This window comes from Margalitia sp. FSL K6-0131 (assembly GCF_038008735.1).
In the GTDB taxonomy this organism is placed as follows: Bacteria; Bacillota; Bacilli; order Bacillales; family Bacillaceae_C; genus Margalitia; species Margalitia shackletonii.
The window spans coordinates 3,286,345-3,344,015 of record NZ_JBBOZS010000001.1 but is presented as its reverse complement, the minus strand read 5'-3'; the positions used below and the strand labels follow the sequence as shown (position 1 = coordinate 3,344,015).

Annotated in this window: 51 protein-coding genes (1 of these 51 running past the window's edge); 45 read left to right on the top strand and 6 right to left on the bottom strand. The window is 36.6% G+C overall.

Going from position 1 to position 57,671, the window contains the following annotated elements:
• Positions 1-10 precede the first annotated feature (10 nt).
• From asd to NSQ59_RS16235, 30 genes are all read left to right on the top strand, one after another.
• Positions 11-1,057 carry an aspartate-semialdehyde dehydrogenase gene (asd, locus tag NSQ59_RS16380; RefSeq protein WP_055740361.1) on the top strand — a complete coding sequence of 349 codons (1,047 nt, stop codon included), beginning with the start codon at positions 11-13 and terminating at the stop codon, positions 1,055-1,057.
• Positions 1,058-1,141: 84 nt separating this feature from the next.
• Entirely contained in the window at positions 1,142-2,377 is a 1,236-nt protein-coding gene (dapG, locus tag NSQ59_RS16375) for an aspartate kinase (RefSeq protein ID WP_055740360.1), read from the top strand.
• A 65-nt stretch (positions 2,378-2,442) separates the two neighbouring features.
• On the top strand, positions 2,443-3,321 hold the full coding sequence (dapA, locus tag NSQ59_RS16370; protein ID WP_055740359.1) for a 4-hydroxy-tetrahydrodipicolinate synthase: 879 nt from the start codon (positions 2,443-2,445) through the stop codon (positions 3,319-3,321).
• Positions 3,322-3,478: 157 nt separating this feature from the next.
• Positions 3,479-4,015 carry a glycerol-3-phosphate acyltransferase gene (locus tag NSQ59_RS16365; RefSeq protein WP_055740358.1) on the top strand — a complete coding sequence of 179 codons (537 nt, stop codon included), beginning with the start codon at positions 3,479-3,481 and terminating at the stop codon, positions 4,013-4,015.
• A 24-nt stretch (positions 4,016-4,039) separates the two neighbouring features.
• Positions 4,040-5,641, top strand: coding sequence for an aminotransferase class V-fold PLP-dependent enzyme (locus tag NSQ59_RS16360; protein WP_055740357.1), 1,602 nt, complete (start codon positions 4,040-4,042; stop codon positions 5,639-5,641).
• Between the two features lie 93 nt (positions 5,642-5,734).
• Positions 5,735-7,402: a ribonuclease J gene (locus NSQ59_RS16355; protein WP_055740356.1), complete on the top strand. Its 1,668-nt coding sequence runs from the start codon at positions 5,735-5,737 to the stop codon at positions 7,400-7,402.
• A gap of 356 nt (positions 7,403-7,758) precedes the next feature.
• The gene (locus NSQ59_RS16350) at positions 7,759-8,493 is read left to right on the top strand and encodes a ClpP family protease (protein WP_055741251.1); all 735 of its coding nucleotides are present in this window, start codon (positions 7,759-7,761) and stop codon (positions 8,491-8,493) included.
• A complete protein-coding gene (locus tag NSQ59_RS16345) occupies positions 8,490-8,690 on the top strand; it encodes a YlzJ-like family protein (RefSeq protein WP_055740355.1) in 201 nt (66 codons plus the stop codon). Before NSQ59_RS16350 ends, NSQ59_RS16345 begins: the two co-directional genes overlap by 4 nt.
• 110 nt (positions 8,691-8,800) lie before the next feature.
• Positions 8,801-11,104 (top strand): FtsK/SpoIIIE family DNA translocase, encoded by a 2,304-nt coding sequence (locus NSQ59_RS16340; protein ID WP_055740354.1) that lies wholly within the window; start codon positions 8,801-8,803, stop codon positions 11,102-11,104.
• 269 nt (positions 11,105-11,373) lie between these two features.
• Positions 11,374-12,099: a GntR family transcriptional regulator gene (locus NSQ59_RS16335; protein WP_055740353.1), complete on the top strand. Its 726-nt coding sequence runs from the start codon at positions 11,374-11,376 to the stop codon at positions 12,097-12,099.
• A gap of 50 nt (positions 12,100-12,149) precedes the next feature.
• Complete coding sequence (locus NSQ59_RS16330) at positions 12,150-13,220, top strand: BMP family lipoprotein (protein ID WP_055740352.1); 1,071 nt, start codon at positions 12,150-12,152, stop codon at positions 13,218-13,220.
• A gap of 162 nt (positions 13,221-13,382) precedes the next feature.
• Positions 13,383-14,918: an ABC transporter ATP-binding protein gene (locus tag NSQ59_RS16325; protein ID WP_055740351.1), complete on the top strand. Its 1,536-nt coding sequence runs from the start codon at positions 13,383-13,385 to the stop codon at positions 14,916-14,918.
• Positions 14,911-15,954 (top strand): ABC transporter permease, encoded by a 1,044-nt coding sequence (locus NSQ59_RS16320; protein ID WP_055740350.1) that lies wholly within the window; start codon positions 14,911-14,913, stop codon positions 15,952-15,954. The genes NSQ59_RS16325 and NSQ59_RS16320 overlap by 8 nt, the downstream gene beginning before the upstream one ends.
• Positions 15,955-16,917 carry an ABC transporter permease gene (locus NSQ59_RS16315; protein WP_055740349.1) on the top strand — a complete coding sequence of 321 codons (963 nt, stop codon included), beginning with the start codon at positions 15,955-15,957 and terminating at the stop codon, positions 16,915-16,917.
• A 264-nt stretch (positions 16,918-17,181) separates the two neighbouring features.
• Positions 17,182-18,477, top strand: a complete 1,296-nt coding sequence (yfmF, locus tag NSQ59_RS16310; protein ID WP_055740348.1) for an EF-P 5-aminopentanol modification-associated protein YfmF — start codon at positions 17,182-17,184, stop codon at positions 18,475-18,477.
• Positions 18,458-19,747, top strand: a complete 1,290-nt coding sequence (gene yfmH, locus NSQ59_RS16305; RefSeq protein WP_055741250.1) for an EF-P 5-aminopentanol modification-associated protein YfmH — start codon at positions 18,458-18,460, stop codon at positions 19,745-19,747. Before yfmF ends, yfmH begins: the two co-directional genes overlap by 20 nt.
• A gap of 57 nt (positions 19,748-19,804) precedes the next feature.
• Positions 19,805-20,527, top strand: coding sequence for an elongation factor P 5-aminopentanone reductase (gene ymfI, locus NSQ59_RS16300; RefSeq protein ID WP_055740347.1), 723 nt, complete (start codon positions 19,805-19,807; stop codon positions 20,525-20,527).
• 89 nt (positions 20,528-20,616) lie between these two features.
• Positions 20,617-20,877, top strand: coding sequence for a DUF3243 domain-containing protein (locus NSQ59_RS16295; RefSeq protein ID WP_055740346.1), 261 nt, complete (start codon positions 20,617-20,619; stop codon positions 20,875-20,877).
• Between the two features lie 151 nt (positions 20,878-21,028).
• Complete coding sequence (locus tag NSQ59_RS16290) at positions 21,029-21,820, top strand: DUF3388 domain-containing protein (RefSeq protein WP_055740345.1); 792 nt, start codon at positions 21,029-21,031, stop codon at positions 21,818-21,820.
• A 58-nt stretch (positions 21,821-21,878) separates the two neighbouring features.
• Positions 21,879-22,787: a helix-turn-helix domain-containing protein gene (locus NSQ59_RS16285; protein ID WP_055740344.1), complete on the top strand. Its 909-nt coding sequence runs from the start codon at positions 21,879-21,881 to the stop codon at positions 22,785-22,787.
• 103 nt (positions 22,788-22,890) lie between these two features.
• The gene (gene pgsA, locus NSQ59_RS16280) at positions 22,891-23,469 is read left to right on the top strand and encodes a CDP-diacylglycerol--glycerol-3-phosphate 3-phosphatidyltransferase (RefSeq protein WP_055740343.1); all 579 of its coding nucleotides are present in this window, start codon (positions 22,891-22,893) and stop codon (positions 23,467-23,469) included.
• Between the two features lie 16 nt (positions 23,470-23,485).
• The gene (locus tag NSQ59_RS16275) at positions 23,486-24,736 is read left to right on the top strand and encodes a competence/damage-inducible protein A (RefSeq protein ID WP_055740342.1); all 1,251 of its coding nucleotides are present in this window, start codon (positions 23,486-23,488) and stop codon (positions 24,734-24,736) included.
• A gap of 222 nt (positions 24,737-24,958) precedes the next feature.
• On the top strand, positions 24,959-25,996 hold the full coding sequence (gene recA, locus NSQ59_RS16270; protein ID WP_055740341.1) for a recombinase RecA: 1,038 nt from the start codon (positions 24,959-24,961) through the stop codon (positions 25,994-25,996).
• A 590-nt stretch (positions 25,997-26,586) separates the two neighbouring features.
• Positions 26,587-27,843 carry a group II intron reverse transcriptase/maturase gene (gene ltrA, locus NSQ59_RS16265; RefSeq protein ID WP_340828527.1) on the top strand — a complete coding sequence of 419 codons (1,257 nt, stop codon included), beginning with the start codon at positions 26,587-26,589 and terminating at the stop codon, positions 27,841-27,843.
• Between the two features lie 435 nt (positions 27,844-28,278).
• On the top strand, positions 28,279-29,838 hold the full coding sequence (gene rny, locus NSQ59_RS16260; RefSeq protein ID WP_055740340.1) for a ribonuclease Y: 1,560 nt from the start codon (positions 28,279-28,281) through the stop codon (positions 29,836-29,838).
• Positions 29,839-29,982: 144 nt separating this feature from the next.
• A complete protein-coding gene (locus NSQ59_RS16255) occupies positions 29,983-30,783 on the top strand; it encodes a TIGR00282 family metallophosphoesterase (RefSeq protein WP_055740339.1) in 801 nt (266 codons plus the stop codon).
• Positions 30,784-31,138: 355 nt separating this feature from the next.
• Positions 31,139-31,399 carry a stage V sporulation protein SpoVS gene (spoVS, locus tag NSQ59_RS16250; protein ID WP_055740338.1) on the top strand — a complete coding sequence of 87 codons (261 nt, stop codon included), beginning with the start codon at positions 31,139-31,141 and terminating at the stop codon, positions 31,397-31,399.
• A gap of 275 nt (positions 31,400-31,674) precedes the next feature.
• On the top strand, positions 31,675-33,219 hold the full coding sequence (gene miaB / locus NSQ59_RS16245) for a tRNA (N6-isopentenyl adenosine(37)-C2)-methylthiotransferase MiaB (protein WP_055740337.1): 1,545 nt from the start codon (positions 31,675-31,677) through the stop codon (positions 33,217-33,219).
• A gap of 2 nt (positions 33,220-33,221) precedes the next feature.
• Positions 33,222-33,653, top strand: coding sequence for a RicAFT regulatory complex protein RicA family protein (locus NSQ59_RS16240; protein ID WP_055740336.1), 432 nt, complete (start codon positions 33,222-33,224; stop codon positions 33,651-33,653).
• A gap of 357 nt (positions 33,654-34,010) precedes the next feature.
• A complete protein-coding gene (locus NSQ59_RS16235) occupies positions 34,011-34,550 on the top strand; it encodes an outer spore coat protein CotE (RefSeq protein ID WP_055740335.1) in 540 nt (179 codons plus the stop codon).
• A 99-nt stretch (positions 34,551-34,649) separates the two neighbouring features.
• On the opposite strand, the gene NSQ59_RS16230 is transcribed toward NSQ59_RS16235, so the two are convergent.
• Positions 34,650-36,218, bottom strand: coding sequence for an IS1182 family transposase (locus tag NSQ59_RS16230; RefSeq protein ID WP_126650088.1), 1,569 nt, complete (start codon positions 36,216-36,218; stop codon positions 34,650-34,652).
• A gap of 414 nt (positions 36,219-36,632) precedes the next feature.
• On the opposite strand from NSQ59_RS16230, the gene NSQ59_RS16225 reads away from it, so the two are divergent.
• The 4 genes from NSQ59_RS16225 to NSQ59_RS16210 all read left to right on the top strand — a co-directional run bounded on the left by NSQ59_RS16225 (position 36,633) and on the right by NSQ59_RS16210 (position 42,034).
• Positions 36,633-37,007, top strand: coding sequence for a glyoxalase (locus NSQ59_RS16225; RefSeq protein WP_055740334.1), 375 nt, complete (start codon positions 36,633-36,635; stop codon positions 37,005-37,007).
• A 127-nt stretch (positions 37,008-37,134) separates the two neighbouring features.
• A complete protein-coding gene (mutS, locus tag NSQ59_RS16220; RefSeq protein WP_055740333.1) occupies positions 37,135-39,723 on the top strand; it encodes a DNA mismatch repair protein MutS in 2,589 nt (862 codons plus the stop codon).
• Positions 39,724-39,735: 12 nt separating this feature from the next.
• Positions 39,736-41,646, top strand: coding sequence for a DNA mismatch repair endonuclease MutL (gene mutL / locus NSQ59_RS16215; RefSeq protein ID WP_055740332.1), 1,911 nt, complete (start codon positions 39,736-39,738; stop codon positions 41,644-41,646).
• 163 nt (positions 41,647-41,809) lie between these two features.
• Entirely contained in the window at positions 41,810-42,034 is a 225-nt protein-coding gene (locus NSQ59_RS16210; RefSeq protein ID WP_055740331.1) for a hypothetical protein, read from the top strand.
• 46 nt (positions 42,035-42,080) lie between these two features.
• On the opposite strand, the gene NSQ59_RS16205 is transcribed toward NSQ59_RS16210, so the two are convergent.
• The 3 genes from NSQ59_RS16205 to sda all read right to left on the bottom strand — a co-directional run bounded on the left by NSQ59_RS16205 (position 42,081) and on the right by sda (position 43,524).
• Positions 42,081-42,698 (bottom strand): hypothetical protein, encoded by a 618-nt coding sequence (locus tag NSQ59_RS16205; protein ID WP_055740330.1) that lies wholly within the window; start codon positions 42,696-42,698, stop codon positions 42,081-42,083.
• 150 nt (positions 42,699-42,848) lie between these two features.
• Positions 42,849-43,172, bottom strand: a complete 324-nt coding sequence (locus NSQ59_RS16200; protein ID WP_055740329.1) for an SPW repeat protein — start codon at positions 43,170-43,172, stop codon at positions 42,849-42,851.
• Positions 43,173-43,374: 202 nt separating this feature from the next.
• Entirely contained in the window at positions 43,375-43,524 is a 150-nt protein-coding gene (gene sda, locus NSQ59_RS16195; RefSeq protein ID WP_083489362.1) for a sporulation histidine kinase inhibitor Sda, read from the bottom strand.
• A 287-nt stretch (positions 43,525-43,811) separates the two neighbouring features.
• Between sda and NSQ59_RS16190 the strand changes: the two genes are divergently transcribed.
• From NSQ59_RS16190 to glnA, 9 genes are all read left to right on the top strand, one after another.
• Complete coding sequence (locus tag NSQ59_RS16190) at positions 43,812-46,202, top strand: penicillin acylase family protein (RefSeq protein ID WP_340832316.1); 2,391 nt, start codon at positions 43,812-43,814, stop codon at positions 46,200-46,202.
• Between the two features lie 225 nt (positions 46,203-46,427).
• Entirely contained in the window at positions 46,428-47,378 is a 951-nt protein-coding gene (gene miaA, locus NSQ59_RS16185) for a tRNA (adenosine(37)-N6)-dimethylallyltransferase MiaA (RefSeq protein ID WP_055740327.1), read from the top strand.
• Between the two features lie 32 nt (positions 47,379-47,410).
• Entirely contained in the window at positions 47,411-47,641 is a 231-nt protein-coding gene (gene hfq / locus NSQ59_RS16180) for an RNA chaperone Hfq (protein WP_055740326.1), read from the top strand.
• A gap of 670 nt (positions 47,642-48,311) precedes the next feature.
• Entirely contained in the window at positions 48,312-49,571 is a 1,260-nt protein-coding gene (ltrA, locus tag NSQ59_RS16175) for a group II intron reverse transcriptase/maturase (RefSeq protein ID WP_055737770.1), read from the top strand.
• Between the two features lie 348 nt (positions 49,572-49,919).
• Positions 49,920-50,861: a stage V sporulation protein K gene (gene spoVK, locus NSQ59_RS16170; protein WP_126649892.1), complete on the top strand. Its 942-nt coding sequence runs from the start codon at positions 49,920-49,922 to the stop codon at positions 50,859-50,861.
• Between the two features lie 329 nt (positions 50,862-51,190).
• Positions 51,191-52,441 (top strand): GTPase HflX, encoded by a 1,251-nt coding sequence (gene hflX / locus NSQ59_RS16165; RefSeq protein WP_055740324.1) that lies wholly within the window; start codon positions 51,191-51,193, stop codon positions 52,439-52,441.
• A 16-nt stretch (positions 52,442-52,457) separates the two neighbouring features.
• Positions 52,458-53,720 (top strand): methionine gamma-lyase family protein, encoded by a 1,263-nt coding sequence (locus NSQ59_RS16160; RefSeq protein ID WP_340832315.1) that lies wholly within the window; start codon positions 52,458-52,460, stop codon positions 53,718-53,720.
• A 143-nt stretch (positions 53,721-53,863) separates the two neighbouring features.
• The gene (locus tag NSQ59_RS16155) at positions 53,864-54,268 is read left to right on the top strand and encodes a MerR family transcriptional regulator (RefSeq protein ID WP_340832314.1); all 405 of its coding nucleotides are present in this window, start codon (positions 53,864-53,866) and stop codon (positions 54,266-54,268) included.
• Between the two features lie 48 nt (positions 54,269-54,316).
• Entirely contained in the window at positions 54,317-55,651 is a 1,335-nt protein-coding gene (gene glnA / locus NSQ59_RS16150; RefSeq protein ID WP_126649888.1) for a type I glutamate--ammonia ligase, read from the top strand.
• Positions 55,652-56,006: 355 nt separating this feature from the next.
• On the opposite strand, the gene NSQ59_RS16145 is transcribed toward glnA, so the two are convergent.
• Together NSQ59_RS16145 and NSQ59_RS16140 are read right to left on the bottom strand one after the other, a co-directional pair.
• Entirely contained in the window at positions 56,007-56,120 is a 114-nt protein-coding gene (locus tag NSQ59_RS16145; protein WP_083489361.1) for a YjcZ family sporulation protein, read from the bottom strand.
• A gap of 47 nt (positions 56,121-56,167) precedes the next feature.
• Positions 56,168-56,245 (bottom strand): YjcZ family sporulation protein, encoded by a 78-nt coding sequence (locus tag NSQ59_RS16140; RefSeq protein WP_161809284.1) that lies wholly within the window; start codon positions 56,243-56,245, stop codon positions 56,168-56,170.
• 1,006 nt (positions 56,246-57,251) lie between these two features.
• On the opposite strand from NSQ59_RS16140, the gene NSQ59_RS16135 reads away from it, so the two are divergent.
• A complete protein-coding gene (locus tag NSQ59_RS16135; protein ID WP_083489359.1) occupies positions 57,252-57,335 on the top strand; it encodes a YjcZ family sporulation protein in 84 nt (27 codons plus the stop codon).
• Positions 57,336-57,562: 227 nt separating this feature from the next.
• Positions 57,563-57,671: the 5' portion of a GNAT family N-acetyltransferase gene (locus NSQ59_RS16130; RefSeq protein ID WP_055740319.1), read on the top strand. 443 nt of this gene lie beyond the right edge of the window; only the first 109 of its 552 coding nucleotides appear in the window; it begins with the start codon at positions 57,563-57,565; its stop codon lies beyond the right edge, outside the window.

The window sequence follows — 57,671 nt, the reverse complement described above, 5'->3', positions numbered from 1 at the left end:
AATGCTTAAAATGTCAATATCCAAAGGATATCATGTGGCAGTTCTCGGTGCCACAGGTGCGGTTGGACAACAAATGATCAAAACACTGGAAAAAAGAGAGTTTCCTATTAAAAAAATATCTTTTTTATCTTCTGCACGTTCAGCCGGAACCGTATTAAAATTTCGGGGAGAAGATGTTGTAGTAGAAGAAGCAACACCTGATAGCTTTAATGGAGTTGACATTGCATTATTTAGTGCAGGTGGAAGTATTTCGAAAATTTTTGCTCCAGAGGCAGTGAAGCGTGGGGCAATTGTAATTGATAATACCAGTGCGTACCGAATGGATGAAGATGTCCCTCTAGTCGTACCAGAAGTGAATGAACAAGATCTTAAACTTCATAAAGGGATTATTGCAAATCCAAACTGTTCAACGATTCAAATGGTGGTTGCATTGGAACCAATCCGTAAAGCATTTGGATTAAGTAAAGTAATTGTTTCTACCTATCAGGCTGTTTCTGGTTCTGGTACTGCGGCAATTCAAGAATTACATGAACAAACGAAGGCTATCATACATGGTGAGCCATTTGAACCGCAAGTTTTGCCAGTTAAAGGCGATAAAAAACATTATCAAATTGCGTTTAATGCTGTTCCTCAAATTGATAAATTCATGGACAATGGTTTCACTTTTGAGGAAGTAAAAATGATAAATGAAACGAAAAAAATCATGCATATGCCAGAGTTGAAGGTTGCTGCTACTTGTGTTCGCCTTCCGATTGAAACAGGTCACTCTGAGTCAGTTTATTTCGAGGTCGAAAGGGAAGGACTAACTGCGACTGGCATTCAAGAGGTACTTTCTTCTGCAGCCGGAATTGTTTTAGAAGATAATCCTAGTGAGCAAATATATCCTATGCCTGCAAATGCCGTTGGAAAAAATGATGTCTTTGTTGGCCGAATCAGAAAAGATTTAGATGAAGACAAAGGGTTTCATATGTGGGTTGTTTCGGATAATCTTTTAAAAGGTGCAGCATGGAATTCCGTACAAATTGCTGAAAGTCTAATTAATCTAGGTCTAGTATAAATTTGAACGGATTACTTCATAAAAAAATGTTATATTAGCCTCATCATAAAAAACGAAATTTATTTAACATACAGAGGTGTTAAAATGAAGTTAATTGTACAGAAATTTGGGGGTACATCTGTCCGCGATGAGCAAGGTCGAAAACAAGCGTTAAAACACATTAAAAATGCATTGCAGGATGGTTATAAGGTAGTAATAGTTGTTTCTGCAATGGGAAGAAATGGTGACCCGTATGCGACAGATACACTTCTCTCCCTTGTACAGAAACCAAAAATATTAATAAATAAAAGAGAACAGGATTTACTGCTATCATGCGGAGAAGTCATTTCCAGCTTGGTATTTACGAATATGCTCCTTGGAGAAGATATCAAAGCTACTGCGCTAACTGGCTCTCAAGCTGGATTTAGGACAAATGCGGAGCATACAAATGCAAAAATTATCGACATGAAATGTGAAAGATTGTTAAAAGAATTAGATACACATGATGTTGTAGTGGTGGCAGGGTTCCAGGGGTCTGCAAAAAACGGCGATGTAACAACAATTGGACGAGGTGGAAGTGATACATCTGCAGCTGCATTGGGAGTAGCCTTAAAAGCAGAGTGGATTGATATTTTCACAGATGTAGAGGGAATTATGACTGCTGATCCTAGAATTGCTGATAATGCAAGAAAATTACCTGTTGTAACGTATACAGAGGTTTGTAACATGGCCTACCAAGGGGCAAAAGTAATTCATCCTCGTGCAGTAGAAATAGCGATGCAGGCGAAAGTACCGATTCGAATTCGCTCCACTTATTCAGACAATCTCGGAACATTGGTTACTTCTTTAAATAAGCAGTCCAAAGGAACGGATATTCGTGAACGCCCAGTAACTGGTATTGCTTATGTTGCAAATGTTGCTCAGATTAAGGTTTACGCAAAAGATGGGCAATATGACCTTCAATCTGAGGTATTTAAAGCAATGGCAAATGAAAATATTAGTGTTGATTTCATTAATATCTCTCCAACTGGAGTTGTATATACCGTAGCAGAGGACGCTATAGAGAAAGCTGCATCTGTATTACAGAAAATGGGCCATCGACCTGAAATTGAGAGAGGTTGTGCTAAGGTATCCGTTGTTGGAGCGGGCATGAATGGGGTACCTGGTGTTACCTTTAAAATCGTTTCAGCATTGTCCGAAAAGGGCATTAGAATTTTACAATCTGCTGACAGTCATACAACCATTTGGGTATTAGTAAAAGAAGAAGATTTAGTGGTCGCTGTTAATGCTTTACACGATGCATTTAATCTGCAAGAGGAAACATACGAAATTACAATATAACTGCAAAATGTAGAGTGAATAATTTACCGTTCGGAACTTCGGTAAATAATGAAGGAGTGTTAAATATGAGTCGTTTCGGTCGAATTTCTACTGCTATGGTTACTCCATTCGATTCAAAAGGGAATATTGATTTTCAAAAAACAACACAGCTTGTCGAGTATTTAATTGAAAATGGTACAGAATCTTTAGTAGTTGCGGGGACTACTGGTGAATCCCCTACATTATCTACAGAAGAGAAGCTAGCTTTATTCAGTCATGTTGTGAAAACCACAAATGGCAGGGTGCCCGTTATTGCGGGTACTGGCAGCAATAACACATATGCATCGGTGGAATTAACGAAAAAAGCAGAGGAGCTAGGTGTCGATGCTGTTTTAATCGTTACTCCTTATTATAATAAGCCTAATCAAACAGGGCTTTTTCAGCATTTTAAAACGATTGCAGAGGCAACCAGTTTACCTGTAATGCTTTACAATGTTCCAGGGCGTACAGTGGCGAATCTTGAGCCGAATACAGTTATCAAGCTTTCCGAAATTAAAAATATTGTAGCGATTAAGGAAGCTAGCGGAAACTTGGACGCTATGGCTGAAATTATTGCAAATACAAGCGAGGAATTTGAATTATATAGTGGGGATGATGGGCTGACTATTCCTGTTTTATCTATTGGCGGAAAAGGGGTTGTTTCCGTGGCATCCCATATTATCGGTTCGGAGATGCAAGAGATGATAGGATCCTTCTTAAATGGTTCTTACGAAGCTGCGGCGAAACAACATCAAAAACTTCTGCCTTTAATGAGAGGATTATTTGCTGCACCAAGCCCAGTACCTGTGAAAACAGCGTTACAGTTAAAAGGATTTAATGTAGGATCAGTGAGACTGCCCCTTGTACCGTTAACAGAACAAGAGAGATCAAACATCATTACATTATTAAATACTTTGGAAAAATAAAAAGGATGGGATGCCCTTCCTTTTTTTATTTCTAAAATGAATCATTGAAAAATAGAATCTCTTAAGAAAGTTTTCTTTTTTTATATATTTACCTCAAATTCTGAAAAAAATGGTAATATAATAAACATAAATACCTCACTTAGGGAATGGCGAATCTATGGCGATTTATACCTATTTACTTGCATACATATTTGGACATATTTTAACTGCACATATTGTTGGCCGTGTTTTTTTCAGGAAGAATATTTTTGCTGAAGGAAGCGGGAATCCAGGTGCAAGAAATGCCGGCAGATCTTTTGGCAAAAAGGGATTTCTGTTTGTATTGATTGGAGATATGTTGAAGGCAATCCTCATATGCTGGCTCGCGGACAGTTTAAAAATGAATTTTTTTCAGCAAACAATTGTCTTATTATTCGTTATTTTGGGTCATATGTACCCCATACTATATAGGTTTAAGGGCGGTAAAGGAGTAGCTTCGTTTCTGGGAGGTATTCTTTACATTTCACCGCTGACAGCATTAGGGATGGTTATAACCTTCCTTATTAGCTACCCTTTTACTAAGTCATTTACAAAAGCCGGGCTTTTCGCAATTGGGTTAACACCTATTTTCACTTTTTTTATATATCATAATCTTTATGCCAGTATCATCATCTTCTTTATTATTATTTTAATAATTTTGAAACATAAAGAATAAAGAGTAATAATGGGGGACGTAGACATGAACTACACAATTAAAATTGCAAGGGATACAGAGGAATTTGAGGGGATTTTTCGACTAAATTACGATACTTTTGTAGAGGAAATACCGCAGCATAGTGTAAATAAGGCAAGAAAATTAATAGACCAGTTTCACGATGAAAATGAATATGTCATTTGTAAAGCGGATAATGAAATTGTCGGGATGATGGCCCTTAGAGATGTTCGTCCATTTTCACTGGATAAAAAACTTGGAAAAATTGAAGAACATTTGGAAGTTGCCTTTTCAAGACCGTGTGAAATACGGTTATTGTCTGTAAAGCCAAATTTCCGAAATGGCCGAGTATTTGCCAGTATGACAGGAGCTTTAATTCGCTATTGTTTATATAAAGGTTATGACATTGCTTTTATTTCCGGGACTACAAGACAATCCAAGTTGTACAAACATTTAGGATTTGAACCTTTTGCACATCTGGTTGGTAAAGATGATGTATTATTTCAGCCAATGTATTTGACAAAGGAGATGTTTTACCAAAAAGAACATTTAAAAAATCTTTCGATGGTAAATTCCTTCCTTCCAGGTCCTGTTAAGGTGGATGACAAAATTCAATCCATTTTTTTATCACAGCCTGATTGGCATAGATCACAAGAACATAAACAGATTGCCGAAAGTGTATTTTTTAAATTAAAAAAGCTAACGAATGCTAAGCATGCTTCGGTATTTACAGGTACTGGCACGGTTGCAAATGATGCTATTGCTGCACATCTTGCGTCTTTAGGAACAAAGGGGTTAATTTTGTCAAATGGAGAATTTGGAGAGCGGTTAGCGGATCATGCCACTCGCTTCGGACTTTCTTTTGATAAGCTTGCCAAACCATGGGGTACACCCTATAACATGGATGAAATAAGGGATTTGTGCCAACGTAATTCTTATGATTGGATATGGTTTGTCCATTGTGAAACCTCCACCGGTATGTTGAATGATTTTAAAGCGATTCAATCCATATGTGAGGAATTTTCCGTAAAAATATGTATTGATGCTATTAGTTCAATAGGTGCGGTTCCATTAAATTTTGAAAAGATATACATGGCTTCTGGTGTTTCGGGGAAAGCTATCGGCTCTATAACAGGTCTCTCCTTTGTTCTATATAATGAGTTGGAAACGGGATTGAATAAGGTGCCGCGTTATCTTGATGTGAAGTATTACCAAGAATGTGAAGGCATCCCATTTACACAAAATTCCTATTTATTCAAAGCGCTCGATTTAGCGTTGGATACCTTATTTGAAGCTGATTATTTTGCTAGGAATGTTTCAAGATTTTCGTATGTTTTTGATACTTTATTGGCAAAAGGTTTTTCCTTTGTTGTTGATAAAGATCTAACATCACCTTGTGTTATGACAATAGTTTTTCCTTGTGAAATAAATGCTATGGATATAGGACTTGACCTTTATTTAAATGGTTATCAAGTCCATTTCCGAAATCGTTATTTAATAAAAAATAATTGGATTCAAATCGCCTTAATGAATGCTAATGAAAATATCGCTATTATCGATGGGCTTTTACATACATTGCAAAATTTATATAAGGAAAAAGTAGCAATGCTTACATTAAATAATGCTTGATTTTCTAAAATCTTATTGAACAGTATTTTCTTCTTCAAGTATAATGGGTTTAACTGATTTAGGTCGGAAAAACAGCATTGGAGGAACAAGAATTTGAAAAAGAAAAATGAATCTATTAAAATTATTCCCCTGGGGGGAGTTGGGGAAATTGGAAAAAACATGTATGTTTTCGAGGTGGATGAAGACATATTTGTAATTGATGCTGGACTCATGTATCCAGAGGATGAAATGCTCGGAATCGATATTGTTATTCCTGATACAACTTATTTAGAGGATAATAAAGAGCGAATAAAAGGGATATTTTTAACACATGGACATGAAGATGCTATTGGTGCATTGCCTTATCTGTTAATGAAATTGAATGTTCCCGTTTATGGAACTAAATTAACAATCGCTTTTGCAAAGGAAAAACTTAAAGATGTTAATGTAAAATCAGAAGTTGTGTTCCATGTTATTAAAGCGGATACAGTATTGCATTTTGATACAGTTGACATCAGCTTTTTTAAAACAACCCACAGCATTCCTGATTCGATCGGTATATGTATTCATACTTCAGAGGGAAATATTGTTCATACCGGAGATTTTAAATTTGACCAAAGCGTATCCGATTTTTATCAATCGGATATTGCCGAAATGGCCAAGGTCGGAAGAGAGGGTGTACTATGCCTTCTGTCCGACAGTATTGAAGCGGAGCATCCGGGTTTAACCACTTCTGAAAGAGTCATTGCTGGGGAAATGTCAAACGCCTTTTATTCTGCAAGAGGGCGAATTATTGTTGCATGCTTTGCATCTAATTTAATTCGAATCCAACAAGTATTTGATGCAGCTTTTGAGACGGGAAGAAAAATAGCAGTAGTAGGTAAAAGTTTGGAAAGAGTTTATGAAATTGCTTTGTCTTTAGGCTATTTGGATATCAAATCTGAGGATATAGTAATCCCAGTCCATGAATTAGATAAATATCCAGATGAAGAGCTAGTAATTCTGACAACTGGAAATCAAGGGGAGCCGTTTTTAGTATTGCAAAAAATGGCAAAGCGCACCCATAAATATATTAATATTCAAAAAGGAGATACTGTTTTCATTACGGCATCGCCGTCCCCTGGCATGGAGCTAATAATGTCTAAAACGGTGGACATGCTATACCGTTCTGGGGCTTCCGTTCTGTCAGAACGCAGAAAGGTTCATGTGACAGGTCATGGTTGTCAGGAAGATTTGAAATTAATGCTTAATCTAATGAAGCCAAAGTACTTTATTCCAGTACAAGGAGAATATAGGATGCTGGTCGCTCATTCACGACTTGCTGAGCAAGTAGGTTTAAAGAAGGAGCAAGTATTTATTCCTGATAAGGGAGAGGTTCTTGAATATAAAAATGAAAAAATGGCTTTCAGCGGGAAAGTCGCATCTGGGAATGTATTGATTGATGGTATTGGTGTCGGCGATGTTGGAAATATTGTTCTGCGCGACCGTAGACTATTATCTCAAGATGGTATATTAATTGTCGTTGTAACATTAAGCAAGTACAAAAAAAGTATTGCAGCTGGTCCGGAAATTATTTCACGAGGCTTTGTGTATGTCAGGGAGTCTGAACAGCTAATGAATGATTCTACCTCATTAGTCCGAGAAATTGTGGAAAATAATATGGAAAAAGATGCATTTGATTGGTCAAGCATCAAACAAGATATTCGCGATCAATTAAATTATTTCCTATTTGAAAAAACGAAAAGAAGACCAATGATTCTTCCAATTATAATGGAAATTTAAATATATTAAGACAAACACCGACTTAGCAAAGGTCGGTGTTTTTTGAATGAAATTCATGATCTAAGTAGATACTAATATTATTATGTTTAGGTTTTCTAGTCCCTTAGGAAATATTAAAATTTTTCACTGTGGGTAACCTTTTATATAAAAGTTATCTACATCCAGCTCCACCGCCTATCGGCTAGCGGATTTCCTCATCTTCTCCCTACGATAAGTTAACATCGGCTCCTTTTCTCGCCGTGTTTTCCTTATCTCAGTCGAAGACGAGGTATTCTGTACGCTAAATCTGCGGCGCTTGCGCATTTGTTCAATGAAAACAATGATAAAGGAGTATTCAGATGACTAAAGATTTTCGCATGGAGCAGCCAGAACCAGAAAAGGAACAAGAGGATAAGGATGTTAAAGCAGGAATTGTCGATAAAATACAACAGCTTGGACAAACCAATGTCCCGCAGCTGCCACAGGACAGTAATATCCATTGTTTAACAATAGTTGGTCAAATAGAGGGTCATATGCAGCTTCCTCCCCAAAACAAGACTACAAAGTATGAACATATTATTCCCCAGCTGGTTGCAATAGAGCAGAATACCAAAATAGAAGGGTTAGTCATTATATTAAATACAGTCGGCGGGGATGTTGAGGCAGGACTCGCAATCTCGGAAATGATATCATCCCTGTCGAAACCAACTGTTTCTATCGTTTTAGGCGGAGGACATTCTATCGGTGTGCCAATTGCTGTTTCAACTGATTATTCATTTATCGCAGAAACTGCCACAATGACGATTCATCCAGTCAGATTAACTGGCCTTGTCATTGGTGTACCTCAAACATTTGAATATCTTGATAAAATGCAAGAACGTGTAATAAAGTTTGTTACGAGCCATTCTAATGTGCAGGAAGAAGTATTTAAGGAACTAATGTTTGCGAAAGGAAATCTAACTAGAGATATCGGTACAAATGTGGTGGGGTCCGAAGCAGTAAAATACGGTTTAATTAACGAAGTTGGCGGAATTGGCCATGCATTAAAAAAATTAAATGAATTAATTGAAAGCCGAAAAACAAATCAACAGCATGAGGGGCTCATACAATGATACTTTATACTACCGTACCACAGGAGTTAATTTTTCCAACGGACACATCTGCTTATAGTAGACAGGAATTCATTACGTATAATGGCATCCCTATGATAGTTGAAAAAGTAGAGGATGGCAAACGTGTTATTCGAATATTAAGCACAGACCCAGCAGATTATTTGGAAAACAGTATAATGCCGGGGCAAATCATTTAGGTATAATATGAAAGGTAAATACCTTAATAATAAAGGTTATGATATAATGAAAAAAAAGGAGAAGCAGCCCATATTTGGCTGCTTTCTTATATATTAAGTAGGGTGATGTAATGGCTAAAGCAAAAAGAAGAACGAGAAAGGAAAAACAAATCAAATCGAATATACGTTTTGAACTAACTGGAATGATTTTAATTGCCTTAAGCATCATTTCGATTATTAAATTAGGTGCGGTTGGGAAAGCACTTGTTTTTTTCTTTCGTTTTTTTCTTGGTGAGTGGTACATATTTGCACTAATTGGGATGATTTGGCTTGCGGGATATTTAATCATAAAAAGAAATTTACCTCTTTTTTTTACTAGACGGCTAAATGGTATTTATTTAATAGTTATGAGTCTATTATTGCTTAGCCATGTAAAGCTTTTTGAGCTTAAAGCACAAGTTGGTCAACTTGCAAGTGCAAGTGTTGTTACGAATACATGGGAAATATTTTGGCAGGAAGTAAAGGGAGAATCATCCACTCCTGATTTAGGCGGCGGAATGATTGGTGCGGTTCTATTTGCGGTTTCCCACTTTTTATTTGATTCACTCGGTACAAAAATTCTTTCGATTGTTCTTATATTAATTGGATTTGTATTAGTGACCGGTAAATCGTTAGGACCATTTTTTGAAAAGGTTGGCGTTAAATTAGGTGAATTTATAAAGGGACAATGGAAGGCCTCAAAAGAGGATCTGGAATCTTGGAAAAATAATCGTAAAGAAAAGAAAGTGCGAAAACAAACAACAGAGAGTTTGCAGCCAGCTGAGGTACCGATCAAAGATTCAAGAGCAGAAAATAAGAAAGAGGCACCTCCTATCATTTCAAGTTTTACAGAAAGGGCTTATAATCCAGAAGAGATGGAGAATGGGAAGATAGAAACTCATGAAGCAATAGAAGAAGATCAAGAGGATGATCTCGCTCCAAATATTAGCTTTTCAGAAGTAGAAAATGAGGATTATCAGCTGCCTCCTATTACATTGCTAAAAAGACCTAAGGCAACTGACCAAAGCAGTGAATATGAACTAATACATGCCAATGCTGCAAAATTGGAAAGAACATTTAATAGTTTTGGTGTAAAAGCACATGTAACCCAAGTTCATTTAGGACCTGCAGTAACAAAGTATGAAATTCATCCGGATATCGGAGTGAAGGTGAGTAAAATCGTTAGTCTTAGTGACGATCTCGCATTAGCACTTGCAGCTAAAGATATTCGAATGGAAGCGCCAATCCCAGGAAAATCTGCCATTGGAATTGAAGTACCTAATTCAGAAGTTGCTATGGTTTCGTTACGGGAAGTGCTGGAAGCGAAAGCAAATGATCACTCGGAAGCAAAATTACAAATTGCTTTAGGAAGGGATATTACCGGTGAAGCAGTGTTGGCAGAATTAAATAAAATGCCGCATTTACTTGTAGCTGGTGCAACCGGAAGCGGAAAAAGTGTATGTATTAACGGTATCATTACAAGTATTCTAATGCGGGCAAAGCCACATGAGGTAAAACTCATGATGATCGATCCGAAAATGGTAGAGCTTAATGTATATAATGGTGTTCCGCATCTGCTTGCTCCAGTTGTGACAAATGCCAAAAAAGCGTCTCAAGCGTTGAAAAAGGTAGTAAGCGAAATGGAAAGAAGATATGAGCTATTCTCCCATAGTGGAACCCGAAATATTGAAGGGTATAATGATCATGTTAAACGTGATAATCTTGAAACTGGTGCAAAACAGCCGTTATTGCCATATATCGTTGTCATAGTGGACGAGTTGGCAGACTTGATGATGGTGGCCTCAAGTGATGTAGAGGATTCCATTACTAGGTTAGCACAAATGGCACGTGCGGCAGGTATCCATCTAATTATCGCTACTCAACGTCCATCCGTTGATGTTATTACCGGAGTAATCAAAGCAAATATACCATCCCGAATTGCTTTTGCAGTATCTTCTGCAACTGATTCTAGAACTATTTTAGATATGGGTGGAGCGGAAAAGCTTTTAGGTCGCGGTGATATGCTTTTCCTTCCAGTCGGTGCATCTAAGCCGGTTCGAGTACAAGGTGCATTTCTCTCGGATGAGGAAGTAGAGGATATAGTCGATTTTGTCATTTCACAGCAAAAAGCCCAATATCAAGAGGAAATGATTCCAGATGAACTTCCTGAAATTTCCGAGGAAGTTGAAGATGAATTATATGATGATGCTGTCCAGTTAATCGCCGAAATGCAGACTGCATCTGTTTCGATGCTCCAGCGTCGTTTTCGAATCGGCTATACTCGGGCAGCAAGATTAATAGATGAAATGGAGAACAGAGGCGTAGTAGGACCATATGAGGGAAGTAAGCCTAGAGCGGTTTTAATTCCGAAACCTACTGAAGAGCAAACTTCATAAAAAAAAACAATGTCGTTCATACAAAATACCTTTGAATAATATCGGTATAAGTATGAGCGGCATTTTTTATTATCATACCTCGATAACATATAAAATCCATCCGTATTTTTAATAGTGGAAATATTAAGTTACGAACTTCGATATTTTTCGACAAACTCTAAAATTTTTATTTATTATCGTTATAAAAAATGATATAGTAATTTCGATTAGTAGAAATAATACATCAGAGGTCTGATGTCTTAAGAATGTATGGTGGTGGTTTCTTCAAAATGTCAGTCAAAGCAGATAGTCGTCATTTATATCTTCAGGTCATTGACCATTTGAAAAATGATATAGAAAATGGTGTATACAAGGAAAGAGAAAAGCTCCCTTCAGAATTCGATTTAGCTAAAGAACTTGGGGTCAGTAGGGCAACCTTAAGAGAAGCTCTTCGTATTCTGGAAGAAGAAAACGTTATCACAAGAAGACATGGTGTTGGAACTTTTGTGAATGCAAGACCTTTGTTTTCTTCCGGAATCGAACAGCTTAATAGTGTTACCAATATGATCCGCCAAGCTGGAATGGAACCTGGGACAATTTTCTTAAGTACTACAACACAAGGACCAACAGAGGAAGATATCCGACGTCTTTCGTGTCAAAAAGAAAATGAAATTGCAGTTATTGAACGAGTTCGTACAGCAAATGGGGAACCCGTTGTTTATTGTATTGACAAAATTCCGGCCGAACTATTCCCGTGGAATTTTTCGAATAGTGATGGATCGATATTTGATACTTTAGAAACATATAGTAAGAAAAGAATTTCTTATGCTATAACTAGTATCGAGCCTATCGGTTATCATGATAAAATTTCACCTATTTTGGATTGTGATCCGGAAACTGCACTCTTAGTTTTAAAACAGCTTCATTATGATGAAGAAGACCAACCGATACTTTACTCTGTTAATTATTTTAAAGCAGACAAATTTAGTTTTCATGTTTTAAGAAAGAGAATCTAAATTTGGTATGTTTTGATTTCTACTAAATTATGAATATAGGGGGAACAAAAGTGAAAAAGCGTAAAATTGGGATAGCTCTATCAATAGTATTAGCTGCTGGAACTCTTTTAGGTGCTTGTGGTACAAGTACGAAAGATGGAGGAAAATCCGGTGATGACAAAAAATTTACCGTAGCGATGGTTACGGATACTGGTGGGGTGGATGATAGATCATTCAACCAATCAGCATGGGAAGGTCTACAAAAGTTTGGTAGTGATAATAACCTGACTAAAGGAACAAACGGTTACAACTATATTCAATCAACAAGTGATGCAGACTATGTAACAAACTTAAATACAGCTGTTCGCAATCATTTTAATCTAGTTTATGGCATCGGATATAAAATGCAGGATGCTGTAACAAAGGTGGCAAAACAACGTCCGAATACAGAATTTGCTATTGTAGACAGTGTTATTACTGGTCAAAAGAATGTGGCGTCTATTACGTTTAAAGAAAATGAAGGTTCCTTCCTTGTTGGTGTTGTTGCAGCAATGACAACTAAAACTAATAAAATTGGATTTATTGGCGGGATTGAAAGTGATTTGATAAATAAATTTGCAGCAGGTTTCCAAGCTGGTGTAAAAGCTGTAAATCCTAATGCAAAAGTGGATATTCAATGGGCGGGTTCTTTTGACGACGCAAGTAAAGGTCAATCTATTGCATCTGCTATGTATAAATCAGGTGCAGACGTAATTTATCATGCTGCTGGAAATGTTGGTAAAGGTGTATTTGCGGAAGCAAAAAACATTAAAAAACAAGATCCTAATAAAAACGTTTGGGTTATTGGTGTAGACCGTGACCAAAATGATGAGGGTAAAGTTACGGTTAATGGTAAGGAGTATAATGTAACTTTAACATCCATGGTTAAACGTGTAGACTTAGCGGTAGAAGATTTATCTAAAAAATCAATGAACGGTAACTTCCCTGGCGGAAAACAAATTGAATATGGTTTGAAAGATAACGCAGTTGGAATTGCACCATCTCAAGAAAACCTTTCTCAAGATGTTTTAAAAGCTGTTGATGATTGGAAACAAAAAATCATTAATGGAGAGGTTCAAGTTCCTTTAAAACCAACTAAATAAGTCAGTAAAGGGATTGGCACCTGCCAATCCCGATAAAAATATTAACGGAAAAGCAGAAGATAATTTTACTTTTCCGTTAGGATTTTTTTACCTTCCTAAAGTCAGACCTCTTACCATTAAATACTAAAAAAAGATATGATTTTTAACAAGGAGTGGATGCGGGTGGATTATGTAATTGAAATGCTCAACATTCGAAAAGAATTTCCAGGCATCATAGCAAACGATAATATAACGTTACAGCTTAAAAAGGGAGAAATTCATGCACTGCTTGGTGAGAATGGGGCGGGTAAATCTACGTTAATGAATGTATTGTTTGGTTTATACCAACCCGAAAAAGGAGAGATTCGTGTTAAAGGGAAACCAGTTAAAATAACGAATCCAAATATTGCAAATGATTTAGGGATTGGGATGGTTCACCAGCATTTTATGTTAGTAGAGAAATTCACAGTTACAGAGAATATTATTCTTGGAAAAGAACCTAAATCAAGCGGGTCAATTGACATTAAAAAGGCAGAAAAGCAAGTTAGAGAAATTTCAGAAAGGTACAATTTATCTGTGGATCCTCGTGCGAAAATTTCTGATATTTCTGTAGGAATGCAGCAAAGAGTAGAAATATTAAAAACATTATATCGTGGTGCAGATATTATTATTTTTGATGAACCTACTGCTGTTTTAACCCCTCAAGAAATTACAGAACTAATCCAGATAATGAAAGCGCTAATTAAGGAAGGAAAATCCATTATCTTAATTACCCACAAATTAAAAGAAATTATGGAGGTTTGTGATCGAGTAACAGTTATTCGAAAAGGTAAAGGAATAGACACATTAAATGTTAAAGATACAAATCCTACTGAATTAGCTAATTTAATGGTAGGACGTGAAGTTGTCTTTAAAACAGAAAAAAGAGATGCAACTCCAAAAGAAAATGTTTTGGAAATTAATAATTTAGTAGTAAAAGATTCTCGTGGGGTTCAAGCGGTAAAAGGGCTTGACCTTCAGGTACGGGGCGGGGAAATTGTCGGAATTGCCGGAGTTGATGGGAATGGACAAACTGAATTAATTGAAGCCATCACAGGATTAAGAAAATCAGAAAGCGGATCTATTAAATTGAACGACAAGGAAATACGTACATTCAAACCTAGAAAAATCACGGAAAGCGGTCTTGGACATATTCCTGAGGACCGCCATAAGCACGGTCTTGTCTTAGATTTTCCTATAGGTGAAAATATGGCGCTACAAACTTATTATCAGAAGCCTTTTTCTAAAAAAGGAGTTCTGAGCTTTAAGGAAATATATAAAAAAGCAAAACAATTAATTACGGAATTTGATGTTCGAACACCTAGCGAATATACTCTTGCCCGCTCTCTGTCAGGTGGTAATCAGCAAAAAGCTATTATTGGTCGGGAAGTAGATCGGGATCCGGATTTATTAATCGCAGCTCAGCCGACACGTGGCTTAGATGTAGGAGCAATTGAATTTATTCACAAACGATTAATTGAGCAAAGAGATAAGGGAAAAGCAGTATTGTTAATTTCTTTTGAGCTAGATGAAATATTAAATGTCAGCGACCGGATTGCCGTTATTTATGAAGGAAAGATTGTGGATATTGTAGATCCTAAGAAAACCTCTGAGCAGGAATTAGGATTATTAATGGCTGGCTCGAAACGTACGGGAGAAGGTGAAACATCAAATGTCTAATCGTTATATGAATTTATTAATACCAGTTATCGCAGTTCTACTAGGTTTAATTGCCGGTGCGATCATTATGCTAATTACCGGATATAATCCTATTAGTGGATATGCTGCCCTTTGGAACGGAGCTTTTGGACAGCCGTTTTATATTGGCGAAACTTTAAGACAGGCAACACCATATATATTTGCCGGACTTGCTGTTGCATTTGCTTTTCGCACCGGGTTATTCAATATCGGAGTGGAGGGACAATTATTAGTTGGTTGGGTTGCTGCTGTGTGGATTGGACTTTCTTTTGATCTTCCTAAAATAATTCACTTACCACTAGCTATTATTGCTGCAGGAGTGGCCGGAGCTATTTGGGGATTTATTCCTGGATTTTTAAAAGCACGTTTACGAGTACATGAAGTTATTGTCACGATCATGATGAACTATATCGCGTTACATGTAAGCAATTATATCATTCGTAATGTTCTTTCCAAACAAGGGGATAAAACAGCTCAAATTCACGATTCAGCATCTTTGCAATCTAATTTTCTGCAAAGTATTACTGATTTTTCAACCCTTCATAATGGTATATACCTTTCAATTGTTGCAGCAATTGTTATGTGGTTTATATTAGAAAAAACAACAAAAGGCTTTGAATTAAGATCTGTAGGTTTCAATCAGCATGCTGCCCAATATGCTGGTATGAATGTGAATCGCAACATCATACATTCTATGGTTATTTCAGGTGTTTTCGCAGGTATCGGCGGAGCTATGGAAGGACTTGGAACTTTTGGATTCGCCTTTTTGCATACCGGATTCTCAGGAGTTGGATTTGACGGAATTGCGGTAGCACTTTTAGGTGGAAATACTGCATTAGGTGTCGTGATTTCTGCTGTACTATTCGGAGCACTTCGCGTTGGTTCTTTAAATATGCCACAAGAAGCAGGTGTACCAAACGAGCTTGTGGAAATTGTCATCGCGTTAATCATTTTCTTCGTTGCTTCAAGTTATATTATAAAATGGGCGCTTGCTCGCTTTAAAAGGGAGGCAAAATAAATGAGTATCATGACTGCTTTAGAAATTATTATTACTTCATCCCTTTTGATGGCTGCCCCTCTTATCTTTACTTCATTGGGTGGGGTATTTTCTGAAAGATCAGGTGTAATCAATATCGGTTTAGAAGGCTTAATGATTATGGGGGCATTTAGTTCCATCATTTTTAACCTTTCATTTGCCCATACATTTGGTGCTGCCACACCGTGGCTAGGTCTCCTTGTCGCGATGATCGTAGGTGGAATCTTTGCACTAATACATGGTATTGCAGCTATTAGTTTCAGGGCTGATCAGACTGTCAGCGGTGTTGCAATAAACTTTTTAGCATTAGGTTTATCTGTATTCTTGGTGAAAATGCTTTATCAGGGAAAAGGACAAACAGATACTATTACTCAAAACTTCAATAAAATTGATATACCGGTTTTAAATCACATCCCTGTTATTGGAAAATTATTTTTTAGAGATGTAACTTATCCTTCTTATCTTGCTATCATTATAGCTATTATTGCATGGTATGTTATTTACAAAACTCCTTTCGGATTAAGACTTCGTTCGGTTGGGGAACATCCAATGGCAGCTGATACAATGGGAATTAACGTAATAAAAATGCGCTATATAGCTGTGTTTTTATCCGGAGTATTTGGTGGTCTCGGCGGAGCAGTTTATTCCCAAACCATCACATTGGATTTTAGTGCTACAACGATTGCCGGTCAAGGTTTCATGGCACTTGCCGCGATGATTTTCGGTAAATGGCATCCGCTTGGTGCTATGGGAGCAGCATTATTCTTTGGTTTTGCCCAGTCTTTAAGTATTGTTGGGGATCAAATACCATTCTTAAAAGATATACCAAGTGTGTACTTATTAATTGCGCCTTACGTACTAACTATTCTAGCTTTAGCAGGCTTTGTTGGAAGAGCGGAAGCACCAAAGGCAGATGGAATTCCGTATATCAAAGGTCAACGTTAAATTGTATATGAAAAGAAAAGTTCCGTTTGCACGGGACTTTTTTTTATACTAAATGTTGTTTTCACAAAACTTTTTGCTTTCCGTAGATGTTTGTTGCATTCTTTGTCCGAAAAGAAGTTTAGAAGCTTATCCTCTACAAAAGCAACATTGTTTAAGAAAAGGTCCATTAAAAAAGGTAAATACTTGTAGGACAACATGATAAAAATGTATAGTTAGTATAACTTCATTACAAAATAGTAAAAGAAACCAGAAGGAGGTTTGTACATGACGGTTGCAAACGAAACAATTATCCCTAAAAATGGATATAATCTACATATTGTGAAAACAAAAAAATATAAAACAAATACTTTAGTTTGGAAAATGAAGGCGCCTTTGAATGAAGAAACTGTGACTTTACGGGCACTGCTCCCCAATGTTTTACAAAGCAGCACAAAACAATATCCAACCACTACAGCCTTGCGTTCATATTTAGATGATCTTTACGGTGCGGGATTTTATGTGGATTTAGCTAAAAAAGGTGAATACCATGTAATGTCTTTTACCGTGGATATAGCAAATGAGAAATTTCTGAAGGATTCAACTCCACTTCTACAAAAGGGAATTGATTTCCTATCACAGGTTTTGTTGCATCCAAATGCTGAAAATGGTTCTTTTCATGAAGAAACAGTGGAAAAAGAAAAAAGAACATTAAAACAACGAATTCAATCTATTTATGATGATAAAATGAGATACTCAAGCGTCAGGCTTGTAGAAGAAATGTGCAAGGGAGAGCCATATGCACTTGATGCAAACGGTATAAAAGATCAGGTTGATCAAATTACGGCAACATCCCTTTATGAATATTATCAAAAAGCGATTAAGGAAGATGAATTAGATTTATATATTATTGGTGATATAGAGGAGAATCAAGTGGAAACATTTTGTAAGGAGCTTGATTTTTCAAGCCGTACTCCTCAAAAAATAGAAAACAGAAATGGCAGACAAATTTCTGAACCAAAAGAAATTAAAGAAAAGCAAGATGTAAAACAAGGTAAATTAAATATCGGATATCGTACTCATGTACGATTCGGTGATGATGATTATTTTGCTTTACAATTGTTTAACGGTATTTTTGGTGGCTTTTCCCACTCCAAACTATTTATCAATGTCCGTGAAAAGGCAAGTCTTGCATATTACGCTGCAAGCAGATTGGAAAGCCATAAAGGACTATTGATGGTAATGAGTGGAATTGAAACGAAAAACTATGATCAAGCAACTACTATTATACGTGAACAATTAGATGCGATGAAAAATGGAGATTTTTCTGATCAGGAAATAGAACAAACAAAAGCGGTAACAAATAATCAATTACTGGAAACTACTGATACTTCCCGTGGATTAGTCGAAATTTTATATCATAACGTAATTGGAAACCAAACATATTCGGTAAATGATTGGTTAGAAAACATCAATAAGGTAACGAGAGAGGAAATTGTAGACGTTGCTTCAAAAATTGAATTAGATACGATTTATTTTTTGACAGGATTGGAGGGAACAGATGATGAAAAACCAGGTATTTGAACAATTGAAGGAAACCTTATATTTTGAAAAAATGGATAATGGCTTGGAAGTATATATCCTGCCAAAAGAAGGATTTAATAAGACCTTTGCAACGTTTACAACAAAATACGGTTCAGTAGATAATGACTTTATCCCGCTTGATAAAAATGAATATCATCATGTTCCCGATGGAATTGCCCACTTTTTAGAGCATAAGTTATTTGAAAAAGAGGATGGAGATGTCTTTCAACAATTTAGTAAGCAAGGAGCATCTGCCAATGCATTTACCACCTTTAATCGTACAGCATATTTGTTCTCCAGTACCTCTAATGTGGAAAAAAATCTTGAAACGTTAATTGATATGGTACAGAGTCCTTATTTTACGGAAAAAACTGTGGAAAAAGAAAAGGGAATCATTGGCCAGGAAATTACTATGTATGATGATAACCCGGACTGGCGTCTTTATTTCGGTGTAATTGAAAATATGTATAAGCACCATCCCGTGAAAATAGATATTGCAGGAACGATAGAATCCATTTCCCATATCACGGACCAGCTACTTTACGAATGCTATAATACCTTCTATCATCCGAGTAATATGCTGCTTTTTATTGTGGGACCTGTTGAAGTGGAAAACATCATGAAACTGGTGCGTGATAATCAAAATAAAAAGGATTATAAAGAGCAGTCAGAAATTAAGAGACGTTTTGAACAAGAGCCGGTAGAAGTGGCAGAAACGAAAAAGATATTACATATGAATGTCCAAACTCCTAAATGTTTGCTAGGCGTGAAGGCAAAGGATGTAAATCTTTCCGGGGCTGAAATGTTAAAACAAGAGCTTACCATAAATGTATTATTGGATATGCTATTTGGAAAAAGCTCCGATAATTATTATAACTTGTATAATGAGGGATTAATTGACGAGACGTTTTCGTATGATTTTACTTTAGAATCGGGTTTTGGCTTTGCTATGGCAGGCGGAGATACAGATAGGCCTGATGAGCTTGCAGAGCGCTTGAAAAAGGTAATGATGGAAGCAAAAAATGGAGAGCATTTAACAGAGGATGCGCTTGATCGAACAAAGAAAAAGAAAATTGGTGGATTTTTAAGACAGCTCAATTCACCCGAGTTTATTGCGAATCAATTTACCAGATATTTCTTTAATGGCATGAATTTATTTGACGTAGTGCCTGTACTTGAAGATATCTCATTCGAGGATTTAAAAAAGGCAGCGAATGAATTTATAGAGGAAGACAGATTCACTGTTTGCCAAGTTGTTCCAAAAAAATGAAAGTAGAAAAACTCGGGACTTCCTGAGTTTTTTTGTTGGGAAAGGGAGAGTATAAGAATGAAAAAATATGTTCTCATAACAGGCGCAAGCGGGGGAATTGGAAAACAGACAGCAATACTTTTGGCTAAAAAGGGATGGAACTTATATCTCCATTACCATCAAAATAAAAAGGGGATTGAAGAAATTATTGCAGCGGTTGAATCATATCAAGTAGAAATAATCCCTATACAAGCAGACCTCTCTTCTCCACAAGGAGTGGAAAAAGTATTAAATAATATTTTTCACATTGATGCTATTTGCTTTATTAGCGGAATAGCACATTATGGACTATTTATGGATACTTCTGAAACAATTATGAGAGACATGTGGAACATCCATGTACATGCTCCAATGCTTTTAACTAATAGGCTTTTGCCTAAGCTAATGAGAAATACTGCTTCACAAATCATTTTCGTAAGTTCCATTTGGGGACAGACCGGAGCATCTTGTGAAGTAATATACTCTACTGTTAAAGGTGCACAAATTTCCTTTGTGAAGGCATTAAGTAAAGAAGTAGCAAGAAGTGGTATAAGAGTAAATGCAGTGGCACCAGGGGCAGTACATACAAATATGCTTGCGAATTTTTCAGATTATGAATTGCGAGAGTTAGAATCCGAAATTCCATTAGGAAGATTGGCTGAACCTAAAGAAATTGCAGGGGCAATTGCATTTTTATTATCAGAAGAAGCAAGTTATGTAACAGGACATGTTCTTGCAGTTAACGGTGGATGGTATACATAAAGGTAACCATAAAATTCCTTCATTTTGAGGTATAAGAATTTTTCTCTGTAGCAAAATAACAACGAACAAATTTGAAGGAGGTTCATAATATGTCTGTTTTAGATAATTGGGATCAATGGAAAAACTTCTTAGGTGACCGCCTAAATCAAGCAAAAACACAAGGGATGAATCAAGAAACAATAAATCAGCTAGCAGGACAAGTTGGTGATTACTTAGCCGGCCAGGTAGACCCAAAGAATGAGCAACAGAGGGTATTAGCAGATCTTTGGTCTGTTGCTGATGAAAAAGAACAACAAGCCATTGCAAACGTAATGGTAAAATTAGTACAAAATAACGGTACACAACAATAGCGAAAAATGCAAGAGAGGGGACATTTGACCCCTCTTTTATTGTTTATTAATGAATTCGCAAAAAAGGGGAGTTTTCCCTTTCATCTTCATCCAAAATCATTTATTATATAAGCTAGAGTCATTATAGTGTTTCTATTATTAGGAGGTTTATATGGATCGCAAAGAATGGTATTTAGAATATGAAATTCAAATAAACCGACCAGGACTTTTAGGTGATATATCTTCTTTACTAGGAATGTTATCCATAAATATTATTAGTATAAATGGTGTTGATGAAGGGAAGCGCGGTCTTCTGTTATTGGTGAAAAATGAAGAACAAATCGTGAGACTTGAATCTATACTACAAACTATGGAAACAATAAAAATAACAAAAATTCGTGAACCAAAATTACGAGATAAATTAGCAGTAAGACATGGCCGATATATTCAAAGAGATGCGGACGACAAAAAAACATTTCGTTTTATTCGCGATGAGCTTGGCATACTTGTTGATTTTATGGCAGAATTATTTAAGCAGGAAGGTCACAAGCTTATAGGCATACGAGGAATGCCCCGGGTTGGAAAAACGGAATCTGTCGTTGCCGCAAGTGTTTGTGCGAGTAAAAAGTGGCTTTTCGTTTCTTCCACTTTATTAAAACAAACCATACGTAATCAGCTTATTAATGATGAATATAACGCGAACAATATTTTTATTTTAGATGGAATTGTATCAACTCAGCGTGCTAATGAAAAACATTGGCAGCTTGTAAGAGAAATCATGAGAATCCCTGCCGTGAAGGTCATTGAACACCCGGATATTTTTGTGCAAAATTCCGAGTACTCCTTGGAGGATTTTGACTATATTATTGAACTTCGAGATAATCCTGAACAGGAAATTACATATGAAGTAATCCAAAGGAATAATTTTTTGAATGATGAAGGATTCGGCGGTTTTGATTATTAAATTAAATGGATAAAGTACATAATTACGAAAAGATTTATGAGATTGGCAGGTGTTATTTTTGACAGAGCTAGGAAGTCGGTTAAAAGAAGCTAGGAAAGCTAAGGGATTAAGCTTAGACGACTTGCAGGAAATGACGAAAATTCAAAAGAGATATTTAAGAGGAATAGAAGAAGGGAACTATGATACCATTCCCGGAAAGTTTTATGTCCGGGCTTTTATAAAACAATATGCGGAAGCTGTTGGACTAGAATCAGAACAGGTTTTTGAAGAATTTAAAAACGAGGTTCCGGTAACACATAACGATGAAATTAATGAGCAAATTTCTAGGGTTCAGACGAGACGGACTGTTTCAGCCGGAACATCGAAAGTATTTAATATACTTCCAACGATTTTGGTAGTGGTTTTTATTGTAGCCGCAGTATTTTTAATTTGGATTCTGGTTCAGAAGTTTTCCGGATCTGGTCAAGCTGAAAATCATAACGCTACCAACAGCGCGCAAGTAAAAGTGAAAGAATCAGGAAAGTCGAATCAAGCTAAAACGAAGGATAATACGGTTGATAACAAACAATCAAACAATACGAATGCAGATTCTAAAACGAATAATAATGAATCTACTAATTCACAAAATGAGCAAAAGCCTGTACAAGAGTTAAAAGTTGAAAGTACTAGTGGCAATAATTCAACTTACAAATTATCCAATACGGATAAATTCAAATTAACTGTTTCATCAACTGATAGAGCATGGATTCTTGTGAAAAATGGAATAAATGGTAAAACCATTTTTACTGGTACACTTAATAAAGGTGAAAAACAAACGTTTGATTTAACAAATGAAAATCAAGCATATATCAGTATTGGGAATGTACCTGCCACTGAAATAAAAGTAAACGATGAAAATTTGGAATATGCAGTGAAAAGTAATACTCAAAAAATTACAATTCAATTTGAACCTTTAAAAACTAAATAGTCATCTGCTGATGACTATTTTTAGCTTATCCAAGCGTAACCAATCCGGCATTTTTAACCTTCAGCTTGAATACTAGACAGAAAAATATAATGGAGGAAGTACCTTGAATTTACCTAATAAAATTACTGTATCACGTATTTGCTTAATTCCTATCTTTATTATTATTATGGTTGTTCCATTCCCATGGGGCAATGTAGAGCTATTAAATATTAGTATGCCTACTGCCCATTTAGTAGGAGCAATTATTTTCATTATTGCTTCGATAACCGATTGGTTTGATGGACATCTGGCCAGAAAATATAATCTTGTAACGAATCTTGGAAAGTTCCTAGACCCATTAGCGGATAAATTACTTGTATCTTCTGCACTAATTATTTTAACGGAGCTCGGTTTGGTTCCTTCATGGATTGTAATCGTCATTATAAGCAGAGAATTTGCCATTACAGGACTTAGGGCAATATTAGCGGGAGAAGGCGAAATTGTTGCTGCTGCTATGCCGGGGAAAATCAAAATGTGGGCACAAACAATTGCAATTGCACTATTATTGCTTCATAACTTTCCGTTCGAACCGATTCATTTCCCTTTTGCTACCATTGCCTTGTGGGTTGCAATGATCTTTACTGTTTATTCCGGTTGGGATTATATATATAAAAATCGCTCTATTTTTTCTAATTCCAAGTAAAGGGAGAGTGTAGATTATGAATGCCGAAATTATCGCTGTGGGGTCCGAGCTTTTACTTGGACAAATTGTAAATACCAATGCCAAATTTCTTTCTACCTCTTTAGCGGAAATGGGTGTGAATGTTTTCCATCATACGGTAGTCGGTGATAATCCCCAAAGATTAAAGAAAACCATCGAAATCGCTGAAAAGCGTGCAGATTTAATTATCTTTACAGGTGGTCTGGGTCCAACGAAGGATGATCTAACGAAGGAAACGATTGCGAACCATTTAGGAAAGAAACTTGTAACGGATCAAGATGCTTTAACTTCCATTGAAGCATATTTTCACAAAGTGAACAGGCAAATGACGGAAAATAATAAAAAACAAGCACTCGTACTTGAGGGTGCAACGGTTCTGCCAAATGAATTTGGAATGGCACCGGGAATGTTTATTCAAAATCAAAATCATTTCTATATGCTCTTACCTGGCCCTCCATTTGAAATGGAACCTATGTTTAGTAAATATGGGCGCCGAGCTATCCTTAAAAAAATGGATAAACGGGAGCATATTGAATCAAGAGTAATGCGTTTCTTTGGAATTGGTGAAGCACAGTTAGAAACAGAAATCGAAAGTATAATAGTAGGTCAATCTAATCCTACTGTGGCACCATATGCATCTGACGGAGAGTGTACGCTTAGGATTACTGCAAAGCACGAATCAAGTGCAGAAGCATTAAAAATGATTGAAGAGATGGAAAAATCCATCAAAGAACGTGTTGGAGAATTTTGCTATGGATATGACGAAACCACACTGATGGCTGAAACGGTAAAAACATTAAAAAACGCCGGATTAACAATTGCCACTGCCGAAAGCTTAACGGCCGGAATGTTTGCAGCAGAAATGGCATCTATTTCTGGTGTCAGCGCAATTTTAAAAGGCGGTGTAGTATGTTATTCAAATGAGGCAAAGGAAAAGTTAGTTAAAGTAAAAAAGGAAACTTTAGATAAATACGGTGCTGTCAGTAAAGAATGTGCAGCAGAATTGGCTGAAAATATTCGTGTGATACTAGATTCAGATATTGGCATTAGTTTTACCGGTGTTGCTGGTCCTGATTCCTTAGAAGGCAAGGAAGCGGGGACAATCTGGATAGGAATATCCGTTAAACACCATCCTGTTAAAACATTTTTACTATCACTGGCAAGCAATAGAAACAGCAATCGTCTTCGCACTGTTAAGTACGGATGTCACTATTTAATGCGTGAAATAGGGCTAAATAGTGGTAATTAAAATGTAAATTTATTTAAGAAAAAATTAATTTTTAAAGTTTTTGTCTTTAAAATAAGCATTTTCGCTAAAGCAAATGCTTATTTTTATGCCTATATGATGACATAAAATAATCGAATAAACGTTCGATTTTTTGCTTGGCAAACCGCTCAAAAACAGTTATAGTAAGGATAAGGCAATTTTATAAAATTAATAGAATAAGTGGAGAATGAGGAGGAAATTTTAGTGAACGATCGTCAAGCAGCCTTAGACATGGCTCTTAAGCAAATAGAGAAACAGTTTGGTAAAGGGTCTATTATGAAACTTGGTGAACAAACGGATAGAAAAATTTCCACCGTTCCAAGCGGATCGCTTGCGCTCGATGTAGCGTTAGGTGTAGGCGGTTATCCAAGAGGACGTGTTATTGAAATTTATGGTCCGGAAAGTTCCGGTAAGACAACTGTTGCCCTTCATGCCATTGCAGAGGTTCAGGCAGGTGGCGGACAAGCAGCTTTTATCGATGCTGAACACGCGTTAGATCCGGTTTACGCACAAAAATTAGGTGTTAATATTGATGAATTACTTTTATCCCAGCCAGATACTGGTGAGCAAGCACTTGAAATTGCAGAGGCACTTGTTCGAAGCGGAGCAATTGATATTATTGTTATCGACTCAGTTGCAGCCTTGGTTCCAAAAGCGGAAATTGAAGGAGAGATGGGCGATTCTCACGTCGGCTTACAGGCTCGCTTAATGTCCCAAGCTCTTCGTAAGCTCTCTGGTGCAATTAATAAATCTAAAACAATCGCAATCTTTATTAACCAAATCAGGGAAAAAGTAGGAGTAATGTTTGGAAATCCGGAAACAACTCCTGGCGGACGTGCCCTTAAGTTTTATTCTTCCGTTCGTTTAGAAGTGCGCCGCGCTGAACAACTCAAACAAGGAAATGACATTGTCGGAAATAAAACCAAAATCAAAGTTGTGAAAAATAAAGTAGCACCACCGTTCCGCACTGCAGAAGTAGATATTATGTATGGAGAGGGAATCTCAAAAGAAGGCGAAATTATTGATATGGGTTCCGAACTTGATATCGTACAAAAAAGTGGTGCATGGTATTCATATAATGATGAACGCCTTGGGCAAGGAAGGGAAAATGCGAAATTATTCATGAAGGAAAATCCTGAGGTGCGAAACGAAATTATGCAGAAGATTCGGGATCATTTTGGTTTAGATGAAGTGAAGGAAGCACCTATCGATGAATCTCAAGAGGAATTTGAATTAGAATAAGCTGGAAAAGCAAAGCTAAATAGCTTTGCTTTTTTTTTGGTGCGCCCAGCATGGGTGCAGTCTATAGGGTGAAAGTCCCGAACTGTGAAGGCAGAAGTAGCAGTAGCTAAACGCAAGGGTGTCTGTGGTGACGCAGAATCTGAAGGAAGCGGGCGGCAAATCTCCGGTCTGAGGGACACGAACTTCATATAAGGCTAGGTATCATTGGATGAGTTTGCCAAACAAAACGAAGTCCTTTCTGCCAAAGATGATACAGAGTAAATGAAGCAGATAGATGGGGAGAAAGACTGTACTCTTACCTGGGGAGGTCTGGCTGAAATGCCGAGCACACTCGGTAACTTACTTTGTGAAGGGTAATTGAACAGCCAGAAGTCAGCAGAGGTCATAGTACCTGACTAGCTTAAGATGGTTAGGGAAGGACTGAACATTTAAGGAGAATATACACTAGGCGTTCATTGTTTATGATGATACAGACAATCCAATTGGACTTACTTAAAGGAGGAAGTGGTGAATTCCACAGGGGACTTTAAGAGGGTGGAATAAACAATGGCACAAATAGCACGTATATTCACGTGAAAGGATGTATCGAAATGATGGAACGAATACTGTCACGGGACAATCTACTTTCGGCATTGAAACGTGTCGAAAAGAATAAGGGTAGCCATGGAGTAGATGAAATGCCTGTAAAATCCCTACGAGCGCATATTCTACAAAATTGGCAAGAAATCCGAAATTCAATAAAGGACGGAACCTATGAGCCTATGCCAGTCAGACGAGTCGAAATCCCGAAACCAAATGGCGGCGTTCGTTTATTAGGTATTCCTACCGTGACAGACCGTTTTGTCCAACAAGCGATTGCCCAAATATTAACCCCAATCTATGACCCAACCTTTTCCGAACATAGCTATGGGTTTAGACCCAGAAGAAGGGCACATGATGCCGTTAGGGAAGCAAGGCAATATATAGAAGAGGGCTACAGATGGGTAATAGATATGGACTTAGAAAAGTTCTTCGACAAGGTAAATCACGATATGCTTATGGGACTCCTAGCAAAAAGAGTCAAGGATAAGACGATTCTAAAGTTAATTAGAAAATACTTAGAGTCGGGGATTATGATAAACGGTGTGGAAACTATCAGCGAAGAAGGTGTTCCTCAGGGTGGACCATTAAGTCCACTACTTTCCAATATCATGTTAGATGAATTAGATAAGGAACTAGAGGAAAGAGGACACAAATTTGTCCGCTACGCAGATGATTGTAATATTTACGTAAAAACCAAGAAGGCAGGTTTACGTGTCAAGAGTTCTATCACTACTTTCATTGAAAAGAAGCTTAAACTAAAAGTAAATGAAGAGAAAAGTGCGGTGGACAGACCGTGGAAACGAAAGTTTCTTGGATTCAGCTTCACATCAAACCGTAATCCAAAAATCCGTATCGCAAAAGAAAGTATAAAGAGAGCTAAAAGTAGAATAAAAGAACTAACATCAAGGTCAAAACCCATTCCATTGGAATTGCGTATTGAGAAACTAAATGAATACCTTGTTGGTTGGTGCGGATATTTTGCGCTGGCAGACACGCCAACTCCCTTTAAACAACTGGATGAACATATTCGAAGAAGACTCCGAATGTGCCTTTGGAAACAATGGAAACTACCCAAAACAAAAATTAAAAGGCTCATATCCCTTGGCGTTCCAAGAGAGAAGGCCCATGAATGGGGAAATTCTCGTAAGAAATATTGGCGCATTTCGAATAGTCCTATCTTACACACAACACTAAATCTAAAGTTTTGGAGAAATCAAAAGCTTAAAAGTCTGTTAGATAGATACAACCATTTGCGTCATACTTAAGTGAACCGCCGTATACCGAACGGTACGTACGGTGGTGTGAGAGGTCGGGGGTTAGTCACCCCCTCCTACTCGATTAAAGTCTATAACCGTTCTTATCGAAATTGCGGACTTCCGGTTTCTTGTACCTGAGAAAAGTTAACATGAACTCTTGTACTTCTCGTTTTGTTTCCTCTATCTCAATTGAAAACTACGAAGGTAAAATTGCTACTTCAAATTTCACAGTAACCATACGCAGACTGAGCAATGTACTTTCGCATTTCTAATTTCCATTACCCTTGACAATAAATATTCACAACTATAAAATTAATATGTATAATTTTTTTAAAAAATGATATTTTTTGAAGCCTAAGTGCTGTTTATTGAAACCTTTGTAGCAATGTAGCAGCCGACATGTTTGAGACATGATAAAAGTTCATAGCAAGGGGAGGTGAAAAAATGTCACCAATTGCAATCATCTCCACTTTGCTTGGCCTAATCGTTGGTGTAGTTGTTGGCTATTTTGTTCGAAAATCTTTTGCAGAAGCGAGAATAGCAGGAGCTAAAAATGCTGCGGAGCAGATTTTAGAAGATGCAAAGCGTGAAGCGGAGTCTTTGAAAAAAGAGGCCCTGTTGGAAGCAAAGGATGAAAATCATAAACTTCGTACTGATATGGAACGAGAACTTCGTGAACGAAGAAATGAATTGCAAAAACAAGAAAATCGATTATTGCAAAAGGAGGAGAACCTCGATCGAAAAGATGAATCACTAGACAAGCGTGAAGCAACTCTCGAAAAGAAAGAGGATTCTCTGAATCAAAGACAACAACATATTGAAGAGATGGAAAGCAAAGTGGATGAGATGGTACGAATTCAAAAAACAGAACTAGAACGTATCTCTGGTCTAACCCGTGAAGAAGCCAAAGCGATTATCATAAAGAGAGTGGAAGATGAACTCTCTCATGAAGTAGCCATCATGGTGAAAGAAAGTGAAAATCGTGCTAAAGAAGAGGCGGACAAAAAGGCAAAGAGCATTCTTTCTCTTGCAATTCAGAGGTGTGCTGCTGAACATGTTGCGGAGACAACAGTATCGGTAGTCAATCTTCCAAATGATGAAATGAAAGGTAGAATTATCGGCCGAGAAGGACGTAATATTCGTACTTTAGAGACATTGACTGGAATTGATCTAATTATAGATGATACTCCTGAAGCTGTTATTCTTTCAGGATTTGATCCAATTCGAAGAGAAACTGCAAGAATTGCACTTGAGAAACTAGTTCAGGACGGAAGAATTCATCCAGCGCGTATTGAAGAAATGGTTGACAAAGCAAGGCGTGAAGTGGATGAACATATCCGCGAAATTGGTGAACAAACAACTTTTGAGGTTGATGTTCACGGACTCCATCCGGATTTAATTAAAATCTTAGGACGTATGAAGTTCCGTACAAGTTACGGACAAAACGTGCTAAAACATTCGATGGAGGTTGCTCATCTAGCAGGAATGCTTGCCGCAGAGCTTGGTGAGGATGAAAGACTTGCTCGTCGCGCTGGTTTATTACATGATATTGGAAAAGCTGTCGATCATGAGGTGGAAGGCAGCCATGTAGAAATTGGTGTTGAATTAGCTACAAAGTATAAGGAACACCCAGTAGTTATTAACAGTATTGCCTCTCATCATGGAGATACGGAACCAACATCCATTATTTCTGTCTTGGTTGCAGCAGCTGATGCACTATCAGCAGCAAGACCTGGAGCTCGAAGTGAAACACTTGAGAACTATATTCGACGACTTGAAAAGCTGGAAGAAATCTCCGAATCATATGAAGGAGTTGAAAAATCTTTTGCTATTCAGGCCGGAAGAGAAGTTCGTATTATCGTAAAACCGGAGCAAATTAATGATTTGGAAGCTCATCGTTTAGCACGGGATATTAGAAAGCGAATTGAAGGGGAGCTTGATTACCCAGGTCATATTAAAGTAACGGTTATTCGTGAAACTAGAGCAGTTGAGTATGCAAAATAATAATCACTTTCTTGAAAAGCGGTGTAAATACACCGCTTTTCATCTTTAATAAAATACATATATTTATAATTGTTTAAGTTATTATTTATATGAAATCCTAAATATAAGGTTATAAACACTAATAGTTAATAGAAAGGGAATCTAATGAAAATATTATTTGTTGGGGACGTTGTTGGTTCACCTGGAAGAGATATGGTATCAGAGTATTTACCAAAATTAAAAGCGAAATATCGCCCGCAATTTACCATTATTAATGGGGAAAATGCTGCAGGCGGGAAAGGTATCACCGAAAAAATTTACCGAGGTTTTTTAGAGAAGGGTGCAAATGTAATTACTTTAGGTAATCATACTTGGGATAATAGAGAGATATTTGAATTCATTGATGAGGCAAAATATATGATTAGACCTGCAAACTTTCCTGACGGTACACCGGGGAAAGGTCTAATATTTATCAATATTAATGGAGTAGAAATCGCTGTTATCAATTTGCAGGGAAGAACGTTTCTGCCTCCTTTAGATGATCCATTCAGAAAAGCGGATGAGCTTATTAATACTGCGAAAGCAAAAACAAATATTATTTTTGTTGATTTTCATGCAGAAGCCACCAGTGAAAAGCAAGCGATGGGATGGTATTTGGATGGAAGAGTTTCAGCGGTCGTTGGAACACATACACATGTTCAAACAGCTGATAATCGAATTTTACCTAAGGGCACTGCGTATATTACCGATGTTGGCATGACAGGTCCATATGACGGCATTTTAGGAATGGACAGGGAAGTTGTATTGAAAAGATTTCTTTCTAGCTTACCGGTTCGCTTCGAAGTGCCTAAAACTGGCAGAAATCAATTAAGTGCATGTCTAATCGATATTGATCAGAAAACTGGAATTTCCAAAAGAATAGATACAATTTTAATAAATGAAGATCATCCATTTATGATGGATTAATCAGATGTCTAAGACTTTGAAAAATTAACTCTGTAGATAACTTTTTGAAAAATAATCTACGTCTAGCTCCTGCGCCTATCTATCGGCTAGCGGATTTCTCCGTCTTCTCCCAATAATTAATGGTCATCAGCTCGAATAACTACCGAGCACAGTTTCCGTTGGTCTTGTTGAAGTAAGAAATCCGTACACCGATGAGCAAAGCGCCCCGCGTATTTGTTCATTCTTCTCCTCTTTTTTAGGGCAAGCCGGAATACAATCGCCTTCTGATGAATATAGTAGCAATGGAATGATTATACCAGGATGGTTCACTCTGAATGGGCATTCGGTATTTGGGAAATAACAAGGAGGAGAAGAAATGGAGATATTAAAAGTTTCAGCAAAATCCAATCCTAATTCTGTAGCTGGTGCACTTGCCGGTGTTCTTCGTGAGAGAGGTGGCGCAGAAATTCAGGCTATCGGAGCAGGAGCATTAAACCAAGCAGTAAAGGCTGTTGCCATTGCAAGGGGCTTTGTTGCACCTAGCGGGGTTGATTTAATTTGTATACCGGCATTTACCGATATTCAAATTGAAGGTGAAGAAAGGACAGCAATAAAATTAATTGTAGAGCCAAGATAGCAGCAAATATAAAGATTAATAAAGTTGAAATAAAATCCTGACCTGTGCTAGCGGTCAGGTTTATTTTTTGAAATGATCTCTTTTTATCTAAAAAGCTATCCCACTACTTATAAGTGATGAATTTTCAACAAAAGCCTTCAGCTATTGTATTCATATGAAAAAGGCTTTATACTAAAATAATGTGTATATTAGTATTTATTATTGGTAAGTTCGTGAATTTTTAGTATAAAATAGGTTGAATCTAAGTAGTTCTTAGTTGGAGAAAGGAGATTAATATGAACGAGAAACAACGTTTGGAAGGTCAACAAGTTAGTACAGCTAATCCAGCGGACAAAAAATCCGAAAAGGATTACAGCAAATACTTTCAATCTGTATATATCCCTCCAAATTTGAAAGATGCAAGAAAACGTGGGCGAGAAGAAGTAAAATATCATAAAGATTTTCAAATTGATGAAGAATTCCAAGGGATGGGAAATGGACGGAAATTCTATATTCGCACATACGGCTGCCAAATGAATGAACATGATACTGAAGTTATGGCAGGTATCTTTATGCAGCTTGGATATGAGCCTACGGATACGGTAGAAGATGCTAATGTTATTTTATTAAATACTTGTGCAATAAGGGAAAATGCAGAGAATAAAGTATTTGGAGAAATCGGTCATTTAAAACCGCTTAAACTCGAAAAGCCCGATTTATTAATTGGTGTATGTGGATGTATGTCCCAAGAAGAATCTGTTGTAAACAAAATTTTAGAAAAACATCATCATGTAGACATGATATTTGGGACACATAATATCCATCGTTTACCACATATTTTAAAAGAAGCTTATATGTCCAAAGCAATGGTGGTGGAAGTATGGTCTAAGGAAGGGGATGTCATTGAGAACCTTCCTAAGGTACGAAAAGGAAGCATTAAAGCTTGGGTAAATATTATGTATGGATGTGACAAGTTCTGTACGTATTGTATCGTGCCATACACTCGCGGAAAAGAAAGAAGCCGGAGACCAGAAGATATTATTCAAGAGGTTCGTCATCTTGCATCCCTTGGCTATAAAGAAATTACTCTTCTTGGTCAAAATGTTAATGCTTACGGTAAAGATTTCGAAGACATTGAATATGGTCTAGGTGACTTAATGGATGATATTCGTAAAATAGATATCCCGCGGATTCGTTTTACGACAAGTCATCCTCGTGATTTCGATGATCGTTTGATTGAGGTTTTAGCTAAAAAAGGTAACTTGGTGGAACATATTCATCTTCCTGTTCAATCAGGTTCTAGTGATATTTTGAAAATAATGGGCCGTAAATATACAAGAGAGCGCTATCTTGAATTAGTAGGAAAAATTAAAAATGCGATTCCAGATGTAGCGCTATCGACTGATATCATCGTTGGTTTCCCGAATGAAACGGAAGAACAATTTGAGGAAACATTATCTTTATATCGCGAAGTAGGGTTTGAAATGGCCTATACATTCATTTATTCCCCACGTGAAGGAACACCAGCTGCAAAAATGCAAGACAATATACCTATGGAAGTGAAAAAACAACGTCTGCAACGCTTAAATGATGTTGTGAATGAGCTTTCTCGTGAAGCGCTATTAAAATATGAAGGTCAAACAGTAGAAGTACTTGTAGAAGGGGAAAGCAAAAATAATCCAGATGTACTAGCCGGATACACAAGAAAAAATAAACTTGTAAACTTTAAAGGTCCTAAATCAGCGATTGGTAAGCTTGTAAAGGTGAAAATTACCGAAGCTAAAACATGGTCCTTAAATGGAGAAATGGTGGAAGAACTAGAAGTTGCTGAGGTGAAGTAAAGATGAAAAAATATACAAAAGATGATATTGTAGCGCGTGCTACAGAACTTGCGAAAATGATTTCCGAAACCGAGGAAGTAGATTTTTTCAAGCGTGCAGAAGCGCAAATTAATGAAAATCAAAAAGTTCGTGAAATGATTGCAAGTATTAAAAGCTTACAAAAACAAGCGGTTAATTTTCAACATTACGGAAAAACCGAGGCACTTAAAATGGTAGAAGCAAAAATTGAAAAAATCGAAGAAGAATTGGATGAAATCCCGATTGTTCAAGAATTTAAGCAATCTCAAACAGATGTTAACGATTTGCTGCAAATTGTTGCTTCTACTATTTCCAACACTGTTACAGACGAAATTATCTTGTCAACCGGCGGGGATCTTCTTCGCGGAGAGACAGGTTCAAAAGTTAAAAATAGCATACCAGGCAATTGCAACTAATCGTATATAAACCATTATCTTTTAAAAGATAATGGTTTTTTTAAGGAAAGTATAAAATTTTCCAGCATCTAAATAATTTAAGAAGCTTAATCTTGTCTAGCTCCAGCGCCTATCGGTTAGCGGATGAGCAAGGCGCTTTCGCTTTTCTGTTAGCCCAGAACACAGGTAACACCCTCCACATATAATGAATTAACCCATATAGAGTTAGTGGTTTCTATCATGAACATAGTGCTGTAATATTTTCAGGATATGAAAATCGCAGTATTGTATTTCCTGTAGCACACATAAAAATATTGGCACACTAGTCTATAGGCATGCATAGGATGAATTGAAAATAAATGAGGAGGGTTCGCTCGAATGGCAGAATATAGAGAAATAATAACGAAAGCGGTCGTAGCGAAAGGACGCAAATTTACTCAGTCCAATCATACGATCACACCGCCGCATCATCCATCGAGCATATTAGGTTGCTGGATCATTAACCACAGATATGAAGCGAAAAAGGTCGACAAAAAAGTCGAAATTGTCGGTTCATACGAAATAAACGTCTGGTATTCTCATGGTAACAATACGAAAACATCGGTTGTTACAGAAAAAGTGGATTACGTTGATGTGGTAAAACTAAGTTATCGTGATCCAGATTGTTTAGACGATAAAGAAGTTATTGCACGTGTCCTTCAGCAACCTAATTGTGTCGAAGCAGTTATATCACCAAATGGGAATAAAATAATCGTAAATGTAGAAAGAGAGTTCCTTGTTGAAGTCATTGGAGAAACAAAAATATGTGTTGCCATTCATCCAGATGGCTGTGATTCTGATGACGAGTGGGAAGAAGAATTAGATGAAGAATTTGAAGAACTAGATCCAGACTTTTTAGTAGGGTCAGAGGAAGAATAAAGAGGCTGGGACATAACTAGCTTCAAATAGTGAGAAAGGTGAATTTGAGGGAACTCAAATTCACCTTTCTCTATTTTTGCGTTTAAATTTTCTATTACCTTAGTTGTTGGTAGTGAATTTTCTTAAATTCACTGCCATTAACGCGAGGCCCATTTCGTTTTCTACCTTCGATTTTCCTCGTACAGAAAATCGAGTGAAACGCAAATTAGCCTTCAAGAATCCAAAAACTGGTTCCACATCGATTTTGCGTTTTCGATAGATGGCACTCGTTTTCTCTTCTGAAAGCTTCGCTCTTACATATTCTTTTTGCTGTTCCCATTTTTCATTCACCATTAGTTTTCGATTGTTGCCTTCTTTTGCTTTGGTACAGGATGAACGGAATGGGCATCCCGAACAGTCTTCGCACTCGTAGATTTTGAACTTCCGTTGGAAACCTGTACGGTCATTACGGACTGAATAATATTGATATTCAAGACGTTTCTGATTAGGGCATGTATAGGTATCTGTTTCTTGATCATACTTCCAGTTGTCGGGATTAAAAGTGTTTTGTTTGTACTTTTTCTTTTGTTCCTTCAAATACATATTATACGTAATAAGTGCTTCTCGTTTTCTGTTTAAAAGGATATCATTAAAGTTTTGTTCACTACCGTAACCTGCATCTGCGACAATGTGCTTCGGTAACTCGAAATAATGCTGCTCGATCTCATCTAAAAATGGAATTAACGTACGCGTATCTGTTGGGTTTGAAAATAAACTATAGGCAAGCGCGTATTGGCCCTCCGTTGCGATTTGTACATTGTAACCAGCTTTCAATTGGCCGTTTTGCATATAATCATCTTTCATTCGCATAAATGTCGCATCTGGATCTGTTTTAGAATAGCTATTACGCGTGCCAAAGATTTCAAAGTCTTGTTGGTATTTCTGTTTTCGCAGGACAAAATCAATCAACTGTTTTCGCACTTGTTTTGGGTATTTGCGTTCATTTCTTAAAGCTTTTCGTTCTGGAACGTCTGATGATGCTTCTATTTGTTTATCATACTCAGTTACCACATCGTCCACTTTTTGAACCAATTGAGAGAGTTCTTCCAATGACAACTGTTCATCGCTTTCACGTTCTATTTCAGGTATAATTTCGTTTTCAAGTAGTTCATTGTATAGCTGGTTTGACTTTTCAATTAAACTTTGATGATATTTCTCCATCGATTTCTTCCAGACAAACGTAAATTTATTCGCATTCGCTTCAATCTTTGTACCATCGATAAAAACCGCTTCTTGATCGATAAGTTTTTCTTCGATCAATTGGCAACGAAATTGGACGAAACATTGGCGAATTAAATCTTTCACTTCCGATTGAACACGGAATCGGTTGATGGTGCGGTAGCTTGGTTCATATCCTTGAGCTAACCACATCATACGGATACTATCTTTTAATAGGGCTTCTATTTTGCGTCCTGAAAAGATAGATTGCGTATAGGCACATAAGATAATTTTAAGCATCATGCGTGGATGGTAGGCAGGGCAACCATTATTTCGCAGAAATGGTTCGAACGCTTCAAGAGGGATACTTTCAACTAAATGATGGATATGGAAGGCAATATCATTTTTTTGTAATTTTACTTCTAAATCTAAAGGCAAAACTAATTGATTCATGGTATAATTTTTAAACATAAGGATCCTTCTTTCTGTATAATTTTGTTGTGGTGACTTAATTTTATCAGAAGTGGTCCTTATTTTTATTCAAAAAATAATCAAAGCCGGTGAAATTTTACTTATCGTGAAATTTCACCGGCTTTTTCATCTCAGAGGCGGGTTTTGTCCCAGCCTCTCTTTTTTTAAGAGATTAGAAAATATAAGTTTTGGATGACAAAAGTATTGAACAAGTATAGACTTTGCCTACCCAAAGACATCGTCTAGCGTATTTCTCCGTCTTCTTACTGCGAAATCCTAACACCGATGAACAAAGCGCACCACACTTTTCTTATTCACTTTTCTTATAGGTATCCATAATAAATTTATATAAGGAATTTTTCTAATAAATCTGTACAATGGAGATGAAAATAATCATATAAGGGGATGTTTCCTGTGTCTTTTCGTTTTCAGGGTATTGTCCATATACAATTAGCTGCACCGAAAGGTTGTGAGGATCAAGCTAGACATTTTTTTGCGAATATACTAGGTTTAACAGAAATTCCTAAGCCTGAAAATTTAAGAGCAAGAGGTGGCTGCTGGTTCCAATGTGGAAACCAGGAAATTCACATCGGGGTCGAGGAAGATTTTAAACCAGCGAAAAAAGCCCATCCAGGATTAGTTGTCACTAATATCATGGATTTGAAAAATACATTGAAACTGCATCAAATTGAGTGGAAAGAGGAACCTCCAATTGAAGGAAGAGAACGGATACATGTCACAGATCCATTTGGTAATAGAATGGAATTTCTTGAATTCATAAATGGGTAATAGTACGAAATCGGTTGGGAGAACCAACCGATTTTTTCATAATTGTTAGATTACATGAAGATTGATTTCCGTTTATGTTATAATAATTTTTAGCTAAATATGTTGAACGGAAAGGAATTTGGTAGAAATGAGTCAATACACCCCAATGATTCTACAATATTTGCAGGTGAAGGCAGATTATCAAGATGCCTTTTTATTTTTTCGCTTAGGTGATTTTTATGAAATGTTTTTCGAGGATGCTATAAAGGCATCACAGGAATTAGAAATTACACTAACCAGTCGTGACGGCGGCAGTACGGAGAGAATTCCAATGTGTGGTGTCCCGTACCATTCTGCCGCTAATTATATTGAACAGCTTGTGGAGAAAGGTTACAAAGTAGCTATATGTGAACAAGTGGAAGATCCAAAAACAGCAAAAGGAGTGGTGAAAAGGGAAGTTGTTCAGCTAATCACACCCGGTACCATGATGGAGGGGAAAGGAATTGCTGAAAAAGAAAATAATTTTATTGCTTCTATTACTTCTTTTGATGATCGTTCCTTTGGTTTAGCTTATACTGATTTATCTACGGGTGAAGGCCATGTAACATTTATTGATAGCGATTTTGAACAAGTAGTGAATGAATTATCTATTTTAGGCGTAAAAGAAGTGGTAGTTTCGGAAATCTTTGATGATTTATTTATTAAACAATTAAAGGAACGAAACCATATAACCATATCTTTTGAAAATGATACGGAAATAAAAACGGAGTTTGCGAGAATAATAGCCGATATTGAATCGGGAGAATTGAAACAAACGGTTATACGCCTTTTAAATTATTTACACAGGACACAAAAGCGAAGCTTAGATCATTTACAGCCTATTACGACAGTTGATCTTCATCAATTTATGAAAATTGATTACTATTCCAAACGAAATCTAGAGTTGACAGAGACCATTCGTTCAAAAGGGAAAAAAGGATCATTATTGTGGCTCCTTGATGAAACAATGACTTCTATGGGTGGAAGACGTTTGAAAAATTGGATTGACAGACCGCTTATTGACAGCCGTGCAATCGAAAAAAGACATTTATTAGTAGAAATATTTATGGAACATTTTTTTGAACGTCAAGAATTAAGAGAACGTTTGAAGGAAGTATATGATTTAGAAAGGCTTGCGGGAAGAGTGGCATTTGGAAACGTGAATGCACGGGATTTAATTCAATTAAAACATTCCTTACAGCAAGTTCCTGCTATACATGCTATTATGGAACAATTTCATCATGAAGAAGCATTGAAACTATCAAATAGTTTGGATCCTTGTGAAGAACTAACAGACCTTCTGGAAAGAAGTATTCTTGAAAATCCTCCAATCTCTGTAAAAGAAGGCGGAATTATTCAAAATGGATTTAATGCTGAATTAGATCAATACCGTGATGCAAGCCGCAATGGGAAAACATGGCTTGCTCGTCTAGAGCAGGAAGAGCGAAATCGCACGGGAATTAAATCGTTAAAAATCGGCTACAACCGGGTATTTGGTTATTATATTGAAGTAACGAAATCTAATTTGCATTTATTAGAAGAAGGGCGTTATGAAAGAAAACAAACCTTAACAAACGCAGAGAGATTTATAACACCGGAACTTAAAGAAAAGGAAGCACTAATTTTACAAGCGGAAGAAAAAAGTACAGAATTGGAGTATGAATTATTTCTACAAATTCGCGAGTCGGTAAAAGAATTTATTCCGCGTTTACAGAGACTAGCTCAAATCATTAGTGAAATAGATGTTCTTCAATGCTTTGCAAGCGTCAGTGAAAAAAGACATTATGTAAAGCCAATTTTTAATAAAGAACGGAAAATAGTAATTAAAGATGGGCGTCATCCGGTTGTGGAAAAAGTTATGGATGCACAGGAATATGTTCCTAATGACTGTTATATGGATAAGGAACGTGAAATGCTCTTAATTACAGGGCCCAATATGTCCGGTAAAAGTACTTTTATGAGACAGATTGCATTAACCTCCATACTTGCGCAAATTGGTTGCTTTGTTCCTGCAAGTCAAGCAATTTTGCCAGTTTTTGATCAAGTATTTACGAGAATTGGTGCTGCAGATGATTTAATTTCAGGTCAAAGTACGTTTATGGTGGAAATGCTGGAAGCAAGAAATGCAATTATGAATGCAACTCAAAATAGTCTTATATTATTTGATGAAATTGGCCGAGGTACTTCCACATATGATGGGATGGCACTTGCCCAAGCCATTATAGAATATATACATGATCGTATCGGGGCAAAAACATTATTCTCCACTCATTACCACGAATTAACGGTATTAGAAGAAAATCTGGAACAATTAAAAAACATTCACGTAAGTGCGATGGAGCAGAATGGGAAAGTGGTCTTTTTACACAAGATTAAAGAAGGCCCAGCAGATAAAAGCTATGGAATTCATGTTGCTGAACTTGCAGAGCTCCCACATGAATTAATTGTTCGAGCAAATGAAATTCTTGCTGAACTGGAAGAGAATTCTGATCAGGTTAAAGAAACTCCAAAGATGAAGGAGGAAACGGTTCAGGCACAGCTTTCCTTCTTCGAAGAGCCGAATACGAAGGTAAAACAAGAAACATCTTCAAAAGACAAGAAAATTTTAGAAGAACTAAAGAGTATCAATTTATTAGAAATGAATCCATTGCAAGCAATGAATGTGCTCTATGAATTACAGAAAAAAATAAAAAGTTAGGTGGTGTGCTCCTTGGGGAAAATTATTCAACTGGACGATATCCTATCGAATAAAATTGCAGCAGGTGAGGTAGTGGAACGACCTGCCTCCGTTGTAAAGGAGCTTGTCGAAAATGCCATTGACGCAGATAGCAGCATCGTGGAGATTGAGATTGAGGAAGCAGGACTTGGAAAAATCAGAATTATTGATAACGGGTCCGGTATGGAGGAGGATGATGTCCTCCTTGCTTTCCATCGCCATGCAACGAGTAAAATAAAAGATGAGAATGATTTATTTCGAATCCGGACACTAGGGTTTAGGGGAGAAGCCCTGCCAAGTATTGCTTCGGTATCTCACCTTGAAATGTCATCTTCAACAGGCATTGAGTCAGGAACTAAAGTTGTCGTCGAAGGTGGTAAGCTGCTGAGCAAAGAGAAAAGCCCGGGGAGAAAAGGGACAGATATAGTCGTTACTGACCTATTTTTTAATACTCCTGCTCGTTTTAAATATTTAAAAACCATTCATACCGAGCTCGGAAATATAACGGACGTCGTCAATCGTCTCGCTCTTGCGCACCCGGAAGTTTCCATTCGATTAAGACATAATGAACGATTACTTTTGCAAACAAACGGAAATGGTGATGTTCGCCAAGTACTGGCGGCGATTTATGGGATGAATATCGCAAAACAAATGATTCCCATTTCAACTAGCTCCCTCGATTTCAAAATCAGCGGTTACATTTCTTTACCGGAGATAACGAGAGCATCACGTAACTATATTTCTACTATGATAAATGGTCGTTTTATTAAAAATTATTCATTGGTTAAAGCCATTCAAGAAGGTTATCATACCTTATTGCCAATTGGTCGTTTTCCAATCATCTTATTAAACATTGAAATGGACCCGATTTTAGTTGATGTTAATGTCCATCCGTCCAAACTGGAAGTAAGACTTAGTAAAGAACAGGAGCTAAATGACCTTGTATCGAGCACTATAAAAGCGTCATTTAAAGATAAAGTACTTATTCCATCAGGCAATATTCAGCAAATGGAAAAAGAAGCTCCACCCATTCAAACATCTTTACAACTTGATCATTTACCTTTACCGGAAATGGATCATTCTGTTCAAAAAAAGGAAAATCAATTTGATTTTCGAAAGTCAGGATATTCTAAAGAAGAAACATCTCTTCCTTTTGAAGATGTGAAAAGAGTATTTCATTTAGACGAAAATAAACCAGTATCTGTTCCATATGATGAGGACGAGGATCTTGTTTTTCCGGAAGTGGTGCAGGAGCCAGCATACGAGATGGAATCGAATGATACCGCTCTAATAGCAGAGAATAAGGAGGCACAAACTACTAGCCGAATTCCGCCTCTTTATCCAATAGGACAAATGCATGGAACCTATATTTTTGCACAAAATGATCAAGGACTGTATATTATTGATCAACATGCTGCTCAGGAAAGGATAAAATACGAATATTTTCGGGAAAAAGTTGGGAGAGTGGAAAAACAGCTGCAAGACCTCCTTGTTCCTTTAACATTTGAATATTCAACGGACGAATATATTAAAATTCAAGAAAATCTTGAAGAATTAGCCTATGTAGGTGTCTTTATGGAACCTTTTGGTCATAATAGCTTTATTGTTCGTTCCCACCCTGTTTGGTTTCCAAAAGGGGAAGAAAAGGAAACCATTGAGGAGATGGTGGAACAATTATTATCGATGAAAAAGGTGGATGTGAAAAAACTACGCGAGGAAGCAGCAATAATGATGAGCTGTAAGGATTCCATTAAAGCGAATCGTCATTTGCGAAATGATGAAATACAAGCATTGCTAGATTCCTTGCGTACCGCATCTGATCCATTTACGTGTCCACATGGTCGTCCAATTATTATTCATTATTCCGTTTATGAAATGGAAAAGATGTTTAAGAGGGTAATGTAGCCTTCTAAATAGTTAAAATCGGTTAAGTATCTCCGGTTTTAACTATTTTTTTATACATGAAAATATTTACTCCTCATACATAAAAAAGTCATATGATATGAGTATTAAAAGAACATATGTTTGTATATAATAAGAATATACATTATGTTGTGGAGTGATAGAAATGAAAGGCATTCTTTTAAGGGCACTTGATTCAGGAATGAAGCTTGAAATGATCTATATATCTAATAACAATGAAATAACATACCGAACCATTAAGGTATTATCTGTCGAGATTGATTCTTTTAAGGCATATTGCTATTTAAGGAAAAAACAAAGAACATTCGTGATTAAAAATATCCTCTCCATTGGTCCGGAACGTTTAAAATATAATAAAGACATTTCGTAATAAAAATGAATGGTACCAAAGCTCAAATTCCATTCAAATCTTTGCTCTACTTAAGATGTTTAATTTTTTCATGAAGTAATTTTACCTCTTTAAATACCATTTTTCGATTTGCGTGCACCGTATTCATAATCTCATCCAAACTTTTTTCCTCTTTTTTTAATTGAATGATCCTTGATAAATCTGTTTCAGTTGTCTTTGAAATAGCCGCCGCAACAATCAAAAAATGCAGATCTGCATCTTGCTTTAAATAACGACTTATCTCCTCCGGTTTCCGATTGGTATAGTTCGCTAAAATATAAATAATTTTTTCTTTATTTTCCTTATAAAGTAGTTGTTTTGTTCTCCTCATTTGATCTGTTTTTAATTTTTCCAAGTCAACACCAAAATGCTTTGCAGTTTCATGCCAAGATTGATGTTTTTTGTAATATCGTAATATACTTTCGATACTTTTATTTGCATACATCGAAATATGAGCAGCTTTGATAATTTCATGAACCGTATATCCTTGTTTTTCAAGTCTTTGAAAATCCTCATGATTTAATTGTAAGTGTTCCTCTTCCGAGTTAACCGGACTTTCATAGATACTGGCTTTTACCAACGGTAAAGTCAAGAAAGATAATAATGTGATGGTTGCGCATGCGATATATAAAAAATACTTTTTCAACTAGTCAATCACTCCTGTATTTAAGTTCAAAATAGGATTTCCTATTTTAACAAAAGTATGTATACAAAGGGAAATGGCGTAAAAAACAAATCCCCCTAAAGAATCGTTGTCTTTAGGGGGATATATGTGCAAAAGCATATAGACATATTACTAATTGCTCTGTTTTGAACCCACGTTCCACAAGCTAAAAAGAATAGTGACTAGGCCGAGAATAACACTGGTCCAAGTTTCTCCACTGGAAAGGGAATAAACAAAAGGTAAAATAACAAACCATGCCCCGGTTAATACGGTGATCCAGTTTTTCCAAGAATTCCACCCTGTTTCACTCGATGCCCAGAAGGACAATATTAGTTGGATGAGACCAATCACAACACTGGACCAAAGTGCACCAGATTGATCTGAAAATCCTAGAACCCAAGGCGCAATAATAAACCAAACACCAATCAAAGCATTTAATGTACTTCTTGTTTTCATGTTTGCACCTCCTTGATGGTTTACGAAATAATGAATATTTCGTTACTAAATTGTATGAAAAATTATGATAATGTTTCATACAATCTTTATTTTAGACACCTAAAAATATTTAATATTTTTAAATAGGTATGGATTAATGGACTAATTACTTATTGCAAAAAAGAAAAAACAAAAGCAAATAATGCTTTTGTTTCATGACGAGTTACTTATTGTTGGGTTTTATACTTATTAATTGACGCTTTTCAACTTCTGCTTTCAGAATCATGATAAATTCATTCGGCAGATTTAACTGAATAGCTTTTTCGTATGCGCTGATCAGCCGAGCATCCGAAAGAGGAATACAATGTTCCATGATGAAACTTACACTCCTTTCTGATTTTTGCTTCCATAAAGATAGGCATATGAAAAAAATACACTCCAAGAAAAGCGTGAAGGAGTGTACTTTGTCGTTCAGTCAATTAGATGTAACCTGCACAGCAAGTAAAATTATAGTAAATTATTTATGAAATTTCAATAGATTTTGATAATAACAGAACCTTTTGCTCCATATTTTTATAAAATACACAATAATTTTTTATCCCACTATAAAGGACTTTTTTCCTGAATAGCAAATATTCTTAAATACAAGGGGGGAGAAATATGGAGGTTGTGGTAGAGAGAAAACCTATAAAAAAATGGAAAAAGCCTTTATTATGGACAATCATCATTTTAGTGATTTTAGTTTTATTAATAACTGTCTTTTTGAATTTTTACACTTTACGATCACTGCCAAAAACGACGGGAGATGTTTATTTAAAAGAATTAAAAAATCCGGTTAGTGTTATTCGGGATGAAAAGGGTGTACCGCATATTAAGGCTGAAAATTTACATGACTTGTATTACGCTCAGGGGTACGTGGAGGCTCAAGACAGACTTTTTCAAATGGACTTGAGCAGGAGGCAAGCATCAGGCAGATTAAGTGAAGTAGTTGGAAAGGCTACGATAGATCGAGATAAATTTTTCAGAACAATTGGATTAAGAAGGGCGGCAGAGGAATCTTATCAGCAATACTCCAGTGAAGGGAAGAATGTTTTAAAATGGTTTGCAGATGGTGTTAATGCCTATATCAAGGAGGCAATTTCTTCTAAGCGCTTACCAATTGAATTCACCTTATTAAACTATCAGCCTGAAAAATGGACTCCAATTGATTCCTTAACCATTGGAAAATATATGGCTTTTGATTTAGGAGGTCATTGGAATGAACAGGCTTTTAATTATTGGGCACTGAAAAATTTATCAGAGGAAAAAGCGAAAGAATTGCTGCCGAGTTATCCAACAGATGCACCGCTGATCATTTCTCAATTAAAAGATAGTCAAATAAATATTGGAAAGAGCTTTGCGAGTGCAATAAAACCACCAGTATTCAATGGAAGCAATGACTGGGTTGTAAGCGGCGATAAGAGTGTTTCAGGAAAACCATTACTTGCAGATGATCCTCATTTATCTTTGGCGACACCATCCATATGGTATCAAATGCATTTGCAGGCAGAGGATATGAATGTAAGCGGTGTTATATTTGCAGGTATTCCTGGAATCATTCTTGGCTCTAATGAACATATTGCGTGGGGGGTAACTAACACAGGGCCGGATGTTCAAGATTTATATATAGAAAAAAGAAATCCAATAAATGCTAAGCAGTTCCTATACAATGATCAGTGGTATGACGCAACTGTCATTAATGAGCCTATAAAGGTAAAAGGAGAAAAAACGATTCCCTATAAAGTAACAATTACAAAACACGGGCCGGTTATTTCGGAGTTTGCTTACCACAATAAGGATAACGCCGTTTTTTCTTTGCAGTGGACAGCTTTGGAACCATCGAAGGAGCTGGAAGCAGTTTTAAATATGAATAGAGCAAAAAATTGGAATGAATTTGAAAGGGCACTCTTAGACTTTCACACACCTACTCAAAATTTTGTCTTTGCATCAGATGACGGAACTATTGCATATAAAGCAAATGGGAAAATTCCAATTAGGAAAAAAGGTGATGGCCTTTATCCTGTACCTGGTTGGTCCGATGAATATGGATGGAAAGGATACATTCCATTTGACCAGCTGCCAAAAGTCGTAAATCCTATACAAGGGTTTATTTCCAGTGCCAATAACAAAGTAATTGATGAGCAGTATCCCTACCATATTAGTAATGTTTGGGCACAACCGTACCGACAAACAAGAATTCAAGAAGTGCTTAATTCAAAGCAAAAGCTCTCTATTAGAGATATGGAATCATTGCAAATGGATCAAATAAATGTATCGGCAACAGAATTTGTTCCACAATTTCTAGAAGTATTAAATAAAGCACCTTTAACAGATATTGAGCGAAAAGCAATGAATGAGTTGAAAAAATGGAACTATAAAGATGACAAAGAATTTGCAGCACCTTTAATTTATAATCTATGGATGAAAGAAATGCCAAACGTGTTGTTTGAAAAAGAAATTCCAAAGGATGTCTTAGATTTATTTGAAGGGGAATCACAAGCTATCGACCAGCTAATACGAAACGCACTAAGCGGGAATGAAGGTGCATGGGTGAAAGAAAGGGGCGGAATACAGGTAGTTTTACAAAAATCTCTGAAAAATGTGTTATCAGGTTTAAAAGACCATTATGGAGACAAACCTTCAGCTTGGAAATGGGGTGACTACCATAAATTATACTTTGCCCATCCAATTTCCTCCTCTTCTAGTGTATTGGCATGGATCTTTAACCGTGAGAAACCAGTCCCGGTTGGTGGAAGTAAGGTAACCGTTCAAGCGGCTAGTAATAGAGATGATGGGATTGTAGACCATGGGGCATCATGGAGATTTGTTATTGATACAAGTGACATGAATACCTCCTATCATATTGTAGGACCGGGACAGTCGGGCAACGTTAGAAGTAATTGGTATCATGATCAAATAAATGACTGGGTGAATGGAAATTATCATAAAACAATATTAAATATTCATGCTAATGATGGGAAAGAGTTAAAATTATTGCCTTTTGGCAAATAAAATCATGTGACCGACTTAAAAAGAGTCGGTTATTTTTTTATGTATAGGGCAAAATAAGTTTAAACTAAAAATTTTTCGGTTATAATAAATAACTGTTCCAATAATATTATGATAATATGGTACGATAAAGAAGCATTGCTTAATTACATCATTCGATTTTAGGTAATGCAAAATAAACTTCAAAGAAGTCATGGAAATATTTTTTATAAAAGGCTGTGAAATTAATTGAATGATCTTCAGAAGCTTATCGTACTTATCGGCCCCACTGCCGTTGGAAAAACGGACTTAAGCATTTATTTAGCCCAACGTTTTAATGGTGAAATCATTAGCGGTGATTCCATGCAAATTTATAAAAGTATGGATATTGGAACGGCAAAGATATCAAAAGATGAAATGGCAGGAATACCACATCATCTTATTGATATTAAAAATCCAGATGAGCCTTTTTCGGTTGCAGAATTTCAAAAGCTTGTCCGTGAAAAAATAACGGAAATACATAATAGAAATCGCGTTCCGATGATTGTCGGTGGTACAGGTTTATATATTCAATCAGTTCTATATGATTACCGGTTTTCTGATGATGTCGGAAATGATGAAATTAGAACGAAGCTAGAACAAAGGGTCAAAACAGATGGAAATATGGTTTTATATGAAGAATTAAAATCTATTGATCCGAAAAGTGCTGTAAAAATTCATCCAAATAATATTCGAAGGGTTATTCGAGCATTGGAGATTTTTTATTGTACTGGGAAAACAGCATCTGATTATCAAAAGCAACAGGTGCCAAACCTTCTATACAATGTTGCATTAGTTGGTTTAACGATGGACAGGGAACAATTATATAACCGGATTAATAAGCGTGTAGATATTATGATGGAAAATGGTTTATTGGAAGAAGTCAAAAGATTATACGATAGTAATCTTCGTGAGGTACAATCCATACAAGCAATAGGATATAAAGAACTTTACGCTTATTTCGACGGAATCATTACATTAGAAGAAGCGATAGAGAGATTAAAGCAAAACTCTCGTAATTACGCTAAAAGGCAGTTAACATGGTTTCGAAACAAACTGGATGTAACATGGTTTGATATGACGGATAATTCCGAGCGGGCAAAAAAAATAGTGGAAATTTCAAACTTTATTGCAGGAAAGCTACATGTTAAAATCGAATAAATAGTATTAGATATAGAAGAGGAGGACTTAGTATGAAACAAGCAGTGAATATTCAAGATCAATTCTTAAATCAATTAAGAAAAGATGGTACGTCTGTTACAGTTTTTTTGCTTAATGGATTTCAATTAAGAGGTCAGGTAAAAGGCTTTGATAATTTTACCGTATTATTCGAATCTGAAGGAAAACAACAACTTGTTTTTAAACATGCCATATCAACCTTTGCTCCACAAAAAAATGTTCAAATAAATTTTGAAGAAGCATAGAAACCCGCTAGCCGAAAAGCGCTGGAATTGGACAGAGAATGTACATGGTAATAGACTTACTTTCTTAACTTTAAAAAACGTACCTGCAAAGGTACGTTTTTTTTGCATTGTGCGCCCGGCATGGGTGTAGTCTCTAGGGTGAAAGTCCCGAACTGTGAAGGCAGAAGTAGCAGTTAGCTTAACGCAAGGGTGTCCGTGGTGACGCGGAATCTGAAGGAAGCGAGCGGCAAACTTCCGGTCTGAGGAACACGAACTTCATACAAGGCTAGGTATCATTGGATGAGTTTGCAATACAAAACAAAGTCCTTTCTGCCGAAGGTGATACAAAGTAAATGAAGCAGATAGATGGAAGGAAAGATTGCACTCTTACCCGGGGAGGTCTGGTTGATACGCCAAGTACACTTGGTAACCTATCTAGTAATGGATAGCTGAACAATCAGAAGTCAGCCGAAGTCGTAGTACTTGGTTTGCTCGAGAGAATCAAGGAAGGACTGAACCATTTTAGGAGAACAAACACTCGGCAAACGGTTCTTTATGTATGAAAGCAGAAAATTCTTACGGAACCTACCTGAAAGGAAGAAATGGTGAATTCCATGGGGGACTTCGGGAGGGCTTAGTAAAGAACCCACTTAATGAGAATGTATTGTTCACGTAGAAAGGATAAATCTCAATGTTAATGGAACGAATGCTGTCACGGGAAAATCTTTTATTGGCATTAAAGCGAGTAGAAAAGAACAAAGGAAGTCATGGAGTAGACAATATGTCCGTAAAAGACCTACGAAGACATATTCTCGAAACGTGGGATACACTTAAAACATCCTTAATGGAGGGTACTTATCAACCTTCTCCTGTCCGTCGGGTTGAAATCCCAAAACCGAACGGTGGAGTAAGGTTATTAGGTATCCCAACCGTGACAGACCGTTTCATCCAACAGGCGATTACTCAGATTTTAACCCCTATCTTCGACCCGACTTTTTCAACACAGAGCTATGGTTTTCGACCAAACAAACGAGGTCATGACGGTGTTAGACAAGCGAAGAAATATATCGAAGAGGGATACCGATGGGTAGTCGACATGGACTTGGAGAAATTCTTTGATAAAGTCAATCATGATAGATTAATGCGGACTCTATCCAAAAGGATTCAAGACAGAACGCTCCTATCACTAATTCGGAAGTATCTACAGTCTGGCATTATGATTAATGGAGTCATAACGAAATCCGAGGAGGGTACGCCCCAAGGTGGACCATTAAGTCCTTTACTCTCCAATATCGTTCTAGATGAACTAGACAAAGAGTTAGAAAAGAGAGGGCACAAGTTTGTCCGATACGCAGATGATTGTAATATCTACGTAAAATCGAGAAGAGCCGGAGAGCGAGTAATGGACTCGATTACTACTTTCATTGAATTTACTCTAAAACTAAAGGTGAATCGAGAAAAGTCAGCTGTAGACAGACCTTGGAAAAGAAAGTTTTTAGGTTTTAGCTTCACATTTCATAAGAAACCGAAGGTGCGGATGTCAAACCAAAGTATTCAACGTGTCAAGAAACGGATACGAGAATTAACTTCAAGGTCAAAACCAATTCCAATGGATTATAGAATAGAGAAGCTGAATCAATATTTGATTGGCTGGTGCGGATATTATGCATTAGCAGATACACCCACTATTTTCAAAGAATTAGACGAATGGATTAGAAGGCGTCTCAGAATGTGCCAATGGAAAGAATGGAAGAAACCAAAAACCAAAGTAAGAAAACTCATTGGATTAGGGATTCCAAAAGAGAAGGCATACGAATGGGGAAACTCTAGAAAGAAATATTGGAGAATAGCCAGAAGCCCAATCCTACAGAAAACCCTCACAAACTCCTATTGGGAGATGCGAGGGCTGAAGAGTCTTTATGTGAGATATTCTCAACTACGTCAGACATAAATGGAACCGCCGTATACGGAACCGTACGTACGGTGGTGTGAGAGGTCGGGGGTTAGTCACCTCCTCCTACTCGATTGTGACGATTTTCATTGGTAAGTAATGTTTGGGGATGTAGGGGAATAGAATGGATGTAAGGCATTATTTCTTGGGAAAGCGCATAAAATGACAAATAGATAAAAATATGAAGGAAATAGGGTGTATTTTGTCATTATTCGTATTTTTTGTGGTTGCTGATTAGGAAAAAATGGTGAAATATAAAGAATTTTACCGCGTTCTATTATTCATTAGGCATTTGTCACAATTTATGCTTCTAAGCGTATACTGTTTTTAGAATGTGAGGTGAACGCTTTGGATCAACCTATACGTTTGAAAAATAACGGACAAATTAGTATTGTACTTAATTCTCAGCAAAGAGAAATACCTCAACCAAGTATCCATAAGGAAGTTGTTCCAAAGACGAATTCCGTGGAGCATGAAGCACTTAGAGAAATTGAAACAGAATTAAGTGCTCTCGTCGGGATGGATGAAATGAAGAGAATGATAAAAGAAGTGTATGCTTGGATTTATATTAATAAAAAAAGAGAATCAGCGGGATTGAAAGTGAGTAAACAAGCGCTTCATATGATGTTTAAGGGGAATCCCGGGACTGGAAAGACAACAGTTGCAAGGATCATCGGAAAGTTATTTCAGAAAATGAATGTCTTATCCAAAGGACATTTAATCGAAGCTGAAAGGGCGGACTTAGTAGGAGAATATATTGGCCATACGGCACAAAAAACACGAGATTTAATAAAAAAAGCGATTGGTGGAATTCTTTTTATTGATGAAGCATATTCTCTTGGCCGTGGCGGGGAAAAAGATTTTGGAAAAGAAGCGATAGACACACTTGTTAAACATATGGAAGACAAACAGCATGAGTTTATTTTAATTTTAGCAGGCTATTCTAATGAAATGGACTATTTTTTAAGTTTAAATCCAGGACTTCATTCCAGATTTCCACTTGTCTTTCATTTTCCAGACTATTCTGTGGAACAACTGATGGAAATTGGAAAACGCATGTTAAATGAAAAGGAGTATATTCTTAGTCAGGATGCGGAGCGAAAGTTAAGAGAGCATCTTACTTTTATTAAAATGGTCAATCCAATAAGCTTTTCAAATGGACGATATGTCAGAAACATTATTGAAAAATCCATCCGTTCACAGGCGATGAGGCTCCTTTCTGATTCAACGTATGACCGATATGATTTATTAACATTGCGGAGTATTGATTTAGTTTTTCCGGATTCATAGTAATCAAAGCTAGTCGATATGACTAGCTGTTTTTTGCTTTTGGAAATGATAAAATTTCTAATATGGATAACCATTTATATAATTTGTTCAGCTTTAGTACTTATCGGATAGAGATTTCTTCGTCGCCTCCTTACGGAAAAGGATATAGGTCATGAACTATCTTGTTGGTCCCGCTTGACAGCGAAGCTGAATTTTGAAGAGTAATTTTACTCATCCGAAGCTGATGAGCGAAGGCTTGTGCTTTTTAATTGGATTGTAATTGTTAAGATATTTTTTTAAAAAAATTTGATAAGATGAAAAAGAGATGTTGTGGAAAGAGAGTTGTAGAGATGACGGAGATAATAAAAGAAAAGGCTATTTTGGTTGGATGCAGTTTACATGATAATGAGGAACGGTTTCAATACTCCATGGAGGAATTGGCTTCCTTAACGGAAACTGCACATGGCCAGGTAGTGACAATGGTATCCCAAAAACGGGAACGCATAGACTCTTCCACCTATATAGGCAAAGGAAAAGTGGAAGAAATAAAACGTATGGAAGAGGAATTGGAGACAGATTTAGTCATCTTTAATGATGAGCTTTCCCCCAGTCAGTTAAGGAATTTATCAAATATTTTAAATGGGCGGGTTATTGACAGGACTCAATTAATTCTAGATATATTTGCTGGAAGGGCTAGGTCTAAAGAAGGGAAATTGCAAGTGGAGCTTGCCCAGCTGCAATACTTACTGCCTCGCTTAATCGGTCAAGGTACCGAACTTTCAAGACTTGGGGGAGGAATTGGAACAAGAGGTCCAGGCGAAACAAAACTTGAATCAGATAGACGTCATATTAGAAGAAGAATTAGTGAGATTAAGAATCAGTTAGAAACCATTGTTAGTCACCGTGAACGATATCGTGAAAGAAGAAAGAAGAATAAAACATTTCAGCTTGCCTTAGTAGGCTATACAAATGCTGGGAAATCAACATTGTTTAATCGTTTGTCAAGTGCAGATTCATTTGAAGAAAATCTGCTATTTGCTACATTAGACCCATTAACAAGAAAAGTTATTTTGCCTAGCGGATATACGGCACTTTTAACCGATACAGTTGGGTTTATACAGGATTTACCAACCACCTTAATTGCAGCATTTAGCTCTACACTGGAAGAAGTGAAAGAAGCGGATATTTTGCTTCATATTGTGGATGCTTCAAATCCAGACTATCATAATCATGAAAAAACGGTTCATAAACTATTGGAGGAACTAGAAATGGACCACCTTCCGCAATTAACCGTGTATAATAAGATGGATGAACGTCATCCTGATTTTGTGCCAACAGCAGAAAATCATATAATGATTAGTGCATTAAGAATAGAAGATCGTCAACTTTTAAAACAAAAAATCGAAGAAGCAGCCATTCAAATAATGGTTCCTTATCATGTTCTAATACCGTCAACAGAAGGAAAGATTTTAGCACAGCTTAAAGTCGAAACCATCCTGCGGGAACTTGTTTTTCTAGAAGAAGCACAAATTTATAGATGCAAAGGATTCGCAATAGCAGATCATCCTGTGTTAGGTTTATTAGAACAATATCAGCAATAGAAGGAGCTCGCATAACATGTTTCAACACTTAATGAACGCAGAAAAATTGAAAGCAATCGTAGAGGACACAGAAAAACAAATAGCTGAAATTACCGATCAAATTGACAAAAGAGTAGATGAAAATCAATTTAGGGTTTTACAAAGCTTTCAAAATAATCGTGTTAGTGATACACACTTTATTCCTTCTACCGGTTATGGATATGACGATATCGGAAGAGATGCATTGGAAAATATCTATGCAGAAGTGTTTGGTGCTGAGAAAGGATTAGTTCGTCCGCAAATTATTTCCGGGACACATGCCATTTCCATTTCTTTATTTGGCATACTTCGCCCTGGGGACGAATTACTGTATATTACCGGAAAACCATATGATACATTAGAGGAAATTGTTGGCATTCGAGGAAGCGGAAATGGTTCATTAAAGGAATTCAATATCCATTATAATAGTGTTCCGTTGACTAATGAGGGAAAAGTGGATTTACAAGCTGTAAAGGAAGCAATTAAACCAAGCACTAAAATGATCGGTATTCAAAGATCGAAAGGATATGCAACAAGACCATCGTTTACAATTGATGAAATTGAACAAATGATTCTGTATGTGAAAAACATAAAACCCGATTTAGTCGTTTTTGTGGACAATTGCTATGGTGAATTTGTGGAGACAAAGGAACCATGCCATGTTGGAGCTGATATAATGGCTGGTTCGTTAATTAAAAATCCTGGTGGAGGCATTGCGAAAACAGGAGGATATATTGTTGGCAAAAAAGAATATATTGAATCATGTTCATACCGAATGACATCTCCTGGAATTGGTGCGGAAGCTGGAGCGACACTATATAGCCTCCAAGAAATGTATCAAGGCTTCTTTCTTGCACCTCATATTGTAGGACAAGCTTTAAAAGGTGCGGTATTCACCTCTGCTATTCTTGAGAAATTCAATATGAATACTCAACCTTCCTGGAACTCATACCGAACAGACTTGATTCAATCTGTTCAATTTGATGACCCGGATAAGATGATTGAATTCTGCCAGGCCATTCAATTTTCATCACCTGTCAACTCGTATGTAACCCCATACCCTAGTTACATGCCAGGTTATGAAGATGATGTTATTATGGCTGCGGGCACATTTATTCAAGGTGCAAGTATAGAATTAACTGCAGATGGGCCATTGCGGTCTCCGTATACGGCCTATGTTCAAGGAGGCTTAACCTATTCACATGTGAAAATTGCAGTCTGTTCTGCATTGGATCGCTTAATGAATAAAGGTTTAATATAAAAATAGGGAAGGGTCACCATGAAAAAAGGTGATCCTTTTTCTTTTAAAAAAAATGTATGTTAGAATTTCTAACATAATATTGACTATTTTTCTTACATAACATATAATCATAACATGCGAGAGGGAAGAAAGGAGAATGAAGCATGAACAAAAAAGAAATTAGACGTTCTATGCCAATTTTACCAATAAGTACAGTAATGCAGTTAACGGAACTCTCAGCACGTCAAATTAGATATTATGAAGAACATCAATTGATTTCACCTTCACGCACTGAAGGAAATCGCCGTCTTTATTCCTTAAACGATGTAGACTTACTCTTAGAGATTAAGGAGTTTTTAGAGCAAGGAATTAATATGGCGGGAATTAAAAAACTATTAACCATGAAAGCAACAAATGTAGAAGCAGAAAATGTTCAGCCTGTAGAAGAAAGCAAGACTATTATTTCCGACGAACAAATTCGCAGAGTTCTTCGCGAAGAAATGCTGCAGGCAGGAAGATTCCAGCGTCCATCCATGAAACAAAATGAAGTACCAAGATTTTATCATTAATGCTTCAAACTATTAAAAATTTATTTATCCTAGAGGAGGACATTCAAGGTGTCAAGGTATAGCAGAGAAGATATTGTCCGTATTGCTAAAGAAGAAAATGTTAAATTTATTCGTCTTCAATTTACAGATATTTTAGGGACGATTAAAAACGTTGAAATTCCTGTAAATCAATTAGGAAAAGCATTAGATAATAAAATGATGTTTGACGGTTCTTCTATTGAAGGTTTTGTTCGAATTGAAGAATCAGATATGTACTTATATCCTGATTTAGATACATGGGTTGTATTTCCATGGACTGCTGAAAAAGGAAAAGTTGCTCGATTAATTTGTGATATATATAATCCTGATGGAACTCCATTTGAAGGAGACCCGCGCAATAACTTAAAACGTATTCTTAAGGAAATGGAAGAACTAGGGTTTACTGATTTCAATCTTGGACCTGAACCAGAATTTTTCTTATTTAAATTAGATCAAAAAGGTGAGCCTACCCTTGAATTAAATGACAATGGTGGTTACTTTGACCTTGCACCTACAGATTTAGGTGAAAACTGCCGTCGTGATATCGTGCTTGAGTTAGAAGAAATGGGATTCGAAGTAGAAGCATCCCATCATGAGGTTGCTCCAGGACAACATGAAATTGACTTTAAATATGCACATGCCTTAAAGGCTTGTGATGATATTCAAACGTTTAAATTAGTGGTAAAAACGATTGCTCGCAAGCATGGATTACATGCAACATTTATGCCAAAACCATTATTTGGAGTGAACGGATCTGGTATGCATTCTAACCTCTCCTTATTCAAGAATGGCAAAAATGCTTTTTATGATCCAAATGGAGAATTAGAATTAAGCGATGTTGCTTATCAATTTATTGCAGGAGTTATCAAACATGCACCAAACTTTACTGCAGTAACAAATCCTACTGTTAACTCATACAAACGATTAGTTCCGGGATATGAAGCACCTTGCTATGTTGCATGGTCCGCTCAAAATCGCAGCCCGCTTATTCGAATTCCAGCATCACGCGGTTTAAGTACACGTGTGGAAGTTCGTAGCGTGGATCCGGCTGCTAATCCATACCTTGCAATGGCCGTATTATTGAAATCTGGATTAGACGGAATTAAAAATAGTTTACAGGCTCCGGCTCCTGTTGACCGTAATATCTATGTAATGAATAAACAAGAAAGAGAAGAAGCTGGAATTATTGACTTACCAGGAACTCTTATTCAAGCATTAGATAAATTGAAATCTGATGAAGTAATGGTTAGTGCTCTTGGAAGTCACATACTAGAACATTTCCTTGAAGCGAAAGAAATTGAATGGGATATGTTTAGAACACAAGTCCATCCATGGGAAAGAGAACAATATATGCAACAGTTTTAATAGAGAAGCCCCTTGACACTACCGGTGTTGAGGGGCTTATCATATTAAATAGTCAGTGAATGTGGATGTGTTTTCTAAAATATCCGCCTTCCTCTTCGGAACGAAAAGACGAAGGCAACAGCGAAAAATGAAAAGAATCTTCTCCTAAAACCATCTCGTATAAAAAATCCTCCTGGAGGCGGGTCCCCATCCATCATTCCTCTAAACGTTCTGCCATCACGCATTCTGACTTCAACTGGTTCCCCTCGGAATCTCATCATGGGATTCATATTTCCACTCCTTTCTATACTAAATTACCGATTAAACAAAAGGACAGAATCATCTGTCCTTAAAGTAGGATTTGATAGTCTAAATATTAACACCATGTAGATAATACAATGATTAACAAAATAAATAATACTACGATTAAAACAAAAGAACTTCCACCGTATGATGTTCCGCCATAGCTATAACCAGATCCGCAATACATCTATTACTCACCTCCGGCATCTTAAATATTTGTTACGATTTTGGAATTTAATAACCGCCTCCAGAGAAAGAAGTTCCTACAATGATAAGCAGAATGAACAATACTACAATTAAAGCAAATCCCATTCCAGTTCCTCCCATACTTAACACCCCCTGCATAATACTTGGATAACGATAAGTTACCCTCTTATACACTATGTAAATTTGATTAGTTTGAAATGGACAAACGTATAAAATAATAGATAAATCCTCAATATGTCTAATAGATTTTTGCCTTAACTAGAGAAAAGCGTATGCTATAAAACATACGCTTTTTTTGGAGGTGTTATATATGTGCTTATAGAGGATACGGATAATATAAAATATGCATAAATGAAAAAACAGTTTGGACGAGTAAATATTGAAAGTGAAAAATTTTAAAAATTGATATTTTAACCCTAGTTCATCTATCATTAAATAAACTCTTCATAAAAAACATTACAATATTAATAACATAAGGTGGTATTAATTCCTTACTGCGTTATCTAAATCTAAGATAAGCACTTACATCTCAAAACCTTAATTAGTTAAGGCTGAAAAAGTCAGGGAAAATTTTATTAGTGCTTATTGCTTCACACGAAACTAGTTTTTCGCACATTTAGCAAAAATAATGTTTTAGCGATTGGACCTGTGGATTAGTGTAGATATAGAAGATAAAGACTGCGGCTTACCGACTAAGGATATAAGAATATCAGCATATTTGAGTTCTTTTAACTGCGTAAAATAGTTCCCGTTTGTTAAAAAAGAAATTATAATAGGACTAATACGGAGTGTATTTTTACTATGGCCATTCATATATTTTATTTAAAATCTATAATTACTTATACACTCGTCCAAACAGATTAATAATGTTTTACATAATTTATATTAGCCATATCCTCCACTGGCACCATAAAGATCACCTCCAAAAAAGCGTATGTTTTATAGCATACGCTTTTGCTCATTGAGCTTAAATCTTTTAGACAAACATGGATTTTCTATTATTTTATACCGTTTGTCCATTCCATAGCATTAGAATTTACATATTTTAATAGTGGAGAAGCTGATAGCATCCATTTTATGAGTAGGAGGTGTTTAGATAGGAGCTTCAGGAATGGGAGTAGCTTTAGCTTATATAGTAGTATTGTTTATTCTTCTTATCATAGTAGGTACATCTTCCACTGGCAGAGCTTATTAATGAAACAATGGTTATAAAATTAATATATTGGATGTGAAAAACTTATGTATTGTGGATCTGGTTATAGCTATGGCGGAACAACTTATGGTGGCAGTTGTTGAATGACAATAAAGTTGTTTAAAAATTTCAAACGTTTTATTCCAATAATGGCCAAATTGTTGCATAATTGAATATAAAAGTTGTGCCATATATTCGTATGGATATTCCTGTCTTAAGGAGGTAATTTAATGAAAATTGAAACTAACCGGCTACTGATTAAAACATTTGAAAAACATCATCTGAATGACGTTTATGATATCTATAATGATGACTCAACATGTCAATATCTTTTGCATG

Coding starts and splice junctions, on each gene's coding strand:
- asd (WP_055740361.1), top strand. CDS start 11: ATGTCAATATCCAAAGGATATCATGTGGCAGTTCTCGGTGCCACAGGT.
- dapG (WP_055740360.1), top strand. CDS start 1,142: ATGAAGTTAATTGTACAGAAATTTGGGGGTACATCTGTCCGCGATGAG.
- dapA (WP_055740359.1), top strand. CDS start 2,443: ATGAGTCGTTTCGGTCGAATTTCTACTGCTATGGTTACTCCATTCGAT.
- NSQ59_RS16365 (WP_055740358.1), top strand. CDS start 3,479: ATGGCGATTTATACCTATTTACTTGCATACATATTTGGACATATTTTA.
- NSQ59_RS16360 (WP_055740357.1), top strand. CDS start 4,040: ATGAACTACACAATTAAAATTGCAAGGGATACAGAGGAATTTGAGGGG.
- NSQ59_RS16350 (WP_055741251.1), top strand. CDS start 7,759: ATGGAGCAGCCAGAACCAGAAAAGGAACAAGAGGATAAGGATGTTAAA.
- NSQ59_RS16345 (WP_055740355.1), top strand. CDS start 8,490: ATGATACTTTATACTACCGTACCACAGGAGTTAATTTTTCCAACGGAC.
- NSQ59_RS16340 (WP_055740354.1), top strand. CDS start 8,801: ATGGCTAAAGCAAAAAGAAGAACGAGAAAGGAAAAACAAATCAAATCG.
- NSQ59_RS16335 (WP_055740353.1), top strand. CDS start 11,374: ATGTCAGTCAAAGCAGATAGTCGTCATTTATATCTTCAGGTCATTGAC.
- NSQ59_RS16320 (WP_055740350.1), top strand. CDS start 14,911: ATGTCTAATCGTTATATGAATTTATTAATACCAGTTATCGCAGTTCTA.
- NSQ59_RS16315 (WP_055740349.1), top strand. CDS start 15,955: ATGAGTATCATGACTGCTTTAGAAATTATTATTACTTCATCCCTTTTG.
- yfmF (WP_055740348.1), top strand. CDS start 17,182: ATGACGGTTGCAAACGAAACAATTATCCCTAAAAATGGATATAATCTA.
- yfmH (WP_055741250.1), top strand. CDS start 18,458: ATGAAAAACCAGGTATTTGAACAATTGAAGGAAACCTTATATTTTGAA.
- ymfI (WP_055740347.1), top strand. CDS start 19,805: ATGAAAAAATATGTTCTCATAACAGGCGCAAGCGGGGGAATTGGAAAA.
- NSQ59_RS16295 (WP_055740346.1), top strand. CDS start 20,617: ATGTCTGTTTTAGATAATTGGGATCAATGGAAAAACTTCTTAGGTGAC.
- NSQ59_RS16290 (WP_055740345.1), top strand. CDS start 21,029: ATGGATCGCAAAGAATGGTATTTAGAATATGAAATTCAAATAAACCGA.
- NSQ59_RS16275 (WP_055740342.1), top strand. CDS start 23,486: ATGAATGCCGAAATTATCGCTGTGGGGTCCGAGCTTTTACTTGGACAA.
- ltrA (WP_340828527.1), top strand. CDS start 26,587: ATGATGGAACGAATACTGTCACGGGACAATCTACTTTCGGCATTGAAA.
- rny (WP_055740340.1), top strand. CDS start 28,279: ATGTCACCAATTGCAATCATCTCCACTTTGCTTGGCCTAATCGTTGGT.
- NSQ59_RS16255 (WP_055740339.1), top strand. CDS start 29,983: ATGAAAATATTATTTGTTGGGGACGTTGTTGGTTCACCTGGAAGAGAT.
- spoVS (WP_055740338.1), top strand. CDS start 31,139: ATGGAGATATTAAAAGTTTCAGCAAAATCCAATCCTAATTCTGTAGCT.
- miaB (WP_055740337.1), top strand. CDS start 31,675: ATGAACGAGAAACAACGTTTGGAAGGTCAACAAGTTAGTACAGCTAAT.
- NSQ59_RS16240 (WP_055740336.1), top strand. CDS start 33,222: ATGAAAAAATATACAAAAGATGATATTGTAGCGCGTGCTACAGAACTT.
- NSQ59_RS16235 (WP_055740335.1), top strand. CDS start 34,011: ATGGCAGAATATAGAGAAATAATAACGAAAGCGGTCGTAGCGAAAGGA.
- NSQ59_RS16230 (WP_126650088.1), bottom strand. CDS start 36,218: ATGTTTAAAAATTATACCATGAATCAATTAGTTTTGCCTTTAGATTTA.
- mutS (WP_055740333.1), top strand. CDS start 37,135: ATGAGTCAATACACCCCAATGATTCTACAATATTTGCAGGTGAAGGCA.
- NSQ59_RS16210 (WP_055740331.1), top strand. CDS start 41,810: ATGAAAGGCATTCTTTTAAGGGCACTTGATTCAGGAATGAAGCTTGAA.
- NSQ59_RS16200 (WP_055740329.1), bottom strand. CDS start 43,172: ATGAAAACAAGAAGTACATTAAATGCTTTGATTGGTGTTTGGTTTATT.
- sda (WP_083489362.1), bottom strand. CDS start 43,524: ATGGAACATTGTATTCCTCTTTCGGATGCTCGGCTGATCAGCGCATAC.
- NSQ59_RS16190 (WP_340832316.1), top strand. CDS start 43,812: ATGGAGGTTGTGGTAGAGAGAAAACCTATAAAAAAATGGAAAAAGCCT.
- hfq (WP_055740326.1), top strand. CDS start 47,411: ATGAAACAAGCAGTGAATATTCAAGATCAATTCTTAAATCAATTAAGA.
- ltrA (WP_055737770.1), top strand. CDS start 48,312: ATGTTAATGGAACGAATGCTGTCACGGGAAAATCTTTTATTGGCATTA.
- hflX (WP_055740324.1), top strand. CDS start 51,191: ATGACGGAGATAATAAAAGAAAAGGCTATTTTGGTTGGATGCAGTTTA.
- NSQ59_RS16160 (WP_340832315.1), top strand. CDS start 52,458: ATGTTTCAACACTTAATGAACGCAGAAAAATTGAAAGCAATCGTAGAG.
- NSQ59_RS16155 (WP_340832314.1), top strand. CDS start 53,864: ATGAACAAAAAAGAAATTAGACGTTCTATGCCAATTTTACCAATAAGT.
- NSQ59_RS16145 (WP_083489361.1), bottom strand. CDS start 56,120: ATGTATTGCGGATCTGGTTATAGCTATGGCGGAACATCATACGGTGGA.
- NSQ59_RS16140 (WP_161809284.1), bottom strand. CDS start 56,245: ATGGGATTTGCTTTAATTGTAGTATTGTTCATTCTGCTTATCATTGTA.
- NSQ59_RS16135 (WP_083489359.1), top strand. CDS start 57,252: ATGGGAGTAGCTTTAGCTTATATAGTAGTATTGTTTATTCTTCTTATC.